Below are 40,924 nucleotides of genomic sequence, written 5' to 3'. Positions count from 1 at the left end.
TCCGGCCGGGGGGCGGCCGGAGGGCCGCGGCGGCGGCCCGGGAACATGGCCGCCGCCCATGACGACGGAGAACCGGCGCGGGGCCGGCCGTGCTGCCGGTCGTGCTGCCGGGGAAGCAGCTGCGGGTACTGCCTGGCGAACCATGGGACTCCTCAAAGCGGGGGGCGCTTCGATGTGTACGTCCTCTGCAGTGTGGAATCCGGTCGTCCGGCCCGCACACCCCGGCAAGGGGGGTTGCATCAGAGTTGCAATGCCGCAGGTGCGGCGGGCAGGATCACCGCGTGGCGAACCTTGATGCCGCACGCGAAGAAATGCTCGGGGGCGGGAGCATACGCGGCGTGACCCCCGCCATCCAGGCCTCGTGGCAGCGTGCCCGCAGTGCCGGGATCCGGCCGGACAACACCGTCCCGCCAAGTCCGTTCGTGGCGGACGAGATCGAGCGCTACCGCCGCGAACATCCAGTCGGTTCAGTATGGCCCGTGCTGCGCCAGTCGCTGCGCTGGACCACCGCGGACACCGGGCTGCTGCTGATCGTCAGTGATGCCGAGGGCCATCTCCTGTGGTGCCACGGCGACCGGGCACCGCTGCGGCATGCCGAACGCGTCAACATGCTCCCTGGTGCGCTGTGGAGCGAGGACACCGTCGGCACCACCGGCGTCAGCACCGCACTTGCGGTGCGCCGGCCCATCCAGGTCGTCGGGCCCGAGCATTACCTGTCGTTCGCCCGGACCTTCGCGTGCACCGCGGCCCCCATCCACGACCCGGTCACCGGGGAACTGCTCGGCTCGGTCGACCTCACCAGCGGCTTGGACGCGGACCGCGCGCTGGCGCTCGCGCTGGTCACCACCGCGGCTCGGCTGGCCGAGTCGCAGCTGATGACCGAGCGGCTGCAGCACCAGGCGCGGCTGCGCGAGAAGTACGCGGACCGGCTGTCGCGCCGCGCCGGGACGCAGGGCGCGATCATCGCCGCGGACGGCAGCGTGCTCTACGAGGGACCGAGCGGCTGGCTGCCCGCCCGGCTCCCGGGCATCGTCGAGGAAGGCCCCGTCGTGCTGCCGGACGGCCGGCATGCGGTGGTGGAAAGCCTGGAGGCAGGCCGCTTCTTCCTGGTGCTGGGCGGCGGGCGGCCGGGCGCCGAGCCGGTGCTGCGGTTCGCCGGACTCGGACGCAGCCGGGCGCGCCTCACGGTCGGCAACATGCAGCACGAACTGACCGTGCGGCACGGCGAGATCGTCGCAGTGCTGCTCGCCCACCCGGGCGGGCTGAGTGCCGAGGAGCTGGCCCGCGAGGTGTACGGCGCGGCCGGGCGGGCGGGCACGGTGCGTGCCGAACTGTCGCGGCTGCGGCCGGTCCTGGGGCACCGGCTGGGGTCGGATCCGTACCGGCTGCTGGGCGACTGCGAGGCGGACTTCCTGGCTCCGGGGGCGGCGCGGGCCCGGCTGCTGCCGCGTTCGGCGGCGCCGGGCGTGCTCGCGCTGCGGTCGTCCGGCCCGGCCGCCTGAGGCGCGTGGGCCGGTCCGGCCGGTGAGCCGCAAAGGCTAGTGGGGGCCGTCCCCGTCCGCGAGCGAAGTCTCGTATCCGGTCCGCCAGTCGGCGCAGGCCCGCACGTACGCGTCCAGGTGCCGGGTGCCGAATTCGTCGGCCGACCAGTCCGCTTCGGATTCGCCGCCGTCGCCGGGCGATACGTAGGTCCAAGCGTGCCCGCCGCCGGCCAGCGGCAGCCGGACCAGGTCGTACAGGTCGTCCTCGTAGGCGTCCAGGATGCGCCAGTCGGCGGCGCCGAGCCCGGTCAGCAGGCGGCCGTGCACACGTCCGGCGCCGGGCACCAGGACGGGGTAGAGGCGGCCGGGCAGCGCGGCGGCGCGCCAACCGTCGACCGCCTCGGGACCGAGGTCAGGAACCCGGTCCAGCAGCGCGGCCAGGACCTCGGGGAACATCAGGCTCCCATAGGCGAACAGGCGATCCGGGTCCGCCGACAGGCGGTCCGGCCGGCCAGATCCGGCGGAGTCCCTCGGGTGTGAGGGGGTCCCTATAAGCGGCATGCAGCACCTCCGTGATCACCGTAGCGTCCGCCTCCGCGAGCCTGGCGAACCAGTCGAACCCGGCCGGGTATGCCCACAGGTACGAGCGCAGCCGCGGGTCGACACCGCGGTCGGCGAGCATGTCGGCGATGTGCCGGTCGGTCCAGAACGGCACCCGGGCGCGGGCGTGCCGGGCGCACACCTCGACCGGGACTCCGGAGTTGACCGCGAGGTGCAGTTCCGCGCGCACGAGCTGCAAGTAGTGGTCGACCCGGACGCGCGCCACGAGCACCTCGTCCTCGGGCACCACGAACAGCGGCAGCGCCTGGGCCAGCCCTTCGAGCAGCACCTGGGTGGGCCCGTGCACGGACAGCAGCCGCACCCAGGGGACTTCGCCGGTCGCGCAGCGGTCCGACAGTGCGGCGCACTGCAGGCCGTGGCCGAGGACTTCGTGCAGGGCGAACTGGCGCACCCCGGCGCGCGTGAAGCGGGCGTTGCGCGGGTTGAGGCGCAGCCGCACGCGGCGGCCGGCGCCGTCCAACCAGTAGGACCAGTAAGCGTCGACGTCGGCGCATTCGATGCTGAGCTCATAGGGCGCGTCGGAGCCGACGGCCTTGCGGACGCGCGGTTCGAGGGCGTCCGCGGCGGCCCGGATGGCGTGCGGGGCGTCCCGGGCGTCGAGCGGTTCCTCGGCGGCGCGCAGCGCGTCCTCGGTGCCCGCGTCCCAGCCGATGCCGAGCCGGTCGAGGTGCTCGCGGGCCTGGTCGCGGCGCTGTTCGACGTACGAGGCGGGCCAGCCGGCCGCGGCGCAGCCCTGGGTGGCGCGCACGTACGCGTCCAGTTCGGGCCGTTCGCCGAGCCGGGCGCCGAGGTACGCGAGGTCGGCGGCGAGGCGGGCGGCGAGGTACGGCTCGCCGGTCGCCGCGATGTCGGCGGCCAGCCCGCCGAGGCGGGCGTGCACTTCCATGCGGTCGGCCGCGGGCGGTACCTCGGCAGCCGCCCTGGCGTCCGGCGGACGGCAGTCGAACTCGACCACCCCGGCGCCGCCGCGCTCGACCTCGAGCCGGTGCCACGCCAGGATCACCGATTCGAGCTCGTCACGTGCCTTCACGCACGGCCTCCCAGTGCAGGGTGACAAATTGGTTGGGACGCAGATCCTCGCGCACCAACTGGACCGACGCCTCGCTGCCTTCATGAGACCAACGCACTTCGGCGTCGATCGGTTGCGTGGCGCCGTCCGGATACTCCTCGACCGCGGTCGCGTCCACAAGACGGGCGACACCCTGCTGCCGGACGTCGATGTGCAGGCGGAGCGTGTAGCGGGTGATGGCCTGGCGCCAGTAGTGCCCCTCGGTGAACCGTCCGCCGGTGCACCGGTAGGAGATGGTCGCGCTGCCCATCGGCGGTACCGGCGGGGAGACGCGGCAGGCGAACTTGGCCAGGGTTCCGGCGTCGTGGATGCGCTCCACCGCGACGTTGTGCTTGGCATCCGGCACCGGCGTGATCTCCAGGGGGCCTTCGCCGTGCTCGAACCACAACTCGCGGGCGAACCGGGTGAGCGGGCGGTCCGTGAGGTTCAGCACATGGTGCCGGTAGGTGACCTGCGCCCAGCCTTCCTTGTCGACCTCGAGGGTTATGCCCAGGTCGAGTTCGACGACGCTGTCCGCGAGACGGGCCCGCAGCCCCGGAGCGACCGCGACCTCGTCGGCCGGATCCGGGTCCGGATCGGCCTGCCAGGGGCGCGGTGCGAGACCCAGGAGTTCGCCGGGTATCCGCAGTCCGTCCGCGATGCGCTCGACCACGTGCTGCTGCCGAACTCGGGCGCGCCCCTTGATGTAGTCGCCGACCCGGCTCGGTGTCATCTCGCACAGCCGGCCGAGCCGGCTGAGGCTCATGCCGCCGTGATCGCGGGCCAGCGCGAAGATCGCGCCCACGTCCCGCTCGGCGCACGCCCGGCGCATCGCCGGGCTGGTCAGAAGTGCGTCCGGCAGGGGGCTTTCACGACTCGGATACGTCATTCGCAAAACCCCCCAAACGCCGTCCCCCGCATTCCGGCGAATGCGAAGTTACCGGCGAGTTTACCTGCCTCGGATAACCGACTCGACCTTATTTCATGACCCCCCCACTTCGGATACTCGTCAACCGTAGGGAGGTTCCCGTCTGTTCCCGACACGGCCGGGGACCCTCACCGACTCCGTCACAGGAGTCTCGGATTCCCCTCGCGATCTGCGGTTCTTCCCCGTGGCACGCGAGGCAGGCAAGGAGAGACGGTGGTAACCGGCGGTACCGGCGGTGCGGCAACGCACCATGTCCGGCACTCGAATCGGGCGACGGGAGGGGACTTGGGGCTCACACGGCACGATGTGGACCTCGACGGGATGTCGGGTGGATTTCCCGGAGCAGTCTCCTCGGTCGACCTGGCCCGTTGGGCCGCACGGCGGTTCGCCGAGGCGGTCCGCATCATCGACGACGCAGAAGAGCGGAGGCGGCGCGCGGTCTGGGGCCTGCTCTGCGGCGAACAGCACGTCGCCGCGGCGGCCATGGCCGAGGCGATGGACGCGCCACTGCCCGCGTCGCTGCGCGTGCTGGCCGTCGCATGCGACGGCGGCACCGATCCAGGCGAGGTGTCCGGCCTGCTCCGCCAGGCGGCCGGCCCCGGCGCCTGGGTGGTGCCCGGCACCGGCGACGAGACCTCGCTCGTGGTCCTTCTCCCGGCCCGGGAGCAGGACGCCGACGACGACGGCGCCGCCCGGCGCCTGGCCCGCGAACTGACCCGGCGTCACCCTCGGTGCCGGGTGGGCGCGTCCCCCGTCGTCGAGCTGGCCCGGGTGGGCTCCGCCTACGCCAAGGCCAGGCACGCGCTCGCCGCGGCCCATGGCGCGGTGGGCGGTTACGCGCGCTTCCATGCGTGGCTCGATCCCGAGCTCCTGATGGTCCGGCAGGCCGGACCGTGGGCACTCGGCCAACTCGCCGCCCTGGACGCGCACCGGGCCCGGCGCCGCGGCGACCCGGACGCCGCGGAACTGCTCGACACCCTGGACGTCTGGCTCGGCGACCGGCGCACCGCCGGGGCCCGGCTGGGCATCCACCGCAACACCCTGAGCGGCCGGCTGCGGATGATCGAGCAGTTGCTCGGCCGCGACCTGCGGCGGGTGGGCGACCGCGCGGAGCTGTCCCTCGCGCTGCGGATCGCCGCTCTCACCCGCGGCGGCGCCCCGGGAGCATCCGGCACCGCGCCCGGCATGGCCGCGCCCGGGCCGGACGTACCGCGCCCGGCCGGGGCAGCGGCACCACCGGGCCCGTCGTACGCGGGGCCACCGGGCTCTGCGGCCGCCCACCTCCCGTGGGACCTCCCGGCCCTCGACGGCTGGGCGTACGCCGGACTGCGGCCGCTGGCGGGCGGCACCGCCGGGCCGGACGCGCAGACGCTGCGCGTGTGGCTGGCGCACGACGCGCGGCTGTCCGGCACCGCGGCCGCGCTGTGCCTGACCGTGCCGGGCGCCCGCAAGCGCCTGGCCCGGATCGGCGGCGTCCTCGGCCTCGACCTGCTGCACGGCCGCACCGCGGAAGCGGATCTGTGGCTCGCGCTGCGGGTCGCCGACCGGCCCCGGCCGGACCGGCCCAGCGCACGCCGTGAGGCGTGCGGCACCGTACTCGACACCCCTGAAGCCGGTTAGTCCGTGTCCGAGGAATCTCTCCGAGGCAGCCGCACCGCGCGGGCCTCGACAGTCTTCCCGTGCGCCGCACCGAGCGGCGCGTCGGGCAACGGCATCGGGCTCCCCGGCCCGCTGCCGCGAGATCTCCCGAAGTGCACCGGCACCCCGGCAACGCACCCCCGCACGCGCGACACACAACGCCCCCCGCGCGTGAACCTCTCTGAAGTGTTCTCCAGGCAGGAGTCCCGCATGCCCGCCAGGGTCTACCCCCGTACCCTCGTCACCACTTCCTACGGCACCACCGGCTTGGCCGGCGCCACCCCCAACGCCGCGTCCCGCCCGTCGGTTCCGCAGGTCGCGCAGCGCCCGCAACGCCCGCAGCCGGGCCTGCCGGTCCGCCAGGTCCCGCCCCCGCGGTCGGGTCCCCCGCGGAGCCCCGCAGGCAACTCCCTCACGAATCCCTCGACTTCCCCGGCGGCCGGCGGGGGACTGCCGCCGCGGGGCCGCGTGCTGTATCAGGGCACCGAGGCCCGGCTGATCCACCACGCGGTGGGCAGCCACGTGATCCCGCACCGGCTGCGGGTGCCCGGCACCGGGGCGGTCCGCGCCAAGCTGCGCGTCCTGCACCGCGGCGAGATCGCGCTGTACCAGATGGGCTACGGCGCGCACGCCGAGCTGCGGTTCGACCCGCAGGCGCCCGTGTACCTCGTGCACCTGACGCACTGCGGCGGCGGACAGCTGACCGTGGACGGCCGCGAACTCCCGCTGTCGCCCGTGGTCACCGGCCCCGGCCAGGACGTGGTGGCGCGCTGGACCCCGGACACCACGGGCCTGGTGGTGCGCATCCCGCGGCGGGTGATCGATGCGGCGATCCGGCCGTACGCCGAAGACCCCACCGAGGACTCCCCGCTGCGCTTCGAACCGCTGCTGGACACCGCCAACGACGAGGTCCGGCAGTGGCTCCACCTCGCGCACAGCTTCGGCTCGATGGTCGACTCCGGACTGCTGACCCGCTCCCCGGACACCGCCGCGCACTTCGAGCAGATGCTGGTGCACGGGCTGCTGGCCTGCCAGTCGCACACCCTCAGCGGCGGCACACTGCGCGGCGGCCCGGTCGGCGCCCCGGTCGCGCTGCGCCGAGCCCTGGCCTTCTGCGAAGAGCACGCCTCGGAGCCGATATCGGTCGCCGACATCGCCGCCGCCTCGCACATGAGCGTGCGCACGCTGCAGGAGAAGTTCCGGACCCACCTGGGCGTCACGCCGCTCGCCCATCTGCGGCACGTACGCCTGGCCGGCGCGCATGCCGACCTGCTCGCGGTCGCCGAAGGCCGCAGCGACGACACCGTCACCGGCATCGCGCTGCGCTGGGGCTTCAGCCACCTGGGCCGCTTCGGCTCGCTGTACCGAGCGGCGTACGGCCGCCTCCCGTCCCAGACCACCCGGTCCGGCGACGCCGAGGTGTACGCCTTCCCCCGGGCAGCCGGCTGAACGGCCCTGCACCGACGGGGTGGTGGGGGGGGGGGGGGGGGGGGGCGGGGGGGGGCCCCCCCCCCCCCCCCCCCCGCGACCCCTGGTGAAGGGGGTCATCGCTGCGCCCGCGAGCCGCGGGCGCAGCGATGGAAGGGTCAGGTGCACCCGCGGTTCGCGGGCGCACCGGCACGATGCGACAACTGCGCAGAGGCCAGGCGTCCTTGAGCACGGACGTCATCCCGGAGGCGGCAGTCGATCGCATGTGCCGTGACGCGTCGCGGCGGCATTCGGGTGGTCTCCTGCGCGGCTCCGGCATGTCACCGCCGCAGCGGCCAACCCGATCGGTCAACCTCGTGCGCATGCGCGCTCTCCGTCGCTCGGCTCGTCGTTCCGTACGCCTCACGGTGCTCGCCGCTTGCGCGGCGCTGGTGTTCAGCGGTCATCCGGCTGCTGCGGGGGTACGGACGACCACCGGCACGCCGGGGGCGGCCGGGCTCGGGGATCCGCTCTTTCCGCTCAGCGGCAACGGCGGGTACCGCGTCACGCACACCGCACTCGACCTCGAGTGGCAGGCCCCGCGTACGCCGTTCCCTGCCTCGGCCACGATCTCCGCGGTCGCCACGCACGCGCTGTCGCGCTTCAACCTGGACTTCGCCGGCAACACACTGATGCGGGTGTCGGTGGACGGCACACCCGCCGAAGCAGTCCGCGAAGGCGACGAGTTGGTCGTCACACCCGCGCATCATGTGCCGCGCGGGCGGGCGTTCGAAGTGCGGGTCGAGTACACCGCGGACCCGACGCTGACCCGGCATCGCGAGGACGCCATCGAGGACTACGGGTGGATCCCCACCGCCGACGGCACGGTGGTCTACCCGCAGCCGAACGGCACTCAGATCCTCTTCCCCTCCAACGACCACCCCAGCGTGCGCAGCCCCATGACCGTCTCGATCAGCGCACCCGACGACGTCCGGGCAGTCGCAGCAGGCGAGTTGAAGAACCAGGAAGAGGACGGTCCTGGCCGACTGCGCTGGACGTACGAGTCCCCCGCGCCGGTGGCGGGGCAGCTCGTGCAGTTCGCGGTCGGCCGCTACGAAGTCCTCGTATCCGAAGGCCCCGACGGAGTCCGGCTGCGCGACGTCGTACCGCCCGACCTCGTCGAGGCCACCGCCGCGAACCGGGCGCTGACCGGCGACCACTTGAAGTGGCTCACGGAACGCCTCGGGCCGTACCCGTACGACACGTACGGCCTGCTGGTCGCCCCGACGGACCTGGGCGTCGCGCTGGAGACGCAGACGCTGTCGCTGGTGCCGTACCGCGAACTGACCGGCGACCGGGTCGCCGCCGAACGGACGATGGTCCACGAACTCGCCCACCACTGGTTCGGCAACAGCGTGGGCCTCGCGCGCTGGTCGGACCTGTGGCTGAGCGAAGGCCATGCGCGCTTCTACGAACGGCTGTACTCGGAGGAGCACGGCGGCGACGCAATGGCCGACCGGATGCGCGATGCGTACCGCCAACACAACGTGTGGCGCCGGGACTTCGGCGCTCCCGCGGAACCGTCCGAGCCGATGCTCTTCAAGCGGATGCGGTACGACGGCTCCGCGCTGGTGCTCTATGCGCTGCGCCAGGAGGTCGGCGACGCCGCCTTCCGGGAGATCGAGCGGGCCTGGGTCACGTGGTACCAAGGCCGGGCGGCAAGTACCCAGCAATTCGTCGGCCTAGCCTCCCTCGTCGCGGGCCGCGACCTCGCGCCTTTCCTCACAGCCTGGCTGTACGGCGCGACCACGCCGCCGATGCCCGGCCACCCCGACTGGACGTCCGACCCGCTATCCGACGGACGCGCTGCCGCGCCCGCTCCCGCGGCTCTTGGCGACCCGGCCGGATCCTGACGGCTTGTACACGGACAGGAACGTGGCCACCACCAACGCAGTCAACTGCACACCCGCTCCCGCCAGTTGATACCACTGCACCGCAGCGAGCCCGGCCTGGTCCGCCCCCACCTCGGTCTTGTCCGCCAGGTCCCGCACCCATTGCGAGACCAGTCCCGCCCCGATCGCGATCACCACGATCAGCAGCACGAACTTCACCTTGATCCACTGGTGTTTCCACAGCCCCCACGGTGTCCGCAGTGCCAGGACGACGCCGGAGACCATGGCCAGGACCGCAAGCGGAATGCCCGCGGCATAGGCCAGCATCCGCATCAGCTGGTACGTGGCGTGCTGCAGAGTGGCGTCGCCGGTGTTCTTGGCAATCACCCCGAGCATGATCATCACGATCTCCACACCGACCAGCCCGACCGACGCGACCACATGCCCGGAGTTCACCGCACGCCGCACCCCGCGCGAGAACTGCCGGCCCTTCTTCGCGGGGCCCTTCATCCTGCTGTCCTGCGTACCCTTCGCGTCCTTCGCGGCCTTGGCCGTACGGGAGGCGGAACCGGGGGTGGTGCTCGACGACGGAGCCGGGGATTCGGCGACCATACTCACGATGCCCTCCTGGGAACGTCTCTCTTCCGACGTCCTCCAGACTCCCGCTCAGACGCCCGCACAGAATCCCGCCGCAGGAGGCACTCCGCCTGCTCTCGACACAGGCCGAACCCCGCCCGGAAGTGCGCCTGCCTACTCCCCCGGGAGTAGGCGGGACCGCGACCGGTCAGTCGTCCCCGAGCAAGTCGTCAAGTTCCCGGACAAGGCTGAGGGCGAGGTTGTAGCGGACGTTGACAGTGGTGGGGTGATCGCTGCCCAGCACCCGGTCGTAGTCCTCGGCAACCTGCTCGAGCAGTTCCGTGGCGTCCTGCACGCGCCCGGCTTCGCCGTAGGCGACCGCAAGGTTGTGCCGGACGCGGAGGGTGTCGGGATGATCGGGGCCCAGCATCCGCTCATGCTGGTCGAGAACCCGTTCATACAGGTTGACCGACTTCTTCGTCCGCCCCACAGCTCCATAGGAGCCGGCGAGATCACCGCGGGCGCAGAGGGTATCTGGGTGATCCGGGCCCAGCACCCTTTCGTAGTCCGCGAGAAGCCGTTTGCGGAGCTCCAGGCCCTCTTGGTGCCGCCCCGCCTGGTCGTGGAAGTTGGCAAGGTTGTGGCGAAGGCCGAGAGTGTCGGGATCATCGGCGCCCAGCACACGCTCGAAGTCCGCGAGGAGCCGTTCCCCCGACTCCAGGGCCTCGCCGCTCCGCCCCACAGCGCCATAAGAAGCAGCGAGACTGCTGCGGGCGTGGAGGGTGTCCGGGTTGTCGGCGCCGAGGTTGGCCTGGCAATAGGCGACCATCGCTTCGTCATAGGCAAGGGCCTGTCGGTAGAGCCCTGCCTCGGTCAGACTCCTGCTGACCCTGCGGATGCACACGTGGACGGCGGGCACCCAGAGAACAGGGCGCGTGCAGGCGTCCAGATGGACGGTGTTGGCACGCAGCAGCGCGGACAACTCCCATGTCTCGTAGACGTGGTGCGACGGCCAGAGGCCGGCCAAGGCGGCGGCAACCGCTTTGGCCATGGCAGGCAGCCTCCCCGGCACGATGGACTCTCGGACCGCGCGGGCAGTCAGGGCGTGCATGCGAATCGGGGCATCGGCAGTGTCCTGGGTGATCAGGGCATAGGTACGCAAGAGCTCCAGTGCCGAATGCACCTGCTCGATGGTGACCGGCGGGTACGCGCGACGCAGCCAACGGCGCCGGGGCGGCCGCGCAGTACGCAGGTGGCTCAGGGCATCGGTTGTCGTCCACAGCCGGCCGGGGTGGCCGAGCGGGTCCGTCAACGAGGCCAGTTGAAGCAGGGGCCTGGCCAAGCGGGTGGTGTCGGCTTCCTCCACGGCGTCCAGGGAGAGGAGCAAAGAAGTCGTGACGGGAATCCCGTAGTTCTCGGTGTCGGCGCCGGCCGGGAGGAGTTCGGCCAATCGCACGTCGGCGCGGCGCAGCCGCGCGAGGTAGTCGCCCGTCGTGCAGCGCTTGTTGATCATGTACGCCGCAGCGTGTCCGACGGCAAGCGGAAGGCGGCCGAGGTCTCGGGTCAATTCACCGGCGTGCCCAGGGTCGTACAGCGAGGCGTACCCGGCATCGGTGAGGCGACGGCGCACGTAGGCGGCGACTTCCTCCTTGGTGTACGTACCGACCTCGAGCACGATGCGCCTCTGCCCGCTGAGCATGGCGTGGTCGCGGCGCGTGGCGGCGACGACCCAGCCGCGGCCGCTCCCGGTGTCGGGCCACCACTCCTGGACGGCCGCCGGGTCGGCGATGTTGTCGAGCACCACCATCCACCGCCGGCGCGTTCCACCCAGCCACGCCAGGAATGCCCGCGCGGCTGCGACCTGGTTGTCATCGGATACGCCGGGGAGCCTCAGCTGCGCGGCTGCCTCCGCGTAGGCAGTGATGACCTGGTCGATGCCGGCTGCCGGTGCCCACACCAAGACATCGAGTCCGGTCCGCTTGGTCCGCTTCTGATCACGTAATTCGCGTGCCAAGAAGGCGGCCAACTGGCTCTTGCCCACCCCGCCCGAGCCCGACAAGACCACGTCCCGGCCGGCTTGGTAGGCCTTGCGGGCCTGTCCGCTCACGCGCTTCCTGGGTTGGAACGCCGTAGCCAGTTTCGGGACTTCACCCACCCACACCGGCCATTCGACCACCGGGTCCGCCGCCGGATACACATGCTGGTCGCCCGCGATCTGGACGAGGTCCCGCCCCGCGTGTCCACGCTGGCTTACTTGGCGCCGCCCAAAACGCTCGGTCATGTTCCCCGCCGCCTCAGGCCCGGTTCCCGCCGACCTGGTCGATATCGCCGCCACCACGAGCCCGCTGCCGTATGTCCTCGGGTCCCCCGGCGCCGGACGCCCCGGCTCCCGCACCGCGGTTGCCCCCGGTCTGCCTGATCGCCCCCGGGCCTTGCGCGTCCTGCCGTACCCGACGTGTCGTCCCGGCCACTCCGGCTTGTGCCGCCCACCACCCCAGCCCGGCCAGCGCACCCGCAGCCGCGACGCCGGCCACCGGGCCGATCACATCCCATGGATCGTCGCCTCCGTCGGACAACACCGCCCATGGGACGGCCACCACCGCGAACATCGCCAGTGACCCCGCCACCGCCACCAACCACCGCGCGACAGCCTGCACATCCGCCCCCAGAAAGCTTCAGTCGCCCCGTCCCACTGAAAGCATGCTGACACCGCAGAGCCTCACTCGCGGCGCAAACGGCCGCTGTGGTCAGACCGCTTGCGACTCACGCCGTCCGGCACTCGCGCGGCGCGCCCGCACCACGGCGGACCACGACCGCACGAATACCGGCACTGGTCGCCAGTTTGCCCCTGGCTGCCGGCCCGAAGGGCAATTGTGTGCAGGGCGGGGGATTCTTGGGGCGAACTGCGGATTGTGATCGTTTGGTCGCGGGTGCCTACGCGCCTGGCAGGTCCGCCAGTTGCTTGCGGATGGGGTCGAGCCAATGGGCCACCGTGTTGGGGTCGGTCTCGGCGGTGCGGACCGCGGTGTCCAGCAGGCGGCGGGCTTCGGTGGTGTCGTCGGAGGCCGTCAGGGCGGCGGCGAGGGCCGCGACTGCGCGCAGGGTGGGCCAGCCGGTCGGGCCCTGGGTGGCGACGCCGACGTTCACCGCCTCGCGCAGTTCGGCCGCGGCCGCGGCGTGCGCACCCTGTTCTGCAAGGGCACTTCCCAGGGTCGTACGGAGGATGCACAGCAGCGGGTGCCCCCAGGCTCCCCGGGCGAGCAGAAGGCCGATGTGTGCGCGGCTTTCGGTAGCTGCCGCCTCGGGCTTGCCCGCGCCGAGCAGGGCCCAGGCGAGGTTTGCGCCGGAGGACAGGGCTCCGTCGCTGCCCGGACCTTCGAGAGTCAGGAAGACCTGGTGTGCCCGGCGTGCCTGGGCTTCGGCGTCGGTCCAGCGCTCCAGGCCGATCAGGGCGAAGGCAAGGTTGTTGCGGCAGCCGGCCTCGGTCGCCGGGCGTATGTCGCGGGGCAGGTCGGGGAGTTGCCCCAGAACCGCGTTCAGCCGCTGCTCGGCCTGGGCGAAGCGGCCATGCAGGGCGTCGGTGAGCGCGGCAGTGGCCTCGACCGGCAGAGTCGGGGACGTCCGGCCGCCCGCGCGGCGTTCCGCGTCGGCGAGGTAGCCGAGTTGGTGCGCCTCGGCCGCGCGGCCCTGCCGGCTCAGGATCCCGGCCATGCAGGCCCGCAGCGCGGCGCCCGGGGCGCCGTCGTTGCCCCCGGTGGGGAAGCCGGGCAGGACGGCGTGGAAATGGGCCTCGGCCTCGTCGAGGCGTCCGGCGTCCGCAAGGGCCCGGATGCGGATGCGATGCGCGAGGCCCGCTTCGTGGGTGCCGGCGCCGAAGACGCGGTCGGCGTCCGCTGCCAAGTCATCGACCAGGACGAGGAGTTCCTCGAGCTTCCGGGCGCTCTGCAATCTGCCCGCGGCCTCGATGCGCCGCGCGACGTCCGCGCGCTCCGCCTTCGCCGGGTTCTTCGTTCCGAAGATCGCCACTGTTCCCCTCGCCTGCCGGTGCCGGAGGGCAATCATGCAGGCTCGGGGGGACGTGCCGCGGCTGCGGGGGTCGCGACGCGGCTGCCGCGGCCTCCCTTCGCCGGTGGTGAAGGGAAGCCGCGGGCCCCTGCGCCGACGGGCGCGTGTCGGGCAGCCTCAGGAGGGTTCGTGCGTCGTCAGCCCGCGGGCCAGGTCGGCGCGCTGAGCCAGGCCAGGGTGACGGCGTCCGACGCGTTCTCCGGGAGGTACGGCGCGTAGCCGTGGTCGGGGGCGGTGGCCGTCTCGGCGGCGTCGTGGAGTTCGCAGGCCTGGGCGACGGCGGGGATGGCGAGGGCGGCCGCGCCGGCGACGGCGACGGTGCCCAGAGCACGCATGATGGAGTTCATGACGACCTGAACGATTTGTGCGGGTTTCGGTCACGCCGCATTCGCCCGGTCAGGCGGCGGGCGTCCAGGACGGGTCGCGGCCGGAGAGGGCGAGGGCGCGGTCGAACGTCGAGGCGTCCGCGGGCAGGACCACCGGGTCGGCGAAGCCCTTGTACTCGCGGAAAAGCTCGGCATGTTCGTCGACGATCTCGTACAGGACCTTGGCGGTGTCCTCCGGGACGCGGATCTCCTGGCCGCTGGCCTTGGCGACGTCCCAGCCGTGCAGCAGGTGCTCCTTGATGATCATCCCGGCGATGGTGGCGGCGGGCATCGAGTAGCCCTCGCCGATCTCCACGTCGCCCTCCCAGGCGGCCGGGTCGGACCACGCGGCGAGGGCGCGGTCGAGCTGCGCGGCGTACGCCTCGGCCCAGTCGGGCTCCGCGGTGAAGTCGCGGGTGAGCCATCCCTCGGGCAGCGGCTGCCGCTGCGCGCGCTTCTCCAGGCCGTAGCCGCTGTAGAGCACCCAGTGGTTGACGAGCGCCTTGAGGTCCATGTCGGTGCACGGAGTCGCGGCGGTGAGCGGGCCGGCCGGCACGCCCCGCGCGATGCGGGCGGCCTCGGCGGCACTTGCGGTGAGATGCGGCAGAAGTTCCATGGCCACGAGCCTAGGAAGGGCCCGCTGGGGGGTCTTGAAGAAACGCGACAGCTAGCCTGGCGGCATGACCGAAGGCAGGACGAAGCCGGAGGATATGGGACGCGGGGTCCTCTATCCCGAGCTCATGGCCACCAAGATCACGCTGAACCGGCACGAGCCGAGCGAGCCGCTGGCGCGCTTCGTCGAGAACTACTGGATCGTGGCGTGGGACCTGCGCGGCAAGGCATCCCACGAGTCCAAGACGCTGTCCCACCCCAGCGTGCACCTCGTCTTCGAAGAACCCCACCCGGCCGTCTACGGGATCGTGCGCGGCGCCTTCGCCCGCCGCATCAGCGGGCGCGGCCACGTGCTGGGCGTGAAGTTCCGGCCGGGCGGTTTCCGGCCCTTCCTCGGGCGCCCGGTGGCGGATCTGGTCGACCAGGTGGTGCCCGCCGCAGAGCTGTTCAGCGAAGGCGTCCTGGCCACCCAGGATGCGATCCTCGGCACCGACGACGAGGCCGAGATGACCGCATACGCCGAGAAGTTCCTGCTGGCCCGGCTGCCCGAGCCGGACCCGGTCGTGGACGAGGTCGCCGCGATGGTCGCCCGGATCACCGAGGACCCGGGCCTGGTCCGCGTCGACGAGGTCGCCGCGCAGCTGGACATCTCGGTACGCCGCCTCCAACGGCTCTTCGCCGAGTACGTGGGCGCGTCCCCCAAGTGGGTCCTGCGCCGGGCCCGGCTGCACGAAGCCGCACAGCGGGCCGACCAGGGCACGCATGTGGACTGGGCAGCCCTGGCCGCCGACCTTGGCTATTCGGACCAGGCGCACCTGACGCGCGACTTCACCGCGGCGGTCGGTGTCCCGCCGGGCACGTACCTGAAGTCCTGAACGCGATGCCCGCCCGAGCGGACACGCCCTAAGCGACCGTGTCCCGGACGTCCGGAGCCGGCAGCGCGACCTTGTCGGCCTGCGCCTTCCACACGTCGAGCGCGGCGGCGAATTCGGGGTCCATGTGCGCCCGGGCGGCCAGCACCTGGGACAGCACCTCGGCGCGCTTGGGGTCGTCCGGGCGCTCTTCCAGCGCCGAGAGTGCCGCGTCGCCGCTTGTGCCGGAGCGCCGGAACAGCTGTCTGACCAGGTCGCTCAGCGCTGCCCACGCCTCGCGTCCGCTGTCGCCGCCGGCGCCCCCCGCGATGGCGCCGAGCACTGCTGCCGGAATCGGTTCCACCTCGTACCCCCTGGGATCACATGGGATCGCGTCGGCCGACACGCACCACGCTACGTCCGAGCAGGGCTTCGTGGGGGCTGCTTCGGCGCACTCAGCCGCGGCCGAGGACCGTGCGCAGGTCCAGGATCCGCCCGGCGGCCTCGGTTCCGACCGGATGGTTGCCGAAGTGGCCTGCTGCCCAGCTCAGTTCCTGCAGTGCCTCGGCTTCGCGGTGGTACGCGCCGAGCGCCCGCAATTCGTCCGCGGTGTCGAGCAGATCCAGGGCCAGGACGTACTCCTGCGCCTCGATGTGGACGCGGGCCAGCTCGGTGTGCGCCAGGGCGGCGTTGTAGACGTCCGGCGGGTCGAGGCCGCGCAACCGCCCTTCGGCCTGCTGCAGATGCAGGTGCGCCCCGTGGATGTCGCCGTCCCGGAACAGCACCCGGCCGCGGTGGAACATCAGCAGGGCGGCAGCCCGCGCGTCGACCGGATCGCCGGCGCGGTACAGCGCAGCCTGCGCCTGGCCGAGCAGGTCCAGGGCCTCGTCGGTACGCCACTCCGCGACCGCGACGAGCGCCAGCGCTTCCAGGGCGGTCGCCTCGCCGCGGTGATGCCCGGTGGCCTGCTCGGCCGTCAGAGCTTTGGCGAACTGCTCGGCAGCCGCGTCGTGGTGCTGCTGTTCGGCGAGAGCGAAGCCCCACTGCACGCGCATGCGGGCCTCGGCGCGCCGGTTCCCTTCACGCATCGCGGCCGCCAGCCCGAGCCGGTGCGTCGCCTCCCAGGCGGCGAAGTGCCGGAAGCGGGACCAGAGCGTCCACAGCGCCTCGCACAACTCCCAGGCAGTGCGGTCGAGTCCGTCGCCCGCCGCGTGCTCCACGGCCCGGCGCAGCTCGTCCCGGTGCAGGTGAAGCCATACCCGGGCCTCCGCCTGGCCGATGAACGGGTGTTCCGCGCAAATCCGTTCGAGCTCGTCGGACCGATAACGCGACCCGAGCCGCCACCGCGCGGGAGCGATGGCGTAGTCCGCAGAAGCACATGCATCCAGCCAGGTCTCGGCGGCATGCGGCCCCACACCGCGAGAAGCGCCGCCTTCCCGACGCGCACGCGCATACGGCTCCGGCTGCGGCTCTGGCTCCGGCTGTGCAGGTCCGTGGCTCATGGCTCCCCGCAATAGACGTGCCCCCAAGGGAGGCACGCCTGGCCTCGTGGTGGAGTTCAACGCCGTGCCAAGCGGGCACGAACAGCGCCCGGGGCCGCGGTCAAGACCTCCCGCCGCGCGAGGCGGCGAAGCGGCGCTGCCCCGGGCGGGCGTGCCGACGGCGCCCCTGCCTCATCCGGCCAGGCGTGCCGCCTCCGCGATGAGCGCGAACTGCTCGTCCCAGATCTCGTTGGAGACGCTGAAGACCACCCTCTCGATGCCGATCTCGGCGTATTCGGCGAGGCGTTCCGCGGCGGCCTCCGGGCTGCCGAGGACCATGACCTGGCCGGCTTCCCCGGCCGGGACGCCGTACAGCTCGTGGATCGTGCGGGCGGTCAGCTCGCGCTGCTGCGCAGTGGGTCCGGCAATGCCGAGCGAGACGGGCAGGGCGACGGTGATGGCCGGCATCGGCACCCCTGCAGCGTCGCTGAGTTCGCGCAGCCGGGCGGCGCCCGCGGCCAGCCGCGACGGGGCCATGACCGCGGGGAACCAGGAAGCGCCGTACCGGAGCACGCGCGCGAACACCGCGTCGTCGCCGCCGTCGCCGCCGATCAGCAGCGGCGGCATCTCGGCAGGCATCCCGACCGTGAACTCGCCCTTGCCGGGCGCGTCGACCGAAACCGGCTCGCCGGAAACCGCGCCGGGCAGCCGGTCCAGGATGCGGTCGGTGAGCGCGGCCCGGTCGTCGTAGTCGATGCCGAGCGCGTGCCACGCCGCGCGGTCGCGCAGCCCGCCGCGCCAGCGCTCGAACGGGCCGTCCCCGGGCGTGACGCCGTAGAGAATGCGGCCGCCGGAGAGGTACTGCGCGGACGCCAACTCCTGCGCCAGCCACGGCAGCGGGTGCAGCGCGGGCACCTGCACCGCGTAGCCGAGCTTGATGCGCGTGGTGACCGCGGCCGCCGCAGCCAGCACGTGGCCGGCCGCGATAGTCGGATAGCGCCCGAGCAGCAGGTCGCTCTGCCACGCCGACTCGAACCCGTACGCCTCCAACTGCCGGGCGGCCTGGGCCGTGTTGTGGGCGGAACCAATGCCCGGGGCCGGCATCGGGAGGAACATTCCGATCGCGGGTGAAGTCATGGCCCCGACCCTAGGTCGGCCCGATCGAGCCGGTCCATCGATGCGGATATGCCATGTCTCAAGCGCAGATGCGGAATAAATGCGCCGCGCGGCGCCGGGGGACTCAGGCCGAGCCGGTGGCGTCCTGCTCAGGGTCCCGCCCGGCGGCTTCGGCGCCGTCCGGGCCGGCCCACAACGAGCGCACGTGGCCGAGGTGTTCGCTCATCGCGGCCTCGACGCCCTCGGCGTCCCCGGCGATGATCAGGTCGAGGATGCGCTCGTGCTCCTGCGCGGAGGCGACCAGGGCGCCGCGCGCGGCGAGGCTGTCGAGGCCGTAGAGCCGGGACCGTTTGCGCAGATCGCCGACGGTCTCCACGAGCCGCTGGTTGCCCGCGAGGCTGAGCAGGCCGAGGTGGAACTGGCGGTCCGCCTCCAGGTAGCCGATGAGGTCGCGGGCCTCGGCGGCGCGCACGATGGCGGCGGCGACGGGACGCAGCGCCTCCAGGGCGTCGCGGTCCCCGGTGCGGGCGATGCGGACCGCGGTCGGGACCTCGATGAGGGCCCGGATCTCGGTGTACTCGTCGAGGTCGCGGGCGGTCAGCGCGGTGACCCGGAAGCCCTTGTTGCGGACGACCTCGATGAGGCCCTCCTTGGCGAGGTCGAGCATGGCCTCGCGGACCGGCGTCGGAGAGACCCGGAACTGCGCGGCAAGCGTCGGCGCCGAGTAGATGACGTCCGGACGCAGTTCACCCGCGATGAGCGCGGCACGCAGGGCATGGGTGACCTGGTCGCGCAGGCTGCGGTGCTCCTGGATCGAGGGCAGGTTCAATGCCCCTGTGGTGGCAGGTGCGAAGTCGACGCTCATGCGCTTGTCCTCCATCCGGGCAGATTACTGCCCCGCGCAACCGGTGCGCCGCTTCCGGCCCTGGGAAAAATGTACAATGTCACACCTATACTGACATATCTTCAGTGACCTTCCGATGCGCGGCCGCCGCGACCACCAGGTCCTGCCAGGCCATGCCCACGCTCTTGAAGAGGTACGGGCCCTTCTCCGGCCGGGCGACCCGGCCCGCGGCCAGGTCGGCGAGGTTGCCGTCCACCCGCTCCGGGCCGAAGCGGCCCTCGCCCAGCGGGACGAGCAGGTCGCCCGCCTCACGCAGCGCCGCGGCGCGCGACTCGACCACGACCGTCCCGGCCCGCGCGACCAGGTCCCCGTCCAGCTCTCGGGCGCCCGGTTCATGCGAACCGACCGCGACCACGACGGCATGGTCGGCGACCAGGGCGCCGTCGAAGAGCGGCGTGCGCGCGGTCGTGCAGCAGCACACCGCGTCGGCGTCCGCGACGTCCGCGGGCGTGCCCGCCCACGCCGCGAGCCCGGCCTCGCGGCAGCGCGCGACCAGATCGGCGGTGCGGCGCGGATCGCGCCCGACCACGGTGACCCGGTCCAGGCTGCGCACGGTACGCAGCACCTCGATGTGCCCCCACGCCTGCGGCCCGGTCCCGAAGACCACCGCGTGCACGCCGTCGCGCCGGGCGAGCAGCAGGTCGACCGCGACCGCCGAGACGGCCGGGGTGCGGAGCGAGGTGAGGGCGGTGCCGTCCAGGAACGCGACGGGCAGCAGCGTCGCCGCGTCCAGCAGGACGTACACCGCGCCGATCCGCGGCAGGCCGACCGCCGGGTTGCCGGGCGCCACCGCAGCGATCTTGACACCTGCGTACGCGCCCAGCTCGGCCGGCATCAGCAGCAGCTGCCCGGCCGCCATCTCGCTGACGGTGCGCGCCTGTTCGGCCTCGGGATCGAGTCCGGCGCGCAACGCTTCGCGGATCGCCCGGACCGCGTCGGCCGGGGACACAAGCGCGGCCAGCTCCTCGGCGCCGATGCGCGGCACCGCGTCCAAGGCGGTCACCGCAGCACGAACCCGGTGCCGAGCGCGTCGTGCGCGTCCAGGACGAAGTGGTGGCGGCCGGTGCGGTAGGCGGTGCCCTCGACCTCGGTGAGCACCGAGCCGTCCGGGTCGGTGCCGGTCACGCGGCCCACGAACTCCGTGCCCACGATGGACGAATGCCGAAGCACCGCGCCGCCGTTCGCGTCCAGCCTGCCGTCCGCGTGCAGCAGCGCGAGCCGCGCCGAGGTGCCGGAGCCGCACGGCGAGCGGTCCACCTGGCCGTCGGCGAACACCGTGACGCTGCGCTGGTGCACGTCGCCGCTCCCTTCGGGAACGGGGAGTTCGTCGTGCAGGATCACCCCGTACACGCCGGACAGCCGCGAGTCGTGCGGATGCCGGACGGCCGGGTCGCCCGCGAGGGCCGCCTTGATCTCCCGACCGGCCTGCACGATGTCGGCGAACTGCTCGGGTACCACCGCGAGTCCGAGGGACTGCGCGGACACCGAGGCGTAGCAGGCACCGGAGTGGGCGAGGTCGACGGTGGCCTTGCCATACGAGGTGAGCACGGTGATGCCGCGCGCGGTGATCCGGGTCGGCACGTTGCGGAAGACCGCGCCGACCGTGCGCCCGCCGGCGCGCAGCACCCGGGCGGCCACGCGCCCGGACGGGACGTCGATGCGCACCGGCACCTCGCCGTCGTCGGGGGCGGCCACCAGTCCGGCGTCCACCGCCCAGACGCCGAGCGCGATGGTCCCGTGCCCGCATGCGGTCGAGTAGCCGTCCTTGTGCCAGAACAGGACACCGAAGTGCGCGCCGTCGTCGTCCGGCGGCACGATGAACCCGCCGTACATGTCGGCGTGCCCGCGCGGTTCGTGGCACAGCAGGCGGCGCACCCGGTCGGTGGGGGTGTCGCGCGGGCCACTGCCGTCCGGCCGCAGCAGGATCGCGCGGCGTTCGGCGACGGACTCCCCGGCCAGCGGCGGCAGTCCGTCCGCGACGATGCGGAACGGCTCCCCCGCGGTGTGGTAATCGACGGTGTGCACGACGAGTTCGTCTTCCCGTGAAGTAAAGGTGCTCATCACAGGCCGCCCGCCGGGACCAGCGAGACCGTGCAGGACTTGGTGTAGAAGTCCATCGCCGCCTTGCCCTGTTCGCGCGGACCGTGGCTGGACTCCTTGTCGCCGCCGAACGGCATGTGGAAGTCCACGCCGGTGCTGGGCGCGTTGACCTTCACCAGCCCGGTGTCCACGCGGTCCACCACGGCCAGCGCGGCGTCCAGGTCCCGGGTGTGCACCGAGGTGACCAGGCCGTGCCGGACCGCGGCGGCCAGCGCCAGCGCGGCGTCCAGGTCCGGGACGGAGAACAGCACGGCGATCGGGCCGAAGACCTCTTCCCGGGCCAGCATGTGGTCCTCGGGTACGCCTTCGAGCAACTGGGGTGCCACGAACCAGCCGTCGCCGTCCCCGGCATGCTCCGCCTCGGCGGCGGTGCCGCCCGCGAGCCGGGTGCCGCCGGCCGCGACCGCGGACTCCGCGGCGGCCAGCACCGCGTCCCGGGCCCGGACGCCGATGACCGGGCCCACGTGCGTCGCGGCGTCGGCCGGATCGCCGACCCGCAGCGCGGTGGTCGCCTCGATCAGCGCCTCGCGCAGCGGCGCCGGGTCGCCGACCACGATGATCCGCTTGGTCGCGGTGCACTTCTGGCCCGCGAACCCGAAGGCAGCCGCCGCGAGTTGCGCGGCCGTCGTCTTCGGGTCCGCGTCCGGCAGGACGAGGGCGGCATTGTGGCCGCCCATCTCGGCCTGCACGGGAATGCCGCGCGCGGTGGCGGCGCGGACGACTTCGGTGCCGACGGCAGTGGACCCGGTGAACGAGACGACGTCGGCGGCGTCCACCAGCGCGCCCCCGGTCGCCGCGCCGCCGGGCAGCACAGTGAACAGGCCGGGCGGCAGGACGCCTTCGAGCAGCGCGGCGAGGCGCTGCGCGCAGCCCACCGCGTCGGGGGACGGCTTGAGCAGCACGGCATTGCCGGCCGCCAGCGCCGGGGCGGCCTTCCACACCGGGATGGCCAGCGGGAAGTTCCACGGTGTGATCAGGCCGGCCACCCCGTGCGCGCGGCGCCGGGTGAGCAACAGGCCGGGCCCCGAGGCGGGTTCGTGGACCGCGCCGACCGGGTCGAAGACCTGCTGGGCGTAGTAGCGCCAGATCGCGACGGCCCGGCCGACCTCGGCGCGCGCCTCGGCGATCGGCTTGCCGACCTCGCGGCTGATCAGCGCGGCGCGCCCGCCGGGGGCCTCCGCGGGGCGGTCCGCCGCGAGGTTCAGCGCGGCGGACCGGGCCGCGGCGCCCATCCCCGTCCAGGTGCGGTGGGCGCCGCGGGCTCGGGCGGCGGCACCCGCGACCTCGTCGGGCGTCGCGGAGCGGACCGCGGCCACGATGTCGTCGGGTGCTGCCGGGTTGTGGCTGACCAGCAGGTCGTCGGCATCCGAAGGAACTGCGGTCGAAGGCTGAGCGGTCACAGCAAGAACCCTTCGGGGAACGGGTCGGTGGGGTCGAGGAAGTACTGCGCGGTGCCGGTGACCCAGGCGCGGCCGGTGATGGCGGGGACGACCGCGGGGCGCCCGGCGACGGTGGTCTCCTCGACCAGGCAGCCGACGAACCGGGTGCCGATGAAGGACTCGTTGACGAAGTCCCGGTCGAGCGGGAGTTCGCCGGCCGCGTGCAGCTGGGCCATGCGGGCGCTGGTGCCGGTGCCGCACGGCGAGCGGTCGAACCAGCCCGGGTGGATGGCCATCGCGTGCCGCGAGTGCCGGGCGTCCGAGCCGGGGGCGGCGAGGTAGACGTGGTGCACCCCGGCGAACTCCGGGTTCTCGGGGTGCACCGGGCGGTCGTGCTCGTTGATCGCGTCCATCAGGGCCAGGGACGCCTTGATGATGCCGTCCTTGGCGGCCCGGTCGAACGGCTGCCCGATGCGCTCGATGGGGAGGATCGCGTAGAAGTTGCCGCCGTACGCCAGGTCGTAGGCGACCGTGCCCAGCCCCGGCACCTCGACCTTGAGGTCGGTGCCGACGCTGAACGACGGCACGTTGCGGATGGTCACCGACGTCGCGGCACCGTCCTGCACCGCCACCTCGGCGACCACCAGGCCGGCCGGGGTGTCCAGCCGGATCGTAGTGACCGGCTCGACGACCGGCACCATGCCGGTCTCCACGAGCACGGTCGCCACCCCGATGGTGCCGTGCCCGCACATCGGCAGGCAGCCGGACACCTCGATGAAGAGCACGCCGTAGTCGGCGTCGGGGCGCGTGGGCGGCTGCAGGATCGCGCCGCTCATGGCGCTGTGCCCGCGCGGCTCGTACATCAGGAGCGTCCGCAGGTGGTCCATGTGCGCCAGGAAGTGCGCCCGGCGCTCGGCCATGGTGGCGCCGGGGATCACCCCGACGCCGCCGGTGATCACCCGGGTGGGCATGCCCTCGGTGTGCGAGTCGACGGCATGGAATACATGGCGGGTGCGCATGTGAAGTCCCTTGCTCGGTCCGGCTGGTGGCAGGTGGCAGGCGCCGGCCGGGTCAGGGCCGGCCGGCGCCGCGGGTCAGCGCAGCCCGGCGGCCAGCGCGGCCTCGGTGGCGGCGCGCACCGACGCCTCGGACTCCGCGGACAGCGGCGTGCGCGGCGCGCGGGTCGGGCCGCCGCGGCGCCCGGCCATGTCCATCGACAGCTTGATGGCCTGCACGAACTCGGTACGCGAGTCCCAGCGCAGCAGCGGGTGCAGGGTGCGGTACAGCTCCTGGGCGCGGGCGAGGTCGCCGCCGACCGCGGCCTGGTACAGCTCGACGCTCGCCAGCGGCAGGGCGTTGGGGTAGCCGGCCACCCAGCCGACCGCGCCCGCGATGGCCAGCTCCAGGAGGACGTCGTCGGCGCCGATCAACAGGTCGAGCTCGGGGGCGAGTTCGGCGATCCGGTAGGCGCGCCGGACATCGCCGGTGAACTCCTTGACGGCCACGATCAGGCCCTCGGCGTGCAGCTTGGCGAGGGTCTCGGGGGTCAGGTCGACCTTGGTGTCGATCGGGTTGTTGTACGCCACGATCGGCAGGCCGACGCGGGCCACCTCGACGTAGTGCGCATGCACGGCGGCGTCGTCGGCGCGGTAGGCGTTCGGCGGCAGCAGCATCACCGCGGCGGCGCCGGCCTCCGCGGCCTGCTCGGTCCAGCGCCGCGCCTCGGCGGCACCGTACGCCGCGACGCCCGGCATGACCCGGTCGCCGCCGACCGCCTGCACGGCGGTCTCGACGACCCGGGCGCGCTCCTCGGGGGTGAGGGTCTGGTACTCGCCGAGCGAGCCGTTGGGCACCACGCCGTCGCAGCCCGAGTCGACCAGCCAGCGGACGTGCTCGGCGTACGCGTCGTAGTCGACGCTCAGGTCGTCGCGCAGCGGGAGCGCGGTGGCGACCATGATGCCGCGCCACGGGCGGCCGGTGCGGTCCGGCAGGGCAGGGACGGAGGCAGTGTTCACGGGAAACCCCTTGAATGAGATGTGACATGGTACAAAGCGGCGGACGGGAGGAAAAGACCCCGGAGACGGTCCGTCCGCGCGGTTTCGCGAGGCCGCAGACTGGGTCCGGATCCGGTGCGGACTCAGTCCGGCGGGTCCGCGGGGCGCTCCGCGTGCGGCGGGGCCGCCGCTGCGGGAGCAGGAGAGGTACCGGACGCAGGCGCAGCCGGTGCGAAGGCCCCTTCCGCCAGCACCCCCAGCGGCACCGGGCAGGCCAGCGGCCGCGCCGCGGGGGCGGCTTTCGCCTCCCCGCCGGTCAGTTCGCCGACCAGGCACTGCACGGCGGTGCCGCACATGCGCCCCTGGCACCAGCCCATGCCGGCCCGGGTGAGCAGCTTGACCGAGCGGGAGTCGGTGGCACCGAGGTCGGTGACCGCGTCGCGGACCGCCGCGTACGGGACCTCCTCGCAGCGGCATACTGCGGTGTCCGCGCGCAGGTTGTCGGACCAGCGCTCGGGCAGGGTGTGCACCTGCTGCAGGACGTCGGCGAAGGCCCGCAACCGGGCCCGGCGCCGGACGAGCTTGGCAACCTTGCGGCCGGGTCGTGCCGCCGATCCGACAGAACGCCCCGCCGCGGCGACGGGGCCGACCCGGTCCGCCGAGCCCGTCTCTCCTCCGTCCCCCGCGGACGGTTGTGCGGTCTGGGACATCGCGCGCCCGGGTCGCGAAGCACCTGCCGCGCGGACCGCAAACCCGCCCGCAGGCAATGTCGCGGCGATCGAGTGAGCCGCCAACTCTCCCTCGATCAGTGCGAGTTGGGCGCCGCCGACGCCGGTGGTCTCACCGGCCGCCCAGACCCCCGGCACGCCGGTGCGCTGCTGCGCGTCGACGGTCAGCACCCAGCCGCCGTCCGGTTCGCGGCGGGTGCCGCAGCCGAGTTCGAGGGCGATTTCGAGTTGGGCGTCCAGGCCGTAGCCGACCGCGAGCGCGTCGCAGGTGATCATGCGCTCGCGGCCGGGAACCGGGCGGCCCGCGCGGTCGGTGCGGGCGATGCTGACGGCCTCGACGCGGCGCTCGCCGTGCGCGGCGACGACGACGTGCCGGGGCCGGACGGGGATGCCGTGCCGGACCAGGGTTGCCGCGTAGCCCGCGCCTTCGATGAGCTTGCCGGGGTTGAGCGCGAGGGCCTTCGCGTGCCGGGCGTAGCGCAGCGGATCGGCGGCCTCGACGACCGCGGGCACCTTGGCCCCGGCCAGCGCGAGGCTCGCCGCGACGCTGAGCAGCAGCGGCCCGGTGCCCGCGACCACGACCCGCCGACCGGGCACGACCAGCGAGTCCTTGAGTTGCGCCTGGGCCCCGCCCGCAGTGACGACGCCGGGCAGCGTCCAGCCGGGGAAAGGCAGTTGCCGCTCGTACGCACCGGTTGCCAGCAGCACCGCGGAGGCCTGGACGGCACGCCCGGTCGCCCCGCCCGCGCCGATGACGGCGTGCACGGCGAAGAGCGTGCCGGGCGAGGCGGCAGTTTCCGCGGTGGCGCTCCCTGCCCCCGCCAAGCCGCGGCCGTCCGCCGCGTCGGCGTCCAGCCGTTCCACGGTCCACACATGATGGTCCGTCAAATGATTGATCGTGCCTGCGGCGACATGTGCCGCGAGGCGCCCTGTCCATGCGGTGTACGCGCGCCACCCGTGGTGCAGCCGGTCCGGCCGGGCAGCGCGGAGCGCGGCTGCGGGCTGGCGGTAGAACTGCCCGCCCGCGGCGCGGCCCGCGTCCAGGATCACGACCGCGAGTCCGGCGTCGGCCGCGGTGACCGCGGCGGCGAACCCGGCCGGGCCGGCGCCGATCACCGCAAGGTCGTACCGGTCGCGGACCCCGTCGTTCAAGTCGTTCACGTCGTTCACGTCAGTCACGCGTCCGCACCTCGTCCCCCGGCTCCGGCCGGACCAGGCACGCGCGTTGGTCGCGGACGCCGTTGACGGTGATCAAGCAGTCGAAGCACGCCCCGATGCCGCAGAACGCGCCGCGCGGTTCGCCGGTCACGCGCGAGGTGCGCCACGCGGTGATGCCCGCGGCCCACAGCACCGCGGCCAGAGTCTGGCCAGGCAGTGCGGGGACCGGGCGGCCGTCGACCCGTACGGTGAACTCCGGTCCGGGGCGGGCCGCGACCAAGTCGCGAGGAGTGCCCGTCATCTGTCCGCACCGCCGTCGAGCCGGGATTCCGGGCCGATCTCCGGGCTGATGTCCGGACCAGTCTCGGAACCGCCGTACGGGACGCCCCCGCCCGCCGCAGCATCCGCTTCGAAGCGGTCCGGACGGAACGGGGCGAGATCGAAGTCGGGCTTCTCGCCCACCAGCTGCTGGGCGATGAAGAAACCGGTCGCCGGGGCCAGTCCGATGCCCGCACCCTCGTGCCCGCAGGCGTGGAACAAGCCGGGCCGGCGCGGGTCCTCGCCGATCGCCGGGAGGTGGTCCGGCATATAGGGGCGGAACCCGCGGTACGCGCGCATCGCCGGCACCTCCGCAAGCCGCGGGAAGAGCGCGACCGCCTGGGCCGCCAGGCGCCGCAGCACCGGGACGGACAGCGTGCGGTCGTAGCCCACCCGCTCGCGGCTCGCGCCGATGAGCACCGGTCCGGACGGGGTCCCTTCGACCACCGCGGAGGTCTGCAGGTCGGCGGAGTCGCTGGCGACGTCGGCGACGTAGTCGGCGGCGTACACCTTGTGCCGGACCAGCGGCGGCAGCGGTGCGGTCACCAGCACGAAGCCGCGGCGCGGCATGACCGGCAGGAAGACCCCGGCCAGGGCGGCGAGTTCGCCGCCCCAGGTACCGGCCGCGTTGATCACCGCGGGGGCGGCGATGCGCCCTCGGTCCGTCCGCACGCCCGCCACCCGCCCTTCCTTGTCCGTGTCGATGCCCACGACGTTCTCGCCGAGGCGCAGGGCCGCGCCGGCCAGCCGGGCCTGCCGCAGCAGGTGTGCGGCGGCCAGTGCGGGCTGCACCTGGGCGTCCTGCGGGTAGTACACGCCGCCGGCCTGATCGCGGGCCAGGTGCGGTTCGAGGGCGCGGAGCCCGTCGCCGTCGACCGGCCGGGCGGTGACGCCCGCGGCGGTCTGCCCGGCCGCGAACGCGGTCAGCGCGGCGAGCCGCGCGGGGTCCGCGGCGACCACGAGGCCGCCCTTCGCCTCGTACTCGGCGACCTGGCCCAGGGTGCCGCCGCCGGGCAGCTCCTCGGCGGCCAGCTCCTCCCACAACTGCGCGGAGCGCAGCGCGAGATCGAGCTCGGGGCCCGGCTCCTTGTCGGAGACCAGGAGGTTCCCCTCGCCCGCGCCGGTGGTGCCGCCCGCCACGGGGCCGCGGTCGACGACGGTGACGGCGAGCCCGGCCCGGGCGGCGTAGTACGCACACGCCGCGCCGACCATGCCCGCCCCCACGACGATCACATCGCATGGATGTGCCAGGTGTGCCTCGGTCACGTCAGTACAATGTCACATGGCTTTGCTTGGCGCCAGCCCCCTCTTCACCTGGATGACCGAAGGGCCAACTTCGGGAAAACCGCAGGTCAAAAGTAAAGGGATTGCAAATAAAATGTCGCACCTTAAATGTGACACTGCTTAGACCTTGACCCTGCGCCGCAAAATCAGCGAGTGTCCCCACCGTCGACGCGGCCCGCCCGGGCTCTCCCGGGACCGCTGCCGCGACGCGAATCCGACTGGTCGACACCACCTGGGGGCGCTGCCAGATGAGCTTGTCCTCGCCGACCGCCGAGGCTCCTTCGTCCGCATCCGCGACCGACGGCAGCCCGGCGGCGGCCCCCGCGCCGGGCCCGCCGGCCGGGCTCACCCCGATGCGGCTGGCGTGGCGGAGGTTCCGCCGCGACAAGGCCGGCGTCGCGGCGGGCTCGGTGGTCCTGCTGTTCTTCGTCGCCGGGCTCGGCGCACCGCTGTTCGCGAAGCTGTACGGCAAGGACCCGTACACGACGTACGGCCAGAACGAGCCCGGCCTGCTCAACGACTACGGCTACCCGATCGCCCCGAACGGCGGCATCTCGGGCGAGTACTGGCTCGGCATCGAGCCGGGCCTGGGCCGCGACGTGCTCACCCAGCTGCTCTACGGGATCCGCACATCGCTGCTCATCTCGCTGGCCGTGGTCGCCATCGTGACCGTGCTCGGCGTGGTGGTCGGCGTCACCGCCGGCTACCTGGGCGGGCGCACCGACTACCTGGCCGGCCGGGTCATCGACGTGATGCTGTCGTTCCCCTCGACGCTGTTCTTCATCGCGTTCACCCCGGTCGTCACCTCGCTGCTGACCTCGCCGGGCGAGGAGATGTCCCCCCTGCTGCGCGGCAGCATCCTGGTCATGGTGCTGTCCGCCTTCGGGTGGGCCGGCGTGGCGCGGCTGCTGCGCGGCCAGGTCCTGTCGCTGCGCAGCCGGGAGTTCGTGGAGGCGGCCCGGGCGAGCGGTTCGCCGCCGCACCGGATCATCTTCCACGAGCTGCTGCCCAACCTGTGGACGCCGATCCTGGTGACCGCGTCCCTGGCCGTGCCGGCCTACGTGACCACCGAGGCGGCCCTGTCGTACCTGGGCGTCGGCATGGTCGAACCCACCCCGGACTGGGGCCGGATGCTCCTCAAGGGCGCCGAGGTCTACCAGACCGACATCACGTACATGTTCGTGCCCGGCATCTCGATGCTGATCTTCGTCGTGGCCTTCAACCTGCTCGGCGACTCGATCCGCGATGCCCTCGATCCCAAGACCGACCGCTGATCCCTCTCAACGCAACGATCTGGAAGGCATCATGACTCTTCGTCCCGGGCAGCGCCTCGCCGTAATGGGCGCGGTCCTCGCCATCGGCGCGACCGCCTGCAGCAGTGGCGGCGGCTCCACCGACAACGCCGCCAAGCCGGGCGGCAGCGCAGCGCCGCCCGCCGCGAAGACCGCCGCCGTGCGGATCGGCGACGCATCGGACTCGACCGGCCCCGCGGCCGCGATACCCGAGGCCAAGACCGGCGGCACCGCGCTGGTGCTGGAGCGCGCCGACTTCAACCACCTCGACCCGGCGCGCGTGTACGTCTCGCACGAGCAGACCGTCCTGCTCCTGCTGTCCCGGCAGCTGACCACCTTCAAGCAGGTCGACGGGCAGACCGTGCTGGTCGGCGACCTGGCCAAGGACACCGGCAGCTCGCCGGACGGCGGCAAGACCTGGAAGTTCACGCTCAAGGACAACCTCAAGTACGAGGACGGCTCGGCCATCAAGGCGGCCGACATCAAGTACGGCGTCGAGCGCTCCTTCGCCAAGGAGATCACCGGCGGCCCGACGTGGATCCAGGAGTGGCTGACCGGCAAGGGTGCGGACTTCCGCACCGTGTACGACGGCCCCTACAACGGCAAGTCGTACGACGCCATCGAGGCCCCGGACGAGAAGACCGTGGTCTTCAAACTCGCCGAGCCGCGCGCCGACTTCCCCTTCGCGGTCGCGATGCATACCTCCTCGCCGGTGCCGCGCGAGAAGGACACCAAGCTCGACTTCGACAAGAAGCCGTTCTCGTCCGGCCCGTACAAGATCTCCTCGCGGGACATCGACAAGGGCATGGTGCTCAGCCGCAACGAGCACTGGAACCCGGCCACCGACGCGGTCCGGCACGCCTACCCGGACCAGTGGAAGTTCGAGTTCGGCGCGCAGAACCAGCAGATCAACGAGCGCATCATCGCCGCCAACGGCGAGGACAAGAACGCGATGACCTTCCGCACCGCGGTCGGCCGCGAGTCCGCGCAGAAGGTGCTCGAGACGCCGGACCTGAAGGCCCGCACCGCGGACGCGTTCACCCCGTTCGCCGAGTACTTCGACATCAACAACCGCCGGGTCACCGACCTGAAGACCCGTCAGGCGATCGTCGCGGCGTTCCCCAAGCAGCAGGTCCGGCAGATCCTCGGCGGTCCCGCGTACGGCGAGCTGTCCACCACGCTCATCTCGCCGACCGTGCTCGGCTACGAGAAGTACGACAGCGTCGGCGTCCCGCCCACCGGTGACCCGGAGAAGGCCAAGCAGATCCTGGCCGGCGCCACCCCGACGATCGTCTTCGCCTTCCCGCAGACCCCGGTCTGGGAGCAGATCGGCGTCGCGGTGAACGAGGCGCTCACCAAGGCCGGCTTCAAGGTCGTCGCCAAGCCGATCAACGACAAGAGCTACTACACCGAGATCGGCCGCACCGCGAACGAGTACGACCTGTACTGGTCCGGCTGGGGCGCCGACTGGCCGTCGGGCATCGCGGTCCTGCCGGCCAAGCTGGACGGCCGCAAGATCCAGGACGACGGCACCAACTACGCGCTGTACGACAACAAGGCCGTCAGCGCCGAGATGGACAAGATCGCCCTGGTCTCGGACGTCGTCGAGGCCGGCAAGCAGTGGGCCGCGCTGGACAAGAAGATCATGACCGAGGACTCCCCGGTCGTCCCGTTCGTCTACCGCCGCCAGCTCACCCTCTACGGTCCCGGCCTCGGCGGGGTGAAGGTCGGCTTCATCGGGTCGACCTACCCGACGGACGTCTGGGTCAAGTAGCCGCCGCGCACCCCCCGGTCCGTCCCCCGGACCGGGGGGTGCCCAGCCCTTGGGACTAGTCATGCTCCGATTCCTCGTACGGCGGCTGCTGGGCGCGGCACTGATCCTGTTCATCGTCATCACCGCCACCTTCTTCTTGTTCTTCGCGGTCCCCGACGACCCGGCGCGGCTGTCCTGCGGCAAGACCTGCACCCCCGACACGCTGGCCGCGATCCGCGCGAACCTCGGCCTGGACCAGTCCGTGCCGGCGCAGTACTGGGACTACCTGAGCGGCATCTTCGTGGGCCGCGACTACGGCGAGATGCGCTGCGACGCGCCTTGTCTGGGCTACTCGTTCGTGAACTCCGAGCCGGTGCTCGACACCTTGCTCGACCGCTTCCCGGCCACCCTGTCGCTGGCCTTCGGCGCCTCGGTCATCTTCCTGACCGTGGGCATCGGCGTCGGCGTGGTCGCCGCGCTCAACCGCGGGGGCTGGCTGGACAAGACCACCATGGCGCTGTCGCTGATCGGCGCATCGGTCACCATCCAGTTCCTCGGCGTCATCGCCCGCTACGTGTTCGTCGACGAACTGCGCTGGCTGCCCAAACCCGAGTACGTCCCGCTGCTGGACGACACCCCGGGCTGGGCGGGCGGACTCCTGCTGCCGTGGCTGACGCTCGCCGTCGTGCAGGCCGCGGTCTACACCCGGCTGACCCGGTCCTCGATGGTCGACTCGCTCCAGGAGGACTACGTGCGCACCGTGCGCGCCAAGGGACTTACTCCGTTCCAGGTGACCGGAAAGCACGCCTGGCGCGGCGCGGTCACCCCGGTGCTGACGGTGTACGGCATCGAGCTCGGCACGCTGCTGGGCGGCGCGGTGGTCACCGAGACCACCTTCAACATCCCGGGCATCGGCAAGTTGGCGGTCAGTTCGGTGGCCAACTCCGATCTGCCCATGATCATGGGCGTGGTGCTCATCGCGGCCGGCGCGATGGTGCTCGCCAACGTCGTGGTCGACGCGCTGTACGCGGTGATCGACCCGAGGGTGAGGCTGTCGTGACCGCAGTGCAGAGCACGAAGAAGAACATGGCCGATGCGGCGCGCGGGAACGGGGCCGCGGCGGACCCGGCGCCCGCCGAGCCGCTGCTCGACGTCGCCGACCTGAAGGTGCGGTTCCGCACCGAGGACGGCATCGTCAAGGCGGTGGACGGGCTGACCTTCCGGCTCGAACGCGGCCGCACGCTGGGCATCGTGGGCGAGTCCGGCTCCGGCAAGAGCGTCACCAACCTCGCGCTGCTCGGCCTGCACAACCCGGCCCGCAGCACCATCGAGGGCCGCGCCCGGTTCGACGGCATCGACCTGATCGGCGCCCCCGAGCGCCGGCTGCGCGACCTGCGCGGCCGCCGCCTGTCGATGATCTTCCAGGACCCGCTGACCGCACTGTCGCCGTACTACACGATCGGCGAGCAGATCGCCGAGACGTACCGCCGGCACACCAAAGCGGACCGCAAGGCGGCCCGCGCCCGGGCGGTCGAGATGCTGGACCGGGTGGGCATCCCGCAGGCCGCCCGGCGGATCCGCGACTACCCGCACCAGTTCTCCGGCGGCATGCGGCAGCGCGCGATGATCGCGATGGCGCTGGTGTGCGAGCCGGACCTGCTGATCGCGGACGAGCCGACCACCGCGCTGGACGTCACCGTGCAAGCCCAGATCCTGGACCTGCTCGGCGAGTTGCAGCGCGACCTGGGCACCGCGATCATCCTGGTCACGCACGACCTGGGCGTGGTCGAGGACGTCGCGGACGACGTCCTGGTCATGTACGCGGGGCGTGCGGTCGAGTACGGCAGCACCGCAGAGGTCCTCGACACCCCGCAGCACCCGTACACCTGGGGCCTGCTGTCGTCGATGCCGCGCCTCGACGGCGACGTCGACGAGCCGCTGCGCCCGGTGCCCGGCTCGCCGCCCAGCCTGCTGAACCCCCCGTCCGGCTGCGCGTTCCACCCGCGCTGCGGGCACGCCGTCGAACTGTGCCGCACGGAGCGTCCGGTGCTGGCCCGTCCGGCCCTCGCACCCGGCAGCGGCGATGCGGTCCCGTGGCCGGGCAACGGCGTCTCGGCCTGCCACCTGGACACCGCGACCCGCGAAGGAGCCACCGCATGACCGCCGCGATCCCGGCCCAGGCCCCGGCGGGCGACCCGCAGTCCGCCGCCCCGACCGCCGTACCGCTGCTCGAAGTCAGCGGCCTGACCAAGCACTTCCCGATCGGCGGCGGCCTGCTGCGGCGCAAGGCCGGGGCCGTGCAGGCGGTCGACGACGTGTCGTTCTCGGTCGGCGCGGGCGAGAGCTTCGGGCTGGTCGGCGAGTCCGGCTGCGGCAAGTCGACCACCGGGCGGCTGGTGGCCCGGCTGCTGGAGCCGAGCGGCGGCACGATCCGCTACGACGGCCGGGACATCACGCACGCGAGCCGGCGCCAGTTGGCGCCGCTGCGCTCGCAGATCCAGGTGGTGTTCCAGGACCCGTACTCGTCGCTGAACCCGCGGCACACGGTCGGCACGATCATCTCCGGGCCGATGAAGGTCAACGGCATCGACCCGCCCGGCGGCCACCGCAAGCGCGTGCAGGAACTCCTGGAGATCGTCGGCCTGAACCCGGAGCACTACAACCGCTTCCCGCACGAGTTCTCCGGCGGCCAGCGGCAGCGCATCGGCATCGCCCGCGCACTGGCCGTCGAACCGCGGCTGGTGGTCGCGGACGAGCCGGTGTCCGCACTGGACGTGTCGATCCAGGCACAGGTCGTCAACCTGCTCAAGGAGCTGCAGCGCGACCTCGGCATCGCGTTCGTCTTCATCGCCCATGACCTCGCGGTCGTGCGGCACTTCTGCGAACGTGTCGCGGTGATGTACCTCGGAAAGGTCGTGGAGGTCGCGGACCGTGCGTCGCTGTACACGAACCCGCACCACCCGTACACGCACGCGCTGCTGTCCGCGGTCCCGGGCGAGCGCGGTGCGGACGGCGCCCGGCGTCCGCGCGTACGCCTCACCGGGGACCTGCCGAGCCCGGCGAACCCGCCGTCCGGCTGCCGGTTCCGCACCCGCTGCCCCAAGGCGCAGGCGGTCTGCGCCGAGCAGGAACCGCCCTTGGTCCGGCTCGGTGCGGCCCCCGCCCCCGACGTGGCCTGCCACTTCCCGGCCCCGCCCGACCCCACCGCGGCGGCCGGGCCGGTCGCCGCGGTGCCGGCCGGCGCCGCGGCGCCCTGAACCGGACCGGTGAACCCGGCCCGCCGACCGGCGGGGTAGCGTTGCTGCCACCGCCCGGATGTCCCGAAATATCCCGTACCCGGACCGCGCGAAACCGCCGGTCCCCAGGTGCGCCGAACCGACTGGAGGAGCTCCTGTGACCCAGGACGCCAGTGCCGACCGCTTCCACACCGGCAGCCACGACCTGCCGGTCTCGGACGCCCTCGCGGCGTTCATGAGCGACCGGTGGGCCGCCAGCCCGCTGCCCGACCTGGCCCTGTCCGACATCGGCCCGTGGACCGCCAAGCGGCGCGCCCGGCTGTCCGCGCGGTTCCCGGGCGAGCGCCTGGTCATCCCGTCCGGCGTGCTCAAGGTGCGCAGCAACGACTGCGACTACCGGTTCCGACCGCACACCGCGTACGCGTACCTGACCGGCGAGCAGGAGCCCGATTCGGTGCTGGTCATGGAGCCGGTCGGGGGCACCCACGAGGCGCTGCTGCACCTGCGGCCGCGGTCCGTGCGCGACACCGGGGCGTTCTTCCGGGACCGCCGCTACGGCGAGTTCTGGGTCGGCCGGCGGCCCACCCTGGACGAGGCCGCGACGATGCTGGGCATCGACTGCGTGCACCTGGACACGCTGGAGGACCGGCTCAAGAAGGGCGGCGTGCCGACCCGCGTGCTGGCCGGCGTCGACCCGGCCGTGGACGCCGTGGTCAGCGAGCCGGGCGAGACCGACCGCAACCGCGAACTCGCCCAGTACCTCTCGGAGATGCGGCTCATCAAGGACGAGTGGGAGGTCGCGCAGCTGCAGCTCGCGGTCGACCACACCACGGCCGGCTTCACCGACGTCGTGCGCGCGCTGCCCGCCGCGCTCGGCCACCACCGCGGCGAGCGCTGGATCGAGGGCGTCTTCGACCTGCGCGCCCGCGCCGAGGGCAACGGCACCGGGTACGACACCATCGCGGCGTCCGGTGCGCACGCGTGCGTGCTGCACTGGATCCGCAACGACGGGAAGCTGGACCCGAAGCAGCTGCTGCTGCTGGACGCGGGCGTGGAGACCGACTCGCTCTACACCGCGGACATCACCCGCACGCTGCCGCTTTCCGGCCGCTTCAGCAGCGCGCAGCGCGAGGCCTACCAGCTGGTGCTGGACGCGCAGCAGGCCGGCATCGACGCGCTGCGCCCGGGGGCCAGCTTCCGGGACTTCCACCAGGCCGCGATGCGCGTCATCGCCGAAGGCCTGCACTCCTGGGGCATTTTGCCGGTGCGCGCGGAGGAGTCGCTGCGCCCGGAGAGCGGCCTGCACCGCCGGTACACGCTGTGCAGCAGCGGCCACATGCTCGGCATGGACGTGCACGACTGCGCCAAGGCGCGCGCCGAGACGTACCTGGACGGCAAGTTGGAGGTCGGCCACGTGCTCACCGTGGAGCCCGGCCTCTACCTGCAGCCGGACGACGAGACGCTGCCGGTCGAACTGCGCGGCATGGGCATCCGGATCGAGGACGACCTGGTCATCACCGAGGACGGCGCCCGGCTCATGTCGAGCGCGCTGCCCCGCGATCCGGACGCGATCGAGGAGTGGATGGGCACCCTCGCGGGCTGACCCGCACCTGCCGCCCGGCGCACCCGAGGCCCGGCCGACCGCACCCGCGGACGGCCGGGCCTCGGCCTTTGCTTCCCGGTCGCGAATGCGAACTTTTATCCACGGAACGCGGGGCCTCGACGCGATCGAGACGATGGAACATGTAATTGGGCTCCTCAACTATGTTCCGTCTTACTCCCGTGGACTTGAATCGAGTCAAGCAAGCAGACGCACCACTCACCTGAGGAGCCCCAAATGACGAGCACCATCCTGGTTCTGGGCGGCAACGGCAAGACCGGCCGCCGGGTCGTCGAGCGCCTCGCCGAGCGCGGCATCGCCACCCGCATAGGCTCGCGCAGCGCGGAGATCCCGTTCGACTGGAACGACAGGGAGACCTGGAAGCCGGTGGTGCAGGGGGTGAGCAAGGCGTACATCACCTACTACCCCGACCTCGCGGTGCCCGGCGCGGCCGAGACCGTGGGCGACTTCGCCAAGCTCGCGGCCGCCGAGGGCGTCGGCCACCTGGTCCTGCTGTCCGGCCGCGGCGAGCCGGAGGCCCAGCAGGCCGAGGCGCTCGTGCAGCAGTCCGGCGCGGCCTGGACCATCGTCCGGGCGTCCTTCTTCCACCAGAACTTCAGCGAGAACTTCCTGGTCGACCCGGTGCTTTCCGGCGAGGTCGCGCTTCCGGTCGGCGACGTCAAGGAGCCGTTCGTCGACGCCGACGACATCGCCGACGTCGCGGTGGCGGCCCTCACCGAGGACGGCCACGCGGGCGAGGTGTACGAGGTGACCGGCCCGCGCCTGCTCACCTTCGCCGAGGCGGTCGCGGAGGTCGCCGCGGCGACCGGGCGCGAGATCGCGTTCGTGGAGGTGCCGCTCGACGCGTACGCGGCAGTGCTGCTCGAACTCGGCGAGCCGCAGGAGACGGTCGACTTCATCCGCTACCTCTTCACCGAGGTGCTGGACGGCCGCAACGCGCACCTGACCGACGGCGTCAAGCGCGCCACCGGCAAGGACCCGCGCGACTTCGCCGACTACGCCAAGGCGGCCGCGGCCACCGGCGTCTGGAACGTCTGACCACCACCCCCTGGGGCCGGCCCGTGCACTCCCTCGCCACCACGCCGGGCCGGCCCCGCTCCCCCGCACCGCCGCATCCGCTCGATCCGCATGATCCAATCTGTCGACCGGCTCCCGCCGTTCTGCAGAACCCGTCGACCCGGCACCACCTGAAGGCCCGGAGGGCATCACCATGGACGGCATCCTCTTCGCACTGACCCTGGCCACCGCGCTCGCCAGTATCGTCATGGGCGGGGTGTTCTACGGCTTCACGGTCCTCGTGATGAAGGGCCTGCGCACCGTCCCCGCCGCACACGGCGTCGGCGTGATGCAGTCCGTCAACCGGGCCGCCTACACCCCCGCGTTCATGGGCGTCTTCATGGGCGCCGCCCTGCTCTCCCTGGCCCTGGGTGTCTGGGCTGTACGGGACTGGGACGGCACGTCCTCCGCGTATCTCGTGGCCGGCGCCGCGGTCTACCTGGTCGGCTCGTTCATGGTCACCGCCGGCTACCACGTCCCGCGCAACACCGCACTCGACCAGGTCACCGCGGGCACCCCGGAGGCCGACCGCCTCTGGGAGCGCTACCTGCGCGAGTGGACGGGCATGAACACCGTCCGCGGCCTGCTGGCCATCCTCGCCGGCGCCCTGATGATCGCCGGAGTCTTCACCGCGAGCTGACCCTCCGGAACGACCCGCCACCGCAAGGGCGGTGCTGCCCACGGCAGCACCGCCCTTCGCGCGTGCCCGGGGTCGGACCGGTACCTCCGCGGGATTCTTCGCCCGGCCGGGCAACCGGTCCGGAGCGGGCGGTACTCAAGGGGGCTGAAGGAGGTGTCGTTTGAGGCCCCACGAGGCGGCGCAGTTCCACGAATTCGTCCAGGCCCGCTGGCCCAGGCTGGTGCGTACCGCGTACCTGCTGACCGGCGACCACGGCGAAGCCGAGGATCTCGTGCAGACCGCACTGGCCAAGGCGTACGTCGCCTGGACCCGCGTGCAAGCCAGTGACAGTCCGGACGCGTACGTGCGGCGGATCCTGGTCAATGCCAACGCCGCACGCTTCCGGAAGAGACGCATCACGCAACTGCTCGGCGCCGCGCCTCCGGAAGCCCGCTCGCCGGATCCCACGCACCTCGTGGACCTGCGGGACGCCCTGGTGCGGGCACTGGCCAGGCTGCCGGTACGGCAGCGGGCGGTGGTGGTCCTGCGCTACTGGGACGACCTGCCGGAAGCCGATGTGGCCCGCGCCCTGGGCTGCTCGGCCGGCACGGTCAAGAGCCAAGCCTCGAAGGGCCTCGCGAAGTTGCGGGCCGATCCCGCATTGTCCGGCCCCCAGTGGGCCGCCGGAACGTACGACATCTCGGAGGTGCCGGTCCATGACCGAGTCTGAGGAAGGACAGTGGATGCGCGACAGATTCGCTCGAGGCATGCACGATGTGCCCGACACACTCGCCCCGCACGAGGCCATCGAGACGGAGGGCCGCGGCCGGCGCCGGCGGAGGTCGGTGATCGGCGGCTCGGTGGCGGCCATCCTGGTGGCCGCGGGCCTCGCCGGCGCGGTGACGTTCATCGGCGGTGACGGGGACGGCAACTCCGCTTCCGTGGCCGGATCTCCGACGACGGTGACGGTCACCTCGGCGCCCCCCACCCAGACCCCGGCGCCGGCCCCTACGACCCCCGCTGCGGAGGACAAGCTTGTCCTCGCTTCCGGGACGACGGCCGACGGCAAGCCGTGGGAGGTCGTCCGGGTACTCGGCGCGAGCAACCCGCCCGGCAGCCCGTCACGGCCTACCGTGTCCGGCCCTGGCGGCAAGCCGGTCGACCGCTCCCGCCAAGAGCACGTGTACCTGACGGTGAACGGCTCCTGGCAGGCCGACATCAGCGGTCGCAGCGCCGGCACGCAGTGGCCCTGGGATCCGGCGGTCAGCAGCGGCCACCCCGTCAACTGGCTGCACCGGGCCAGCGGTTCCGGGCAGTCCGTGATCGTCTCCCAGGTGACGCCCGAAGTGGCCAAACTGGAACTGGTATTCGCCGACGGCACGAAGATGGAGGGGGTCGCCAAGCCGGTCCCCGACACGCCCGAGGGCTTCGTAGTGATCGCATTCCCGACCAAGGGCGGCAACCACGGCGGCTCGTTCACGTTCACGGCCTACGACGCCGCAGGCAAGAACATCTATCAGTGGCAGTCGGACAACACGGACAAGTAGTCCAGGCGGCGAACCACTCCACAGCCGACATACCGCAGTAGTCGGCATCGGTGCAAGGAGGGCCCGGGCAAACGCAACTTGCCCGGGCCCTTCATCGACCTTACGTGCTGCTGCGACTACGGTGAACTCGCCATCACACTCAGGGCGAGGGAGATCGTTATGCCGACCAGCCGTGCAGGACGCGCCTACGTTGCCGCAGTCGCCGCGGCGCTGGCGTTCCTGACCGGTTGCGCCGACAAAGTGCCATCAGCCTGCACTGCTTCGGCCGCCCGCACCGGCATAGGACTCGACATAGCCCCCTTGGTCGCGGACCGCACCGAGAGTGCGGCGATGCGCACCTGCTGGACCGAAGACCGCTGCCAGGACTGGGAACTGGAGCTCACCGCCTCGACGGCCGTCGCGGACAGCGGCTGCACGGACGAGATGTGCTCGGCCATGCCCGGCGCGACCGGCAGCAAGAACGGTTTCGCGGAGATCCCGGACCTTCCCGAAAGCCCGGTCCTCGTCACCCTGATCCTGCGCGACTCCTCGGGCGGCACGGTGCTCACCGACGACATCAGGCTGACCCCGTCGCTGTCCTACTCGCACGGCTCCCGCTGCGGTGACGACGGCGTGCAGGCCGGGCTCGTGGTGACCTCCGACGGAGCAGTCATCTCCCGCTAGGGGCCGCAGCCTTCCAGGGCGGCTTGACTTCAACTGCGCTTCACGTTGCATCGTTACCGGGACCGACGGCCTCGGAACCGATGGGACGGGCGACTTCATGAAGGCAGTGGTACTCAGCGAATACGGTGCTCCCGACGTGCTGCGGCTCGCCGAGGTCCCGGACCCCGTGCCCGGGCCGGGCGGGATCCGGGTGCGGATCCGGGCGGCCGGCGTGCAGCCCGCCGACACGATGCTGCGCCGCGGAGCCGCGCCGCCGAGCATGGCCGTGCCGCTGCCCGTCGTGCCCGGCAACGAGTTCGCCGGGGTGGTGGACCAAGTCGGCGACGGCGTCACCGACTTCTCGATAGGCAGCGAAGTGCTGGGCTGGAGCTTGCTGGGCAGCTACGCCCAGGCCGTCGCGGTGCCCGCCGAACAGGTCGTGGCCAAGCCGGCCGCAATGGCTTGGGATGTGGCGGGCGTGATGTCCGCATCCGGGCAGACCGCGCACCGAGCGCTGCGGGAACTGGGCGTCGGGCCGGGCGACACCGTGCTCGTGCATGCCGCGGCCGGTGGCGTGGGGACGGTCGCGGTGCAGTTGGCGATCGCCTGGGGTGCCTCCGTGGTCGGTACCGCGAGCGAGGCCAACCACGACTACGTGCGTTCGCTGGGGGCGGTGCCGGTGGTGTACGGGGAGGGGCTGGCCGACCGGGTCCGGGCCGCCGCCCCGCAGGGGGTCGATGCGGCGTTCGATGCGGCCGGGCGCGGGGCGCTCGACGCGTCGGTCGAACTCGTGGCGGACCGCGCCCGCATCGCGACCATCATCGACTTCGAGGGTGCCGCGCGGCTCGGTGTCGCCGGACTGCGCGGTGGCCCCGGCGCCCGGTCCCGGGAGCGCCTCGGAGAGCTCGTCGACCTCTACGAGAAGGGCGCGCTGCGCCTCCACATCGCACACCGGCTGCCGTTGGCCGAAGCCGCCGCGGCGCATCGGATCGTGGAAAACGGGCACGGTCGCGGCAAGGTCGTGCTGGTGCCCTGAGACCGCGGCACCGCCGCGCACCGGAAGCCCGGCCGCACTGAAGCTGCCCTGAAGCCCCAGTGCGGCCGAGATGCCGGCCGCGCGCCGTGTCCGGTCCTGTCTTCCCGCGGACCGCGGCGCGCGGCCGATGCCCTCATCGGGCGTCAAGAAGCGTCCGGCCGAGGCAGCTTGCCTCG

The 40,924-nt window shown here is 72.6% G+C and carries 38 protein-coding genes; 17 read left to right on the top strand and 21 right to left on the bottom strand.

All coding sequences use genetic code 11. The features are described from left to right. Positions 1-89 precede the first annotated feature (89 nt). Entirely contained in the window at positions 90-1,502 is a 1,413-nt protein-coding gene (locus tag LZ495_RS32455; protein ID WP_505011345.1) for a hypothetical protein, read from the top strand. Positions 1,503-1,538: 36 nt separating this feature from the next. Here LZ495_RS32455 and LZ495_RS32450 read toward each other — a convergent pair whose 3' ends face one another. Genes LZ495_RS32450 through LZ495_RS32440 form a run of 3 tightly spaced genes read right to left on the bottom strand, consistent with a single transcriptional unit; the run spans position 1,539 to position 4,039 of the window. Then, positions 1,539-1,937 carry a gamma-glutamylcyclotransferase family protein gene (locus tag LZ495_RS32450; protein WP_235056545.1) on the bottom strand — a complete coding sequence of 133 codons (399 nt, stop codon included), beginning with the start codon at positions 1,935-1,937 and terminating at the stop codon, positions 1,539-1,541. Continuing rightward, complete coding sequence (locus tag LZ495_RS32445) at positions 1,894-3,132, bottom strand: hypothetical protein (RefSeq protein ID WP_235056544.1); 1,239 nt, start codon at positions 3,130-3,132, stop codon at positions 1,894-1,896. Before LZ495_RS32445 ends, LZ495_RS32450 begins: the two co-directional genes overlap by 44 nt. Beyond that, a complete protein-coding gene (locus LZ495_RS32440; RefSeq protein WP_235056543.1) occupies positions 3,119-4,039 on the bottom strand; it encodes a helix-turn-helix domain-containing protein in 921 nt (306 codons plus the stop codon). Before LZ495_RS32440 ends, LZ495_RS32445 begins: the two co-directional genes overlap by 14 nt. Before the next feature lie 324 nt (positions 4,040-4,363). Here LZ495_RS32440 and LZ495_RS32435 point away from each other — a divergent pair, with 324 nt between their 5' ends. The 3 genes from LZ495_RS32435 (at position 4,364) to LZ495_RS32425 (ending at position 9,036) form a co-directional block, all read left to right on the top strand. Then, complete coding sequence (locus LZ495_RS32435; RefSeq protein ID WP_235056542.1) at positions 4,364-5,698, top strand: helix-turn-helix domain-containing protein; 1,335 nt, start codon at positions 4,364-4,366, stop codon at positions 5,696-5,698. Positions 5,699-5,926: 228 nt separating this feature from the next. Then, the gene (locus LZ495_RS32430; protein WP_235056541.1) at positions 5,927-7,165 is read left to right on the top strand and encodes an AraC family transcriptional regulator; all 1,239 of its coding nucleotides are present in this window, start codon (positions 5,927-5,929) and stop codon (positions 7,163-7,165) included. Between the two features lie 341 nt (positions 7,166-7,506). Next, entirely contained in the window at positions 7,507-9,036 is a 1,530-nt protein-coding gene (locus LZ495_RS32425) for a M1 family metallopeptidase (protein ID WP_235056540.1), read from the top strand. Here the strand turns inward: LZ495_RS32425 and LZ495_RS32420 are convergent. The 6 genes from LZ495_RS32420 to LZ495_RS32395 all read right to left on the bottom strand — a co-directional run bounded on the left by LZ495_RS32420 (position 8,974) and on the right by LZ495_RS32395 (position 14,637). Next, on the bottom strand, positions 8,974-9,627 hold the full coding sequence (locus LZ495_RS32420; protein ID WP_235056589.1) for a DUF2269 family protein: 654 nt from the start codon (positions 9,625-9,627) through the stop codon (positions 8,974-8,976). The genes LZ495_RS32425 and LZ495_RS32420 overlap by 63 nt on opposite strands. 172 nt (positions 9,628-9,799) lie before the next feature. Continuing rightward, positions 9,800-11,872, bottom strand: coding sequence for a tetratricopeptide repeat protein (locus LZ495_RS32415; protein WP_235056539.1), 2,073 nt, complete (start codon positions 11,870-11,872; stop codon positions 9,800-9,802). Between the two features lie 13 nt (positions 11,873-11,885). Beyond that, on the bottom strand, positions 11,886-12,218 hold the full coding sequence (locus tag LZ495_RS32410; protein WP_235056538.1) for a hypothetical protein: 333 nt from the start codon (positions 12,216-12,218) through the stop codon (positions 11,886-11,888). A gap of 307 nt (positions 12,219-12,525) precedes the next feature. Then, positions 12,526-13,617: a tetratricopeptide repeat protein gene (locus tag LZ495_RS32405; RefSeq protein WP_235056537.1), complete on the bottom strand. Its 1,092-nt coding sequence runs from the start codon at positions 13,615-13,617 to the stop codon at positions 12,526-12,528. A gap of 176 nt (positions 13,618-13,793) precedes the next feature. After that, on the bottom strand, positions 13,794-14,003 hold the full coding sequence (locus tag LZ495_RS32400) for a hypothetical protein (protein ID WP_235056536.1): 210 nt from the start codon (positions 14,001-14,003) through the stop codon (positions 13,794-13,796). A 49-nt stretch (positions 14,004-14,052) separates the two neighbouring features. After that, positions 14,053-14,637 carry a TIGR03086 family metal-binding protein gene (locus tag LZ495_RS32395; RefSeq protein ID WP_235056535.1) on the bottom strand — a complete coding sequence of 195 codons (585 nt, stop codon included), beginning with the start codon at positions 14,635-14,637 and terminating at the stop codon, positions 14,053-14,055. Positions 14,638-14,701: 64 nt separating this feature from the next. Here LZ495_RS32395 and LZ495_RS32390 point away from each other — a divergent pair, with 64 nt between their 5' ends. After that, complete coding sequence (locus tag LZ495_RS32390; protein ID WP_235056534.1) at positions 14,702-15,508, top strand: helix-turn-helix domain-containing protein; 807 nt, start codon at positions 14,702-14,704, stop codon at positions 15,506-15,508. Positions 15,509-15,536: 28 nt separating this feature from the next. On the opposite strand, the gene LZ495_RS32385 is transcribed toward LZ495_RS32390, so the two are convergent. The 12 genes from LZ495_RS32385 to LZ495_RS32330 form a co-directional block, all read right to left on the bottom strand. Further along, positions 15,537-15,848: a hypothetical protein gene (locus LZ495_RS32385; RefSeq protein WP_235056533.1), complete on the bottom strand. Its 312-nt coding sequence runs from the start codon at positions 15,846-15,848 to the stop codon at positions 15,537-15,539. Between the two features lie 91 nt (positions 15,849-15,939). Further along, positions 15,940-16,899: a hypothetical protein gene (locus LZ495_RS32380; protein ID WP_235056532.1), complete on the bottom strand. Its 960-nt coding sequence runs from the start codon at positions 16,897-16,899 to the stop codon at positions 15,940-15,942. A gap of 258 nt (positions 16,900-17,157) precedes the next feature. Further along, complete coding sequence (locus LZ495_RS32375; RefSeq protein ID WP_235056531.1) at positions 17,158-18,102, bottom strand: LLM class flavin-dependent oxidoreductase; 945 nt, start codon at positions 18,100-18,102, stop codon at positions 17,158-17,160. Between the two features lie 103 nt (positions 18,103-18,205). Further along, a complete protein-coding gene (locus LZ495_RS32370; protein WP_235056530.1) occupies positions 18,206-18,961 on the bottom strand; it encodes a GntR family transcriptional regulator in 756 nt (251 codons plus the stop codon). A 70-nt stretch (positions 18,962-19,031) separates the two neighbouring features. After that, a complete protein-coding gene (locus LZ495_RS32365; protein WP_235056529.1) occupies positions 19,032-19,988 on the bottom strand; it encodes an ornithine cyclodeaminase family protein in 957 nt (318 codons plus the stop codon). Further along, complete coding sequence (locus tag LZ495_RS32360; protein WP_235056528.1) at positions 19,985-21,046, bottom strand: proline racemase family protein; 1,062 nt, start codon at positions 21,044-21,046, stop codon at positions 19,985-19,987. The genes LZ495_RS32365 and LZ495_RS32360 overlap by 4 nt, the downstream gene beginning before the upstream one ends. After that, positions 21,046-22,485 carry an aldehyde dehydrogenase family protein gene (locus LZ495_RS32355; protein ID WP_235056527.1) on the bottom strand — a complete coding sequence of 480 codons (1,440 nt, stop codon included), beginning with the start codon at positions 22,483-22,485 and terminating at the stop codon, positions 21,046-21,048. The genes LZ495_RS32360 and LZ495_RS32355 overlap by 1 nt, the downstream gene beginning before the upstream one ends. Continuing rightward, positions 22,482-23,483 carry a proline racemase family protein gene (locus LZ495_RS32350; protein WP_235056526.1) on the bottom strand — a complete coding sequence of 334 codons (1,002 nt, stop codon included), beginning with the start codon at positions 23,481-23,483 and terminating at the stop codon, positions 22,482-22,484. Before LZ495_RS32350 ends, LZ495_RS32355 begins: the two co-directional genes overlap by 4 nt. Positions 23,484-23,558: 75 nt before the next feature. Continuing rightward, entirely contained in the window at positions 23,559-24,419 is an 861-nt protein-coding gene (locus LZ495_RS32345; RefSeq protein WP_235056585.1) for a dihydrodipicolinate synthase family protein, read from the bottom strand. A gap of 182 nt (positions 24,420-24,601) precedes the next feature. Next, entirely contained in the window at positions 24,602-26,365 is a 1,764-nt protein-coding gene (locus LZ495_RS32340; RefSeq protein WP_235056525.1) for an FAD/NAD(P)-dependent oxidoreductase, read from the bottom strand. Then, entirely contained in the window at positions 26,358-26,645 is a 288-nt protein-coding gene (locus tag LZ495_RS32335) for a (2Fe-2S)-binding protein (RefSeq protein ID WP_235056524.1), read from the bottom strand. Before LZ495_RS32335 ends, LZ495_RS32340 begins: the two co-directional genes overlap by 8 nt. Next, positions 26,642-27,874: an NAD(P)/FAD-dependent oxidoreductase gene (locus tag LZ495_RS32330; RefSeq protein WP_235056579.1), complete on the bottom strand. Its 1,233-nt coding sequence runs from the start codon at positions 27,872-27,874 to the stop codon at positions 26,642-26,644. Before LZ495_RS32330 ends, LZ495_RS32335 begins: the two co-directional genes overlap by 4 nt. Before the next feature lie 320 nt (positions 27,875-28,194). Between LZ495_RS32330 and LZ495_RS32325 the strand changes: the two genes are divergently transcribed. The 12 genes from LZ495_RS32325 to LZ495_RS32270 all read left to right on the top strand — a co-directional run bounded on the left by LZ495_RS32325 (position 28,195) and on the right by LZ495_RS32270 (position 40,748). Next, entirely contained in the window at positions 28,195-29,220 is a 1,026-nt protein-coding gene (locus LZ495_RS32325) for an ABC transporter permease (RefSeq protein WP_372498673.1), read from the top strand. Positions 29,221-29,251: 31 nt separating this feature from the next. Continuing rightward, entirely contained in the window at positions 29,252-31,012 is a 1,761-nt protein-coding gene (locus LZ495_RS32320; RefSeq protein WP_235056523.1) for an ABC transporter substrate-binding protein, read from the top strand. Between the two features lie 61 nt (positions 31,013-31,073). Next, positions 31,074-32,051, top strand: a complete 978-nt coding sequence (locus tag LZ495_RS32315) for an ABC transporter permease (protein ID WP_235056522.1) — start codon at positions 31,074-31,076, stop codon at positions 32,049-32,051. 26 nt (positions 32,052-32,077) lie between these two features. Next, a complete protein-coding gene (locus tag LZ495_RS32310; protein ID WP_235056564.1) occupies positions 32,078-33,151 on the top strand; it encodes an ABC transporter ATP-binding protein in 1,074 nt (357 codons plus the stop codon). Then, a complete protein-coding gene (locus tag LZ495_RS32305; protein WP_235056521.1) occupies positions 33,148-34,248 on the top strand; it encodes an ABC transporter ATP-binding protein in 1,101 nt (366 codons plus the stop codon). The genes LZ495_RS32310 and LZ495_RS32305 overlap by 4 nt, the downstream gene beginning before the upstream one ends. 58 nt (positions 34,249-34,306) lie before the next feature. Next, positions 34,307-35,830 (top strand): aminopeptidase P family protein, encoded by a 1,524-nt coding sequence (locus LZ495_RS32300; protein ID WP_372498672.1) that lies wholly within the window; start codon positions 34,307-34,309, stop codon positions 35,828-35,830. Positions 35,831-36,064: 234 nt separating this feature from the next. Further along, a complete protein-coding gene (locus tag LZ495_RS32295; protein WP_235056519.1) occupies positions 36,065-36,886 on the top strand; it encodes a Rossmann-fold NAD(P)-binding domain-containing protein in 822 nt (273 codons plus the stop codon). Between the two features lie 172 nt (positions 36,887-37,058). Next, complete coding sequence (locus LZ495_RS32290) at positions 37,059-37,544, top strand: anthrone oxygenase family protein (RefSeq protein ID WP_235056518.1); 486 nt, start codon at positions 37,059-37,061, stop codon at positions 37,542-37,544. 160 nt (positions 37,545-37,704) lie between these two features. Next, positions 37,705-38,253, top strand: a complete 549-nt coding sequence (locus LZ495_RS32285; protein WP_235056517.1) for a SigE family RNA polymerase sigma factor — start codon at positions 37,705-37,707, stop codon at positions 38,251-38,253. Between the two features lie 37 nt (positions 38,254-38,290). After that, complete coding sequence (locus tag LZ495_RS32280) at positions 38,291-39,070, top strand: hypothetical protein (RefSeq protein WP_235056516.1); 780 nt, start codon at positions 38,291-38,293, stop codon at positions 39,068-39,070. A 159-nt stretch (positions 39,071-39,229) separates the two neighbouring features. Next, positions 39,230-39,733 carry a hypothetical protein gene (locus tag LZ495_RS32275; protein ID WP_235056515.1) on the top strand — a complete coding sequence of 168 codons (504 nt, stop codon included), beginning with the start codon at positions 39,230-39,232 and terminating at the stop codon, positions 39,731-39,733. A 97-nt stretch (positions 39,734-39,830) separates the two neighbouring features. Then, the gene (locus LZ495_RS32270; protein ID WP_235056514.1) at positions 39,831-40,748 is read left to right on the top strand and encodes an NADP-dependent oxidoreductase; all 918 of its coding nucleotides are present in this window, start codon (positions 39,831-39,833) and stop codon (positions 40,746-40,748) included. The last annotated feature ends 176 nt before the right edge of the window (positions 40,749-40,924 follow it).

The sequence above is a fragment of the Yinghuangia soli genome, assembly GCF_021502675.1.
GTDB classification, from domain to species: domain Bacteria; phylum Actinomycetota; class Actinomycetes; order Streptomycetales; family Streptomycetaceae; genus Yinghuangia; species Yinghuangia soli.
Note: the sequence above shows the minus strand (reverse complement) of the source record. Positions and strands in the feature narration are given on the sequence as shown.

Excerpts from the sequence above, each read along its gene's own strand:
- LZ495_RS32290 (WP_235056518.1), top strand. The coding sequence starts at position 37,059 with ATGGACGGCATCCTCTTCGCACTGACCCTGGCCACCGCGCTCGCCAGT.
- LZ495_RS32320 (WP_235056523.1), top strand. The coding sequence starts at position 29,252 with ATGACTCTTCGTCCCGGGCAGCGCCTCGCCGTAATGGGCGCGGTCCTC.
- LZ495_RS32315 (WP_235056522.1), top strand. The coding sequence starts at position 31,074 with ATGCTCCGATTCCTCGTACGGCGGCTGCTGGGCGCGGCACTGATCCTG.
- LZ495_RS32415 (WP_235056539.1), bottom strand. The coding sequence starts at position 11,872 with ATGACCGAGCGTTTTGGGCGGCGCCAAGTAAGCCAGCGTGGACACGCG.
- LZ495_RS32310 (WP_235056564.1), top strand. The coding sequence starts at position 32,078 with ATGGCCGATGCGGCGCGCGGGAACGGGGCCGCGGCGGACCCGGCGCCC.
- LZ495_RS32420 (WP_235056589.1), bottom strand. The coding sequence starts at position 9,627 with ATGGTCGCCGAATCCCCGGCTCCGTCGTCGAGCACCACCCCCGGTTCC.
- LZ495_RS32305 (WP_235056521.1), top strand. The coding sequence starts at position 33,148 with ATGACCGCCGCGATCCCGGCCCAGGCCCCGGCGGGCGACCCGCAGTCC.
- LZ495_RS32450 (WP_235056545.1), bottom strand. The coding sequence starts at position 1,937 with ATGTTCCCCGAGGTCCTGGCCGCGCTGCTGGACCGGGTTCCTGACCTC.
- LZ495_RS32430 (WP_235056541.1), top strand. The coding sequence starts at position 5,927 with ATGCCCGCCAGGGTCTACCCCCGTACCCTCGTCACCACTTCCTACGGC.
- LZ495_RS32330 (WP_235056579.1), bottom strand. The coding sequence starts at position 27,874 with ATGGTCGGCGCGGCGTGTGCGTACTACGCCGCCCGGGCCGGGCTCGCC.
- LZ495_RS32375 (WP_235056531.1), bottom strand. The coding sequence starts at position 18,102 with ATGACTTCACCCGCGATCGGAATGTTCCTCCCGATGCCGGCCCCGGGC.
- LZ495_RS32300 (WP_372498672.1), top strand. The coding sequence starts at position 34,307 with ATGTCCCGAAATATCCCGTACCCGGACCGCGCGAAACCGCCGGTCCCC.
- LZ495_RS32370 (WP_235056530.1), bottom strand. The coding sequence starts at position 18,961 with ATGGAGGACAAGCGCATGAGCGTCGACTTCGCACCTGCCACCACAGGG.
- LZ495_RS32325 (WP_372498673.1), top strand. The coding sequence starts at position 28,195 with ATGAGCTTGTCCTCGCCGACCGCCGAGGCTCCTTCGTCCGCATCCGCG.
- LZ495_RS32395 (WP_235056535.1), bottom strand. The coding sequence starts at position 14,637 with ATGGAACTTCTGCCGCATCTCACCGCAAGTGCCGCCGAGGCCGCCCGC.
- LZ495_RS32390 (WP_235056534.1), top strand. The coding sequence starts at position 14,702 with ATGACCGAAGGCAGGACGAAGCCGGAGGATATGGGACGCGGGGTCCTC.
- LZ495_RS32345 (WP_235056585.1), bottom strand. The coding sequence starts at position 24,419 with ATGGTCGCCACCGCGCTCCCGCTGCGCGACGACCTGAGCGTCGACTAC.
- LZ495_RS32270 (WP_235056514.1), top strand. The coding sequence starts at position 39,831 with ATGAAGGCAGTGGTACTCAGCGAATACGGTGCTCCCGACGTGCTGCGG.
- LZ495_RS32350 (WP_235056526.1), bottom strand. The coding sequence starts at position 23,483 with ATGCGCACCCGCCATGTATTCCATGCCGTCGACTCGCACACCGAGGGC.
- LZ495_RS32440 (WP_235056543.1), bottom strand. The coding sequence starts at position 4,039 with ATGACGTATCCGAGTCGTGAAAGCCCCCTGCCGGACGCACTTCTGACC.
- LZ495_RS32360 (WP_235056528.1), bottom strand. The coding sequence starts at position 21,046 with ATGAGCACCTTTACTTCACGGGAAGACGAACTCGTCGTGCACACCGTC.
- LZ495_RS32275 (WP_235056515.1), top strand. The coding sequence starts at position 39,230 with ATGCCGACCAGCCGTGCAGGACGCGCCTACGTTGCCGCAGTCGCCGCG.
- LZ495_RS32400 (WP_235056536.1), bottom strand. The coding sequence starts at position 14,003 with ATGAACTCCATCATGCGTGCTCTGGGCACCGTCGCCGTCGCCGGCGCG.
- LZ495_RS32280 (WP_235056516.1), top strand. The coding sequence starts at position 38,291 with ATGCACGATGTGCCCGACACACTCGCCCCGCACGAGGCCATCGAGACG.
- LZ495_RS32295 (WP_235056519.1), top strand. The coding sequence starts at position 36,065 with ATGACGAGCACCATCCTGGTTCTGGGCGGCAACGGCAAGACCGGCCGC.
- LZ495_RS32425 (WP_235056540.1), top strand. The coding sequence starts at position 7,507 with ATGCGCGCTCTCCGTCGCTCGGCTCGTCGTTCCGTACGCCTCACGGTG.
- LZ495_RS32335 (WP_235056524.1), bottom strand. The coding sequence starts at position 26,645 with ATGACGGGCACTCCTCGCGACTTGGTCGCGGCCCGCCCCGGACCGGAG.